Genomic DNA, 57671 nt, shown 5'->3' on the forward strand with positions numbered 1-57671 from the left:
TTGTGCAACCGTGACCGGCAACAACAAAATCCACAGCAAACAAATAAAATTGGCAAGTGATAACCCTAAGCACCACATGCTTTGGCTAGTTTTTGTGCAACAATGTATAAAAGAAACCATCATGTTGAATATCTGGTAACAGTTGTCCATCTACCATTGCTGCCCCAGAAAGCGGTAATGGACATGCATCGGGATGATGTTTAAGAAATTTCTCTATTTGCATTGTATTTTCTTCGGCAAAGATTGAGCAAGTTACATAAAGCAACTTACCATTCTTGTTTAAAATTTTCCACAATGCATCCAGAATTGCCTGTTGAATGGCTGCAAATTTGACCAGATCACTTTCACGCCGCAACCATTTAATATCAGGGTGTCGGCATACTACACCAGATGCAGAGCAAGGTACATCCGCCAAAATACGATCATACGGTTGACCATCCCACCATGCATCGGGATTCGAGGCATCTCCGCACAGCAAAAGCTCAGCCGTCACATTCAAACGCGCAAGATTTTGCTGAACTTGGGCAAGCCTAGCTGAATCATTATCCAGTATCGCCAGTGACACATCGGCCAATTCCAACAGATGCGTGCTTTTACCTCCGGGCGCAGCACAAGCATCCAATACTCGCATGCCGTCATGCACATCCAGAAACATCGCCGCAAGCTGCGCGCCTGCGTCTTGCACGGTTACCAGACCTTCTGCAAAACCAGGCAGGTTTTCCACCATAACCGGCTGCTTCAATTGCAGCGCGCCAGACCCTAACAACTCTGTATGCATCACTTTCTCTGCCAACAGCTTACAGTAACTTTCCACGCTGATCTTACGTTGATTAACCCGCAAAGTCATCGGCGGGCGTTTGTTGTCCGCTTCCAATATGGCTTGAAAGTTTTGCGGGTATTGCCAGCGTAATTTATCGATCCACCATTGCGGATGCGAATACCGCCCAACCTCATTTTCAGCGGCTTTTTTCAATAAGCTATCGCGCTGCCGGATGAAATTGCGCAATACCGCATTCACCAGTCCCTGCATACCTTTGCCATGCACTAAAGATCGTGAGGCCGCAACGGCCTGGTCAACCACTGTATGCGGCAATGTTTTACTGTATTGCAATTGATATAAGCTGACTAACAGTAGATGATGCAGACTCTTGTCACGTAGCGATTTCTTCAGCAACAAACCAAGAATCGCTTCCAATTGCCCATAAAATCGCAACACACCATAACTCAAATCCTGAATGGCACCTCTTTGCTGCTTGGATAACGTCGGTTCTGTACGCCAAACTTCCTGCAATACTCCCGTCAGACTTGCTCCGGCCAGCACCTTACTGATTGCAGAAGCCGCAACAAGTTGGGTTTTAATCATGCCGTGAAGTGGAATGATTCACTGCAGAAAAATATTCACCTGGTTGTAAGTTATTCCCCGCCAGAAAATCTGCACTGCTCAATTTTTTACCACTGGGTTTTTGTACTATTTCAACCTGCAACAGACCAGAACCACAAGCCACAGTAATACCTTCACGATCTACTGCGACAACCTCCCCAGGGTTACCCTCCCTCCCCCGCCCTGCAACCACTTTTGCTTGCCAAATCTTCAGGGCAACATCACGGAAATAAGTATAGGCGCCTGGATTGGGATTAAACGTCCGCACAACACGGTCAATCTGCTCAGCACTCTGTCGCCAATCAATTTCTGCTTCAGTTTTTTTTATTTTGGCAGCATAGCAAGCCAGCGTTTCATCTTGCACGGTGGAAACAAGTTTTCCCTGTTGCAGCAACACCAGCGCCTCAACAATACTCTGCGCGCCGAGCAGGTCCAGCTTGTCGTGTAATGATTGCGTCGTATCATCCGCTGCTATTGCTATCTCATGCTTTAATAAAATGGCGCCGGTATCCAGTCCCGCATCCATTTGCATTATCGTAATACCGGTTTCATGATCACCCGCCAGAATAGCCCGTTGAATCGGCGCAGCCCCACGCCAGCGTGGCAATAACGAAGCGTGTATATTCAAACAACCCAGGCGAGGAATTTTTAATACGGCTTCGGGTAGAATTAATCCATAAGCCGCCACAACCATCACATCTGCGTTTAATACCAGCAGTTGCGCTTGTATCTCGGCAGCTTTAAGCGTTAATGGCTGCAATAACGTAAGATCCTGTTGTTGAGCAAGCAGTTTGACCGCACTGGCGACCGTTTTCATTCCTCTACCGGCAGGACGATCCGGCTGGGTTAAAACCAGCACAATCTCATGATCTGACTTGATTAAGGCATTCAATGCAGTAGCAGCAAAAATGGGAGTTCCAGCAAAAATGATTCTCATCCTAGGCACATCAATCTTTCATTTATTTGAATTCCGGGGATTCTAAGCCATTGACAGAAGAAAACCATTAATTCAAGGGAACTTCAGGGTACAAATCACATCACATTTTCACAAAAGCACAATATCTACATAGTGCTGCGCTGTTTTTTCTTTAATCTTGCCAGTGTGCGCGCCTGCTTGAGCCGTGACCAGTATTCCACAAACACTTTTCCTGCCAAGTGATCCATCTCATGCTGAATACACACCGCCAATAGACCATTGGCATCAAGAACAAATGATTCGCCTTGAGCATTCAGAGCTCTTACAGTAATCGATTCGGCACGCTGCACCTTTCCATAGATACCCGGAACTGATAAACAGCCTTCCTCATAATCAGATAAGCCATTACTGGCAATGATTTCAGGATTAATCAAAGCAAGCAATTGATTCTGTGTTTCAGAAGTGTCAATAACAATCACACGCTCATGCACATCCACTTGCGTCGCTGCCAGCCCTATGCCAGGTGCAGCATACATTGTTTCAGTCAAATCTTTTATGAACAAGCGGATTTTGTCAGTGACTTGCGTTACGGGAGCCGCTACAGTATGTAACCGTTCATCCGGGTATTGTAATATTTTTAGAATAGCCATGAAAATTTTGTTTAGTTTAATAAACTCAATAGCGCATTTAGACCGTATCATTAGATAATCATTCTTATGCTTTATAACTTATCATTGGGATCGTTCATGCGAAAGCCTATTATAGCTATGATTTTATGCCTGAGCCTGCTTTCTGTTACGCCAGTTAAAGCTGAGAACATTATATTGCGGGGCGATACACCCGATCAGCATGTGGTTATACCCGGCGATACCCTGTGGGGAATTGCTTCCCGGTTTCTTAAAGACCCTTGGCGCTGGCCCGAAATCTGGGGATTTAACCGTGAGCAGGTGAAGAATCCACACAAAATCTACCCCGGTGATATTGTGATATTGGAAAAAACACCCCATGGAATCCGGTTGCGTCTTGTAGAAGATAAAGGTGGAGTAAAAACGGTCAAACTATCGCCTAAAATCCGTACAGAACAATCGAGTACTTCAGCGATCCCCAGCATACCGGCATCAGCTATCGAGCCTTTTTTAAGCCAACCGTTAGTCATTGAAAAAGATGGCCTTGCAGATGCGCCATATATACTGGGCTCCAGTGAAGGCCGGGTAGTTTTAAGTACAGATACTACGGTATATGTCAGTGGATTACCTCAAGACAAAGGCACAACATGGCAAATCTTCCGCCCCGGCAAGGCACTGAAAGATCCAGACAAAGAAGGTCTGATCCTTGGCTATGAGGCAACCTACCTAGGGGATGCCAAAGCGAATGTTTTTGCTGATGTCAGCACGGTAACCATCACTCGCGCTACGGAAGAAATTCTCAAAGGCGATCGCCTGGTTCCTGCCTCGGATACCCTATTCAATAACTACGCACCCCATGCGCCGGATTTTTCAATCAATGGACGAATCATTTCTGTCTATGGCGGGGTCACTGAAATTGGCAAAGGCGACATTGTCACGCTGAATAAAGGCGAACTGGATGGCTTGGAAATGGGGCATGTGCTTGCTATCTATCGAAAGAGCCAGGCCAAGTCTCTCAAAGGAGAAATGGTACAATTACCGGATGAAAGAACCGGATTAGTATTTATATTCCGTATTTTTGATAAAATAGCCTATGCACTGGTCGTACAAAGCACACACTCCATAAAAATACTGGATGCCGTTAAAACGCCCTAAAATTTCTGTCGCACATCCATGAAGCATGCACCGGATATTGAATCATGGCTGAATCTGAACCTCATTGATGGCTTAGGCGGCGAATCCATTCGTCGGCTTCTAATTGCTTTTGGCAGTCCTACGGCAATATTTACAACCCATATCACCGCGCTCGAACGCATTGTAAAGAACCCAATTGCCAAACGCATTAAGCAAGGTGCTGATCGTAATAAAATTTCTGGCGTGCTTAAATGGTTGGAAGACCCCGCCAATGCCATCATCACTTTGGCCGACTCGGATTATCCAACGCAGTTACTTAACATTACCGACCCGCCCCCGTTACTTTATTTCAAAGGGCAGCGAGAACTCTTGCGAAAATCCGCACTGGCTGTCGTTGGCAGTCGCAACGCCACACCGCAAGGTCTATCCAATGCAGAGGCTTTTTCTGAAGCAGCCAGCAATGCCGGATTCTGCATCATCAGTGGCATGGCATTAGGTATCGACACCGCTGCTCATCAGGGCGGTTTGCGTGGCGCTGCTGCCAGTATCGCTATTGTCGGCACTGGTTTGGACATTGTTTATCCTGCTAAGAATCATCTTTTGGCGCATAAGCTGGCAAAAGAAGGCGCACTAATTTCCGAATTTCCTCTCGGCACACCTGCCATCGGGACGAATTTCCCGCGCAGGAATCGTATTATCAGTGGCATGAGTCAAGGTTGTCTGGTGGTAGAAGCTGCATTACAAAGCGGATCACTGATCACGGCACGCCAGGCATTAGAACAAGGACGAGAAGTAATGGCGATCCCGGGCTCTATTCATTCACCCCTTTCAAAAGGCTGCCATGCGCTGATTAAGCAAGGTGCAAAACTGGTAGAAAATACACAGGATATTTTAGATGAATTAAATTATTTTCCATTAATCGGCAATGAAAATCTCGACAAAGGAAAAGAATTTACTACTGGGAAATCAACTGAAAATACATTATTACTCAAACACCTAGGCTATGATGTCGTAGATATTAATACGCTGTGCGCCCGTAGTGGCTTGACGGCTGAAGTTGTATCAGCCATGCTATTAACGCTTGAGCTTGACGGTCAGGTCAGCAGTTTGCCGGGAGGATGTTATCAGAGAATTCAATAACATTAACATCGGATAAGATCAACCAGAGATTGCCGGTCTGTAGACAGACTTGCAACTTATTAAACCCAATTATGTTCAATATACTCGTTTATTTATTTGAAAATTATTTTGACTCAGGAAGCTATCCTGACTCTGCCACTCTGACTCGTAAACTCACCATGGCCGGATTTGCAAATGAAGATATTAACGAGACACTGAGCTGGCTTTCAGAGCTAGCACGCCACGATATCGGAAATTATCCGGCAAGCTTTGCAGAAAACGACTCTTTCCGCTGCTTTACAGAGTATGAAATAGAAAAAATTGACACTGAAGGCCGGGGATTTATTTTCTTTCTGGAACAAGCTGGCATCATTAACCCATTACAAAGGGAACTGTTGATTGATCGCGTGCTGACGATGGATGAGAATTCATCCAGCCTTGAAAAAATCAAACTGATTGTTCTAACAGAATTATGGATTCAGAACCAGCTCACCGACGATGTCATCCTTGAGAAATTGTTGATTGTCAGCGATTCTCATTACCGGCATTAAAACTATAATCGTATCTTTTATTTAGTCACAACGGATAACCGGTGGCGTGCGCATGCCCAATATACGCATCATATATGCTTGTAATCCCTATTCATAATAATCATTCAGTAGTAAAACAACATGTTTAATTTCACATCAATGACCAGTGGCTTCCCCCGGAAAATTCATGAGTAAATCGCTGATTATCGCTGAGAAACCTTCTGTTGCAGCAGATATCGCACGGGTATTGGGTAACTTTATCAAGCACACTGATTACTTCGAAAACGACCAATATGTCGTATCTTCGGCCGTAGGTCATTTGCTCGAACTGGCTATCCCAGAAGAATATGAAGTAAAACGCGGGAAGTGGAGTTTTGCAAATCTGCCAGTTATTCCACCACACTTTGACTTGAACCCAATCGAAAAAACTTCCTCACGTTTAAAATTGCTCAGCAAGCTCATCAAACGAAAAGATGTGGATATGCTTATCAATGCATGTGATGCTGGACGGGAAGGTGAACTGATTTTTTATTATATCTTACGTCATGTCGGCACCAATAAACCGGTCAAGCGTCTTTGGCTGCAGTCCATGACACCCGATGCGATCCGGGAAGGGTTTACCAAGTTATTGGACAATTCGGAAGTACAATCGCTGGCTGAAGCTGCCGTCAGCCGCTCAGAGTCAGATTGGCTGGTCGGGATCAATGGCACGCGCGCCATGACCGCTTTTAATTCCCAAGAAGGGGGATTTCATAAAACCACAGTTGGGCGGGTACAGACACCTACATTAGCGATTCTTGTCGAGCGTGAAGAAAAAATCAAAAAATTCCGCCCTCAGGACTATTGGGAAATTCATGCCACGTTTACAGCCAGTAATGGCAACTATAACGGTAAGTGGTTTGATGAGAAATTCAGCAAAGATAAAGTCAATCTTGAATCAAAACCTGAACGGCTCTGGGAGCAGAAAAAAGCCGAGGTCATCCGTGACAAATGCCAGGGGAGGCCCGGTCAAGTTAACGAAGAAAGCAAACCAAGCAAAGAAATCTGCCCATTGCTTTATGACCTGACCAGCTTACAGCGAGAAGCCAACAGCCGCTTTGGTTTTTCTGCCAAAACAACACTCGGCTTAGCTCAAGCATTATATGAAAAACATAAAGTATTGACTTACCCGCGGACAGATTCACGTGCACTACCGGAAGATTATATCGCCACCGTTAAAGATACTTTGCAAAGCCTGAGAAATACGGATTATGGAAAATTTTCCCAACAGATTCTGGCTTCAAACTGGGTGATTCCAAACAAACGTATTTTCAACAACGCTAAAATCTCAGATCACTTTGCTATTATTCCAACTTCATTAAATCCGTCCAAATTAAACGAAGTCGAAGCAAAAATTTATGATCTGGTTACCAAACGTTTTTTGGCTATTTTCTTTCCCGCTGCCGAATTTCTGATTACTACCCGCATTACCCGGGTTGAAAACGAACCTTTCAGAACTGAAGGTAAAGTCATGGTTAATCCGGGTTGGCAGGCGGTATATGGCAGGTCAGCCAAATTGGATGATCTGGAAGATGATACAACACTCGTCGCAATCACCCCAGGTGAATCGGTTAGCACTGAAGAAATTAACGTTATCGCTAATCAAACTCGTCCGCCCGCAAGATTTAATGAGGCGACATTACTTTCTGCCATGGAAGGTGCCGGGAAACTCGTTGAAGATGAAGAACTGCGTGCAGCTATGAGCACAAAAGGTCTGGGTACACCAGCAACACGTGCATCCATCATAGAAGGTTTGGTATTTGAGAATTATCTACAGCGTGTAGGGCGCGAGCTACACCCAACTGCCAAAGCATTCTCACTAATCACGTTATTACGTGGTCTAAAGATTCCAGAACTTATTTCTCCTGAATTAACAGGTAATTGGGAATTTCAGTTACGTCAGATCGAGCAAGGTCACCTAAAACGCGCCGCGTTCATGGAGAAAATTGCCACAATGACAAGTCATATTGTGGAGCAAGCCAAAACCCATCGTGGTGAAACCATTGCAGGAGATTTTTCCTTACTTAAATCCCCCTGCCCTAAATGTAGTGGTAGCGTGCATGAAACCTATAAAAAATTCCAATGCCAGAAATGTGACTTTGCGCTCTGGAAAATTCTAGCCGGACGCCAGTTTGAGGTTGATGAAATGGAGACTTTGATTACTCAACGCGAAGTAGGACCACTGCAAGGTTTCCGCAGCAAAATGGGGCAATCGTTTAATGCCATCATCAAATTAACAGACACTTTTGAAATGAAATTTGATTTTGGCAACAGCGATGAGGACCATGAAGAAGTCGATTTCAGCGATCAAGTTCCATTAGGAAAATGCCCAAAATGCAATCATGCTGTTTATGAGCATGGCCTACAGTACGTTTGCGTGAAATCTGTCGGAGCAACCCGTACATGCAATTTTAAAACAGGGAAAATCATCCTTACACGCCCGATAGAGCGCGAGCAGATCACCAAATTATTGGAAAATGGAAAAACAGACCTGCTCACAAAATTCATTTCCAAAAAAGGCAGACCTTTTTCAGCTTATTTGGTCAGAAATCCGGATGGAAAAATAGGATTTGAGTTTGAGCAGAAAGCCACCAAGAAAACAACCGAAACAAAATCTAAAATAAAGCAATCTAAAACCAAAGCTACCAATGAGACTACTTCATAGCAATAATAATCAAATACTTATTTTATTATATCGAGAAATCAATAACAAATCACAGAAAAAACACCCGGGTATCGTTTGATTACCCGGATGTCCTCAGCCTTTCCAATAAGCTTAAAAATTACGCTGCATAAAAATTGAGGATGTACTTAATTACCCCCCCAGCCCCCATAATAATCATGATGAGTCCTCCCACAATGGCAGTTCCCTCCAAAATGATTGAAATGAATGCCCGTGAAGTATTTTCAAATTCTTCTTCACCTAAAGCATTTCTCCGTTCTTCTCTGCGATTCTTTACCCATAACTGCAACCAGATAGCCACAGGAATAGTCAGTAAAGAAAACATTAAAGCAATTTCTGCATCTTCCATTCAATCAACCTCTTATTTTGTAAAAATAGTAAGAAAATCTTGCTGCATCAATTTATTCCAGCGCCAGATAGCAAATATCTCTTAACAGGCTGTTGAAAAACTATCTGTCTTGCCGCTACGGTTAGAAACAAACCCAGATGCTCATTTATCATGCATAAATGTGCTTTTCCGCTTGTCTTTCCATGCATCGGCTGCCCTCGAATACGTTTTTCAACAGCCTGTTAAAAGCGCTTCAAGCTAGCAATATATTCTAAGCTAGAAATTTACTGCAATAGATTACCCTAAACAAGATAGTTAAATAAAGATTTTTCCAAATTTAACGAATCAACTCAGGAAATTCCAGCTGAATGCGGCGGCCCTTTAAGATCAATAAAATTACGCTCTGAGTGTTTTTATGGGATATCATCTAGCAACTTTTACTACTGCATACATCATGGAATGGCTTGATCTCCCGTTTGCCAAAAATGCTCAGGGTATTGTACAACTGCCTGGATCAAAGAGTATCTCCAATCGAATTCTCCTGCTTGCTGCATTGGCCGAAGGTACCACACAGATTCAAGATTTATTGGCTTCTGATGATACCGCACGTATGCTGGATGCGCTTGTCAAACTAGGTGTTTCAATAACAAAAACCGGTATAAACGATTACTGCATCATCGGAGAAAATGGAAAATTCCCAGTGACAGAAGCTGATTTATTTCTCGGTAATGCCGGCACTGCATTACGGCCTTTAGTTGCGGCACTATCTTTAATGCAGGGACATTACCGATTATCTGGCGTGCCGCGCATGCATGAACGGCCCATTGCAGACATAGTTGATGCATTACGCCAATTCGGTGCAAGTATCACTTACTTAGGCAATCCCGGCTTTCCCCCTCTGGAAATCAAACCTGTCGATTCAAGCATTAAAAGCGACACCATTTCTGTTACTGTAAAAGGCGATGTTTCCAGTCAGTTTCTTACTGGATTGTTGATGGCGTTGCCACTCAGCGGAAAAGATTCCTTCATCAATGTTTCGGGCACCTTAATCTCGCAGCCCTATATCGAATTAACGCTCGCGCAAATGCAACGTTTTGGTGTGCGAGTCGAACACATTAACTGGCAGAAATTTATGATACCGGCACAACAGAATTATTGTAGCCCAGGTCATATCAGCATTGAAGGTGACGCATCCTCAGCCACCTATTTTCTGGCGGCAGGCGCGATCGGGCATGGCCCGGTACGTGTCCAGGGAGTCGGACGAGATAGTGCACAAGGCGATATCCATTTTGCTGCCGCATTGGAAATGATGGGAGCACGCCTAACTATGGGGGAAAACTGGATCGAAGCAAGTGGTGCTAAAGCTAACCACTCCGGAAAATTTTTGCATGGCATCGATCTGGATTGCAATCATATTCCGGATGCCGCCATGACGCTTGCAGTTACCGCATTATTTGCAGAAGGTGTCACCACACTACGCAATATTGCCAGTTGGCGCCTGAAAGAAACAGATCGCCTTACAGCCATGTCTAATGAGTTGCACAAATTAGGCGCGACTGTTGAAGAGGGCGTGGATTATTTGCGCATCACTCCCCCTGTTAATGGCTTGCACTCACATGCAACAATTGATACCTATGATGACCATCGCATGGCCATGTGCTTTGCACTGGCATCTCTGGGAACACCGGTACGCATCAACGACCCCGGCTGCGTTGCAAAAACATTTCCCGATTATTTTGAAATTTTTTCACAAATCGCCCATCCTGAATAACCCAATGACAAGACTGTTTAATGGATACACATAAAATTCCCATCATTACCATTGATGGCCCATCCGCATCCGGCAAAGGTACCATTGCCCAATTGGTCGCCAAAAAGCTCGGATTTCATTATCTCGACAGTGGCGCGCTATATCGTCTGGTTGCATTGAAAACAATGCGATCCCATGCTGACATTCACAATACAGATCAACTCGCCGAGATCGCCAGAAACTTGAATGCGGTATTTAAGAATGAAGATATTTATTTAGATGGCACTATCGTTACTGACGATATACGGGCAGAACGATGCGGCATCTTGGCTTCACAAATAGCCACCCATCCACAGGTTCGTGAAGCACTTACCGAGCGTCAGCGCGCATTCTGCCAACCGCCCGGATTGGTTACGGATGGACGTGACATGGGATCCGTTATCTTTCCCAATGCCGTTCTCAAAATATTTTTAACTGCTAGCGCGGAAGTTCGTGCACAAAGGCGATATAAGCAGTTGATAGAGAAAGGAATGAGTGATAATATCGCCAACTTATTGCAGGATATCCAGAAACGTGACGAACGCGATAGCAATCGCAGCATCGCGCCCTTGCGACAGGGCACTGATGCACAACTGCTTGATACGACTTCACTAACCATATCCCAGGCACAAGATGCTGTTCTCTCCTGGTATAATGAAATCTATGCAAAAAACCCGCGTTTGGATATGAAATAACCTCATTTTTCTTTGCACCTGATCTACAAAAAGAAAAATAAATTGATTATTCAAACCTTTTATTAACCAACCCAATCCGACGGGCTGTTAATCCGGCCGGAGTGATAAACCAGGTATTTTTTACAATGACTACAGCTTCCACTGCACCCCAGAAATCCCCCGAAAGCTTTGCCGCACTTTTTGAAGAAAGTCTTACACGTCAGGAAATGCGGACTGGCGAAGTAATCACCGCCGAAGTTGTCCGTGTTGATTACAATATCGTTGTTGTCAACGCTGGCCTGAAATCGGAAAGTTACATTCCTATCGAAGAATTTAAAAATGATCGCGGCGAAATCGAAGTTAAGCCGGGTGACTTTATCAGTGTTGCCATTGAATCTTTGGAAGACGGTTATGGAGAAACACACCTCTCGCGTGATAAAGCTAAACGTCTGACCGCCTGGCATGATCTGGAAGAAGCGATGGAAAGCGGTAAGATAGTAACCGGTATGGTCAATGGTAAAGTGAAAGGCGGCCTGACTGCGATGATCAATGGCATTCGTGCGTTTCTGCCCGGTTCGCTAGTGGATATCCGTCCCGTCAAGGACACCACACCTTATGAAAATAAGGAAATGGAATTCAAAGTCATCAAACTTGATCGCAAGCGTAATAATGTAGTGGTATCACGCCGCGCAGTACTGGAAGCGACACAAGGTGCAGACCGTGAAACCTTATTATCCAACCTGCAGGAAGGTTCGGTTGTCCAAGGTGTAGTCAAAAATATAACTGATTATGGCGCATTCGTTGATCTGGGCGGAATTGACGGACTGCTGCATATTACCGACCTGGCATGGCGTCGCGTTAAGCATCCATCCGAAGTAGTCAATATCGGCGATGAAGTCACCGCCAAAGTGCTTAAGTTCGATCAGGAAAAGAATCGCGTTTCTTTAGGCATGAAGCAACTCAGTGAAGATCCATGGGTCGGTCTGTCACGGCGTTATCCAGCACGCACCCGTCTATTTGGCAAGGTAACCAATTTAACCGATTACGGCGCTTTTATCGAAATCGAACAAGGCATCGAAGGATTGGTGCATGTATCTGAAATGGATTGGACCAACAAAAACGTTTATCCATCCAAGATGGTGCAACTGGGTGACGAAGTCGAAGTAATGATTCTCGAAATTGATGAAGAACGCCGCCGTATCTCACTGGGTATGAAACAATGTCAAACCAATCCATGGGAAGAATTTGCCGCAAATCATGAGAAAGGCGATAAAGTCCGTGGACAGATTAAGTCTATTACAGACTTCGGTGTGTTCATTGGATTACCCGGCAATATCGACGGTCTTGTACATTTATCTGATTTATCTTGGAATCACCCCGGTGAAGAAGCCGTGCTTAATTATAAGAAAGGTGATGAGGTAGAAGCAATGATTCTATCCATCGACGTTGAACGTGAACGTATTTCACTGGGTATCAAGCAGATGGAAGGTGATCCTTTCACCAGCTTTGTCGCAGAGCACGATAAAAACAGCATCATTGAAGGCACCGTGAAGTCTATTGACGCCAAAGGCGCTGTGATAGCATTGACCAATGAAGTGGAAGGTTATTTGCGCGCATCTGAAGTTTCACGTGATCGTGTAGAAGACATGCGCACGCACTTGAAAGAAGGCGATAAAGTCGAAACTATGATCATCAATGTGGATCGCAAAAATCGCACGATTAATCTTTCGATTAAGGCGAAAGATAAATCAGACGAATCCAGTGCCATGCAAAAAATTAAAGCGCCTGTCAATGCTGGGACAACCAGTTTGGGCGCTTTACTAAAAGCTAAAATGGATAGTAAGAACACAGAGCAATAAGGAATATTCATGACAAAATCTGAATTAATTACTCGACTAGGTGCACGCTTCCCGCAACTGGTCACCAAAGATGCTGAGCTCTCAGTCAAGACGATTATCGATGCAATGGCAAAAAGCCTAGCCCAAGGCCAACGTATAGAAATACGCGGTTTTGGTAGTTTTGACTTAAATTATAGACCGCCGCGTATTGGCCGGAATCCGAAATCAGGCGAAAAAGTCAAAGTACCTGAGAAATATGTTCCGCACTTCAAAGCTGGCAAGGAAATGCGCGAACGTGTCGACTATAAAGAGGGCAAGAAAAATAAGTAGCTAAGTAAATCTACTCACCTCCAATCTGGGTAGTCAGAGGTAATCTAATCTTTTCTGACTACTCAGACTTAATCTGATTATTTTTAGAATTAAAATTCATTATCTATCACTCGTATGGGCTAAACTCATCATGATGAATCTAATTGTATGGCTTTTACGCATTGTAGTTTTTGTGATCCTTGCTATCTTTGCTTCCAAAAACTCACAACCTATCATGCTGCAATATTATCTGGATCAATCAATCGAACTGCCTCTCAGTGTTGCTCTTTTGATATTCTTTGCATTGGGTATCTTAGTCACATTATTATTTGCTCGTTGCAGCTATCGTTCAAACAAGTAATAACTCCATGAATGACCCCCGCATCATTGTTGCACTGGATTTTAACAGTGCAGCAGATGCTTTGAGCCTGACAAACAAGCTGAATCCTCGCTTATGTCGCCTGAAGGTAGGCAAAGAGCTCTTTACTGCTGCGGGACCGCAACTGGTTGAAAAATTGATGCTGCAAGGCTTCGATATTTTTCTGGACCTGAAATTTCACGATATCCCCAATACCGTTGCCAATGCTTGTAAAGCCGCCAGTAGTTTGGGCGCATGGATGGTTAATGTACATGCACTGGGCGGGCGAAAGATGTTAATGGCGGCACGCGATGCGATACCGCAAGGATCATCAACCAAACTTATTGCTGTCACTTTACTGACCAGTATGGATCAGGATGATCTTGCAGATATTGGTTTGCAAGGCCAGCCTGAGCAGATTGTGGAACGCCTGGCACGATTAACCGATGACTGTGCATTGGATGGCGTGGTTTGCTCGGCATTGGAAGCGGCGCATTTGCGTCAACTGCTGGGTGATAACTTCTGCTTAGTCACTCCCGGCATCCGTCCATCCGGCGGGCAAGCTGATGATCAAAAAAGAATTACAACACCCCTACAAGCCATACGAAATGGATCAAGCTACTTGGTCATCGGCAGGCTAATCACTCAGGCCAATGAACCACTCTTAATGTGTCAACAGCTGAATGCGGAAATAACCAGTTTAACAATTTAAAGTAAAAATCTCGGAATAAAGTAACTTTACCAGTGCCGCGATAACCGCCACTTGTCCTAATGCCAAACCGACACTCCATTTAATTAATCGATCCTCCATCCCCATCAAGTCACTCCTGGAAACTAATTGAGTCTCCATTGCTTTCAGATAAAACATCTTTTTGCGCTTCTGCAATAGCTGTTGCCTGACGCGAGGCGCGCCTGCTTTTTCCAAGCTTCTCGATAAATTTCAGAGTATCAAATGTAACGAATGCCACGATTATTAAGTTCTTTAATCAATTTATTTTCAAAAATCGATCACTAGCAATAGGAGACATGACCAACATTCATATTTCTAACCTTTAATCCTTAACACTAATTTCCATGGAAATCTGATTCCTTTTTTATTTCTCTAAAATAAAAAAAGCCACCCTAATTTAGGGTGGCTTTCTCAACTACTTATTTGATGCTTATCTAACTTTATTAGAATCCAAAGTTAGCCGATGTAGTATCGGTAACACCTGTTAGCTGTACAACAACATCATCAGCCGCTGTGAAATCACCATCTTTGTTCGCATCAATAAACACATAGGTATTACCACCGTTAGTGCCTATCGCTACACCGCGATCTGCACCGCCTGAAGCAAAGAAATTTGTCACTGATAATGTTGATCCATCGACAGCCGAGGCAGCCAGAGCACCTTTATTAGCCAATGCTGAAGACTGTTGACCGGTGAATGCAAATGCGCCTACATCAATCACATCAAGCGCACCGCCTCCTGCTGCAGTACCAAAATCGGTAACGATATCGTGACCATCTACATCTTCATTCAGTACAGAATCACCTGCATTCAGGATTAAAGTATCTATCGAAGTAAATACACTATTATCCAGCGCTGTCGTATCGGCACCGCCATTACCAGAAATGGTATCGCCACCTGCAGTTCCGGTATAGTCATCATCGCCTGAACCACCAATAAACTCAACGCCATCTGCTGCACTTGCGTCTACTGTCAATCCGCCTGTCATTGTATTGGCATCAATTGTCTTGAGGACTGCTGCTGTAAGCGCAGTAATCTCCAGATTTGCATTGCCGCTGACATTCAGTGTTTCAACCGAATCGCCCAAAAGTGCACTGATGATATTGGTATAATCAGTATTTTCAAGATCAGGATCAATGTCAGCAACATTAGAAGCGATATCAAATGTCTCGATATCATTAGCCTCGAAAGAGGTTACCGTTATCACGCCTTCCGGTGTTGCATTATCATCGCCATCCGCTGCATTCAACGTTAGTAATACTGCATCGGAATCTCCTGCTGCATCTGCTAATGCATACGTTAAATTCTGACCAAGATCCAAATCCGTTGCTGCTTCTGCATTGACTGTAACGGTCGTTTCTTCAGCTGCATTGGTTATGTCTGACGCTCCTGTAAGGACTGCACCTATGGTAACCGCGATCAAGCCTGGCAGATTCTCCATATCATAGGTGCCTGTTCCGCCGCCAATTTCCAATGTTTCAAAATTGGAATAAACATCTGCGGCATCTGCATCTAGAAATGCGCCATCAATCACGGCAAGCGTATCATTATCATCGCCACCATCAACCGTAGCACCGGCAACCGATGCAGCTGCAATCGTAAACGTGTCATCTCCAGCACCCAACGCCACAGCAGCGGTTGCTGCTAAGGCTGCGGTATAGGTAATGTCGTCAGCACCAGAGCCGCCATCAACAGTTACTGCGGTATCGTTCACTGTTGCGGTTACACCACCGGAATTGCCGGTTGCATCTAATGTCGTCAATGCAGTGAATTCATCTTGCAACTCAATACTCCCGGTACCTGTGATTGTTGCCTCTGTAGTGGCGCCACCGGACCCCTGAGCAATTTCATTCACTCCTCTCGCAGCCACATTCAATGTTTCGACTGAAGCTAATGTTCCGATGATGGCATTCGCGTTATTCGTTGTGAGATTCAGCGTGGTAGCACCGGTATCCAAAGCAACAGTATTCTGCGTTGGTGTAGTGAAATTACCAACTGTATCCAGATTCAGATCTTGACTGGTTGCGGTATTACCACTGAATGTTGCATTTTGCACTTGGTTTCTAACTGCCAGCGTTACCACATCGCCTATATTACCCACAATACCCGCATCGGTACTCGATTGAACAGTAATCGCTTGCACGCCTGTTGAGTTGGCTAGATCAAGCGTCTCAGCATCGCCAAAACGAGCAATGACATTCTCGATACTGGTCAGAGCAGGTGCTGCAGAGTCTACCAGCGTTGCGGTTAACGTATCGGTTCCGGTACCGCCATCCAGCCTGTCAATAGACTCAAGCGAGTTGACTACACCTCCTACGTTATCCTGAATAGCTAATGCGGTAAAGACATCATTACCACTGGTACCGGTCAGACTATCTTCACCTACAATTAAATTAGACCCAGTACCGCCAGTGAGTGGCACGCCACTATCTGCCAGTGCTTGTTGAACATCTTCCGGCGTATAAGGAGCATCTCCAGTTACTTTGCTTAACACAGTTTGCAATATCGCTACATCAGTCGAGGAACCCACAGCTGTATAAGCTTTGGCAACCAACACCTTGTTAGCCAGCAAGGTAGCGGTTGCTACAAATTCCGGCGCTGGTGAGCCATTCAAATAATCAATTGCATCAATGACAATTGCACCCAGGCCTTTACCTTCTGCAAGCTTGCCCTCAAAAAACACTTTTGCTTGTGAACCGGCACTGGCAGGATCACTGTCGGCCGCCAGACCAAAATTATTCAATAATATATTCGCTTGCTCTTCTATGGTTACATTACCAACCAGAATATTATCCTTAAATGCTGGAGTATCATCCAGAACATCGGCCAATTGGCTGATCGATAAATTACCACCGTTTGCATCGACCAGATTCGCCAATTCTGTCATGAAGACCTTGCCTGGTGCTGCGTTAAATAAACCTATAGCAACTTCCAAAATACCCGTTTGTTGTTCTGCTGTTATAGCCATGGGAGCTCCCTTGATAAAAAATTAAAAATAGTTACGAAAGTAAATTACTTGCAAGTTTTTCACTTTTCACTTTGTCTCTATGCAGCTTCTATGCAGCCAACAATCCATCTAGCAGAAGATACCACAAAAGCCAAGTTAAAGTACATTCTGCCGAAAACAAAACTGCTTTGCAAGTATGCGACTAAAGTTTACATCGAGTATGTTGCATATTTACAACATTGTAACAGCATTCGTTTACGCCAAAACTTCAAAATAAAGGATAAGAATGTGTTTTTTCATTCCCTCATGATCAAGTAGCTAATGTTAATAATAAGAATGGTTATCATGATAATGAACTATAGGTAAGATACAAAATTTGTTAGTTCAATTTACATCAGTTAAATTTACTATCGCTAACAGGTCAATTGAATGGACCCCTCCCACTCAAGGGCATCGCAATGTGCCAGACTAAAGATTTTAGCAATCAAAGAGGGGGGGAGTCCATTTCATTGGCCTGCTAAGAATGATCACTCTTCGTTTTAGTTGCAGCATACATAATTAGCTTATTGGCACTGCGTAACTATACTCACATATTTTCATTAATTAAATTAGTGCAACGCGATTAGCTTTGTACTTGCTACAGTTGCCTTGCGGGCGCCCATCTGTTTTTACATTGTAATTTTTTGTTTAAAATCTGCGATAATGCTTCATTCAATGTCCTATATCCAATTTCTTGCGTCCGCTTAACATTACCTCTCTAAATAACTTTCTGAGCCTTTGGCAACACTTCCCGCTTATCTTGCAAATGATCAAACGGGAAGTGATTGGCCGCTACAGAGGTTCATTTCTGGGATTATTATGGACATTTGTCAATCCCATTTTGATGCTAGCCATCTATACATTTGTTTTCGGTGTAGTATTTAAAATACGCTTAGATCCGCAGAGTACAGATATATATGATGATAAATTTGCCTTTGCATTATTATTATTTACCGGATTGATTCTGTTCAATTTATTCTCCGAATGCCTTTCCCGCTCCCCTGGATTGGTACTCGCGAATGTAAACTACGTCAAAAAAGTTATTTTCCCATTGGAAATCTTGCCGCTGGTTTCCTTAGGCTCCGCGTTGTTTCATGCCGGAATTAGTTTTTTGGTGTTACTCACTTTTATGCTGGTTATTGATCATCCCATTCACTGGACACTGATTTGTTTGCCAGTTATCGTACTGCCGCTGCTTTTACTCATCATGGGATTGTCCTGGATGCTTGCTTCAATAGGGGTTTATGTTCGTGACATTGGGCAATTTATTGGCCTGATCTTAACAATGCTACTGTTTCTGAGTCCAATTTTTTATCCTGCTTCTGCATTACCGGAATCTGTGCGTGACTATCTATTTCTCAACCCGCTTTCTTTTGTCATAGAACAAGCACGGGCAGTAATCTTATATGGTCAACTCCCAGACTGGAGCGGCTTAGTTATATATTATATGCTTGCATCAATATTTGCCTGGGCTGGTCTGACGTGGTTCATGAAAACACGCAAGGGATTTGCAGATGTTCTCTAATCCTGCCAACTCTGAAATAGCCATTAGCGCTTCAAAGCTATCCAAATGCTATCAGTTGTATCAGCACCCCAAGGATCGTTTAAAGCAATTCCTCTGGCCACATAATTGGTGGGGGTCACGTCAATTTTATCGTGAGTTATGGGCGCTGCACAATATTGATTTGACTGTGATGCCAGGAGAAGTTGTTGGTATCGTTGGTCAAAACGGTTCTGGAAAGTCGACCCTGCTGCAATTGGTTTGTGGCACTTTGACGCCCACCCAAGGTGAAGTGCAGGTAAACGGCCGTGTTGCTGCTTTGCTGGAGCTGGGCGCCGGGTTTAATCCCGACTTTACTGGCCGTGAAAACGTATTAATGAGCGCCGCGATCATGGGATTCAGTCAATCAGAAATTGCCGACCGTATAGAGGATATTATTAATTTCTCCGGTGTCCGCGATTTCATCGATCAGCCAGTCAAAACTTATTCCAGCGGCATGTACGTACGCCTAGCATTTTCTGTTGCGATTAATGTCGATCCGGATATTCTGGTTATTGATGAAGCGCTATCAGTCGGCGATGGCGCCTTCGCCCGTAAATCATTTGATCGCATCATGCAGATGCGCGATGCGGGAAAAACAATTCTATTCTGCTCACACTCGCTGTTTCAGGTTGAATCTTTATGCAGTCGCGCTGTTTGGATCAATCAGGGAAAAATTATTTTAGATGGCGAATCAGCGCAAGTGGTATCCGCTTACCAGACATTTCTGGATCAAAGCATGACACATTCAATCCCTGAGACATCTAGTATCCATAGCGATGATCCTGGATTTAGCAGGAATCATACATCGGGTAGTGCCCGTCTGGAAAAAGTCAAACTACTGGCGGATGGGATTAACACGCAGCATGCTATCATCACAAGCAGTCAATCCGGTATCAAGTTATGGATTACCTTTGCTTCGGATCCCTCATTGCCTTGCCCCAATGTGGGAATGACAATACAAGCAAAAGATGGCCGCACGATCACCAGTGCGGCAACATGGGAAGACCAGTTTAGTGTGCAGCGCAATTTCGAAGGATATGGACAGATTTGTCTCAGACTGGACCACATACCGTTACTCAAGGGTGAGTATCAGATCAGTGTATATTTACTCTGTGAGCGCGGCATACATCTCTATGATGCAGCAGAAAGTGTGGCGACCTTGCAGGTAAAACAAGTAGGCCGTTTGCAGGGATATTTTTCGATTCCTCATCAGTGGGAAAATAACCATACGATTACCCATAATGACCAAGACAGCTAATCACAATTTGACGCAAGGTTCTCGACACTACCGACAAACCGATCGTATCGCGGCAATTGCCACAGCATCACTTTCCCCTTTTAAGGATCTAACTTTTCCACTAAATGTCTATGCCCATGCTTTGCTATTACAAGAAGGAAAGGCTATTAATCTGCATGCGGCACAGCAATTTTCTACCGACCTGTTGATGACCAGACTACCGTCGCCTCCCTGCCGCATTCTGGAAGTGGGCGTTGGTCTGGGCACCACTCTCTCCCTATTAAATCAGAGCGGCTATGATGTTCATGGCATCACTCCCGATGTGCAACAGGTCGCTTATATTCAAAAAAACTTGAATTCATCAGAAGCTTCCGTAAGCTGCCATTCACTGCAAGATTTTAAAGCTCAACCAGAAAACTTTGATGTTGTACTATTGCAGGAATCCGCACAATCAATCGAGCCATTGGTCATTTTTAATAAAGCACTCGATCTACTCCCTCTATCCGGTGATTTAGTCATTATTGACGCATTCGCACTGAAATACGATGAAGCAGGAATGGAAGATCTTCATCTACTTAATGACCTGGTAGCGCTCGCAGAACGATTTGGGTTTGAACTGGTTGAGCAGGTGGATTTATCCACTCAGGCGGCGCCCACACTGGATTATCTATTGCAAATTACTGCAACGCACCGGCAAAGATTGATCAAAGACCTTGCTTTGACTGATGAGCAACTCACTCGATTGGATGAATCGAACCGGGACTATCACAAAAAATATGCCAGCGGACATTATGGCTATGCCTTGTTACATTTCAGAAAGCAAACGGTGCCTAAATGGCGCTTGCAAATTCTAGAAAAGAATCAGGCCCCGGAAATGTTCGGTTTGTTTAAGAAAATATTCCATCACGACATGACGCCGACCACGTGGCAATGGAAATACAGCTCGAATTCAGGGCGTGAAATTGGTATTTGGCGGAATAATCAATTAATTGCTCATTATGGTGGCGTTAGCCGTAAAATCCTGTTCTTTGGTCAACCTCAAACCGCCGTGCAGATTGGGGATGTAATGGTGGACACGAGTGAACGTGGCACACTTACTCGAAAAGGCCCGTTTTTCCTGATGGCAGCAACCTTTTTGGAGCGCTATATCGGCTATGGAAAACCCTATCTAATCGGTTTTGGCTTCCCAAACGAACGTGCCATGAAAGTTGCAGAACGACTTGGGTTATATGCTAAAGCCGGGCACATGCTTGAATTCTCATGGAGTACCCGGTCACGATTCCCGCTATGGGGAACACGTCTGCACCTGATTGGCTGCGGACAAACAGACTTTGCAGCAACTGCTGCCGATCAATGCTGGCAACATATGGCAGCAGATTTGCAAACAGCCATCATCGGTGTACGCGACTGGCAGTATTTGCAGCACCGTTACCTCGACCATCCCAATCAACAATACCAGATCATGCTGGTGAGAAATCGTTTCAGTAAGTATGCCCGCGGTATCCTGGTACTGCGGTATGATCCGGAAGGCTGTGAAATCGTTGATCTCATCGCTCCGTTAGCCGAAATTCCATTGTTGATTACGCATGCCAGACGACTAGCTGGTATTCATGGCGCTAGCCGAGTATTTTGCCGCATTACAGAAAACTTTGCGGCACATTTTTCTGCCGCGGGTGGCACCAAGCAAGAACTAGATATTCGCATTCCCTCCAATATTTGGAGCACTGGTCCTCCGATTAGCTCCCTACGCGATCATTGGTGGTTGATGTCCGGGGATACTGATTTTCGGTAAATAATCCCGCATCTAGATTAGATATTTATTATTCAATTACTTATAATAATAACGAAGCATTCACTAACCCCGAAAAGCCGGATCGCAGTACATAGAAAAACATCCTAATAGATCAATTAGCTACAGTGGGCAGTGCACGCCGACAAGGAGGTAATTTGACAAAGAAAAAATCCGAAAGCATTAAAATTCTCATGGTCACCCGGGAAACTTTATCTGATCGGCGCTACGGTCTCGGGCGCAGCCTGATGCCGATAGTTGAAGAACTCCGCCAACGTGGAATCAGTGCAGATTATATTTGTCAAATTGATTTAGGCCAGCGTGCAACACACTGGCAAATACGATTGCAACATATCCTGGCAAGCTTTACCAGAAATGGCGAAACCTCCACAGATTTTCCAGCTCTACTTTATGGTTTACTTGAGCGCTTCAATATGGGGCGGCTTGCCGCCAAGTTAGCGGCAAAGCAAGGTTATACTCATGTACACTGCCATGATCCACTCATCGCAGCAGGCTTCCGTTTTTTCTTGCGATTCCACTTTGGGTGTCGTGCAATCTGGGGAGTAACCGAACATGGTTTCGGTTGCTACGCTCAAGCCATGCACGAAGATGGCGTTCGTCTTGGTCGGCATGTCATGCACATAATGCGCATCTGGGAAAGGCATACCTTGCTTGCTGCTTCCTGGGTCATTGCTCCAACCTCTAGTGGCATTACCCAGATCGCTCATGATTTGAAAATTTCTCCGCTGCCAAAAAAATGGCATCCCCTTGTTCACGCACGCCCCATATTGAATCAGTACGACAAACGGGAAGCACGGCATCGATTGGGCTGGAACACCGATATGGTTTATTTATTGTCGGTGGGTCGCATTGCCCCAGTCAAGCAATTTCCACTACTGATCGAAGCCTGCGCCAAACTTAAGATAAAAAAAGACTTCCAATTAGTGATCCTAGGCGATGGAAATTCCGATCCGCTACAAAAACTGGCACAACAACTGGGATTTGCACGCGAAATTATTTTTGCCACTACTGAAGATATCGGCTTATACCTCTACGCCGCCGATCTGTACGTTAGTGCTTCGGCTTCTGAATCCTTCGGCTTAGCCAACCTCGAGGCCTTAGTCGCTGGCACAGCAGCGATTTGTACCGCCGTAGGCGGCGTACCTGAGGTCGTTGGTGAGGGCGCGCTCCTGACAGAACCCACCCTTAATGCTTTGGTAGAAGCGATGCAGCGTATGTTGACTGATAAAGAATTGCGCGAGGTCATCGTACAAAAGGGGCAAACAAGGGCCAAAGCGTGGCCAGATATCATTCAAATTACGGATCTATATGAAGCAATTTATCGCCAAGTGGCAGCAAGCTAAGATAGCTCGACTGGAACTCTGCCCGCTACCCACCTTATTAACTCCCATTGAAAATGGGAAAGTACTCGTTTTCGCGCCCCACCCGGACGACGAAGCACTGGGTTGCGGCGGCACACTGGCTTTGCTCCGACAGAAAGCCTGCACCATCAAGGTCATTTTCGTCACTGATGGCGCTGGCGCTGGCAGTCTTGCTGCAGATGCACCCATGATCCGACGTAAGGAAGCCGTGGAATCCCTTGCAGTGCTGGGCATTAGTGACATGGAGTTTCTCGACGAACCCGATGGCAATTTTCGCAATTCGCCTCGCTTTGAAAACAAAGTTCGCGCACTGTTTCAGCAGTTTAATCCGGATTGGGTGTTTTTGCCCTCGATGCTCGATTATCACCGTGACCATGTAGCCATCGGCCAAGCTGTTTTGTCCTGCTGGCAACGATGGGGGATGCCAGGCCGTGCTTTTGTTTACGAAATATGGAGTCCACTTCCCGCTACTCGCGTTATGGATATCACCAGTGTAATTAATCTCAAGAAGCAAGCAATTTCCCGTTATGTGCTACCGCTTACCCATTGTGATTACCTCTCCGCTAGCATCGGACTAGCCAGTTATCGTGGTCTCTATCTCCCTGGAAATAAAAAAAACAAATATGCAGAAGCCTTTATTGAGGTTGAAAAGAAAGTGGTGTTTGGAAGCTTTCTGCAAATAATGCTAAAATCGCGACTCTATCTCGAAAATCTTTTGAAGAGCTAATATTAGCCGACCTTTCAAACTGTTTCTTAACTGACCCCGGAATTCAATCAAGGATGTCTGAAAAAAACGGTCTTGCTTTTCCTCTAGTTAGCATCATTATTCGCAGCACGGATCGTCCGACACTTGCAGATGCACTTGATTCTGTAGCTTTACAAACTTATCCAAGCATTGAAGTAGTCCTCGTCAACGCTAAAGGTACAGATCATCGAAAAGTGGGCGAATGGTGCGGGCGTTTTCCGCTACGCATTATTACGAGTGAAGAAGAATCTCCATTGCATCGCTCACGCGCTGGCAATGTTGGTCTACAAGCAGCCAATGGCGAATATCTATTATTTCTTGATGACGACGATTGGCTGGCGGCCGATCACATTACAAAATTGTCTGATGCGCTAGCTGCACATCCAATCTGCTCCGCCGCCCATACGGAGATTGCTTGCATGGATAACGAGAAACAACCAACCGGCATGATCTTCAATCACCCATTTAATACTTCTCTGCTCTTGGCCAGCAATTTCATGCCCATCCATTCTGTGTTGTTTCGCCGCACAATGGTTGAGTGCGGCTGTCGCATGGACGAAACACTTGATCTTAATGAAGATTGGGATTTCTGGTTGCAGGTCAGCTTGCAGGGTGATTTTGTCTTCATCCCAGGAATCAGTGCTTTTTATCGTATTTATGACAGTTCTGGAGTACATCGGCAGAAGGTTTTTTCCGGGGATGGCTATACCCGCATTTATGACAAGTGGCGCACCCGTTGGCCAGCCGAGCGTCTGGCCAAGCTGATGGAGGCTTTTTGGAATGCCTATACCACACAACAGGAATTGGCCAACACTCAAACGCAACTGGGCTACACTCAAACACAACTAGCTAACACTCAGACAAAATTGATCAATACGCAAACACAACTAGCCGATGCTCAGACACAACTGGTGGATTGTCAGGCTAAATTGGATATCGTATATCGTTCCCGCTCATGGCGTATTACCATACCCTTGCGCCAGATCAATCTGATGATAAGAAGCCTTTTGGATCGTCTATGAGTTTCCGTCATTTCCTTATTGAAGATCTGCTAAGAGATAAATACCCATGGAACCGAACGTGATATTTTATCGGCACGACAATTGAGGCTGATAATAAACAGTCCCGTAGCCCTACGCGTATAACTGGAGAACCTGATCTTTGATTGTCTCCCAAGATCGTGCGTACGCGGTGGCTCTTCCGTTTTCGATCAGCGTTTCACGTAACTTGGGGTTCGATACCAACCGCTCGATGCACTCCAGCGCATGATCTATATCGTTCTCTCGGTACATTAAGCAATTTTCCTGGTCCCGAAGATACTCTAGATTTCCACCATTAGGCCGGACGACGACCAAACCCCCAGTTGCCATCATTTCTAACGGTGGGTAGGAGAAACTCTCCAAGATGCTTGTTTTCAAGAGAATGTGGCAAGCGCGATAGACATCTGCGACTTGGTCATAGGAAACTTTATGCAAGAATTTCTCGAAGCGATACCACGGCTTGGGCCTACCTTGATAGCTAAGGTACCAGACTTCATACTTATCACGACCCAGGCGATTAGCGATCCTGAAGGCCTCATCAATATTCTTGTAAGAGCTTTCGGAATCTCCCTCGATAAGTATTCTGATTTTTTCATTCGAGAAATCGCGGGCGCCATATTGGAAAAGCGCAAGATCGATACCGTTAGGCGCGTACACGGCGTTCTGCTCAAAACGTTCCTTTAGCCATTTTTCACACCATTTGGAAATCGTGATATACCTAAGATTCGGAAACCGACTATAGGTACTGTTCGCAACCAGTCTAAAAAAATCTCCCGGCTCGTAAAAATCGGTCTCGAAGTTTTGAACCAGGTAATAACAGACCTTTGCTCTAGCATAGGCATTGCCCCATGGGCACGTAGTCCAAAGTGTCGTGACGAGCTTATCGAAATATGCATCTACGATCGTGCGCCTGGTCGATAAAGCAAAGAATCTGGCACCAGCAAAGTCTACGAATCCGGGTTCTTGGTCCTGTTCAGTCAAGAGCGTCACATCGAAGCCTGTGGAACGGAGTATCTGCGCGTGTTTCAACACTACGTTCACCCCTCCGCTGATATTCGTGGTAGGCAGCAGAAACGCAATGGAAGGCGCGAGCACTGTTCTCAGATAAGCTGCCAACTTATGGCCGGTCACAGCAGTGATGTGTGTTTCCAGAGCCTTTTTGTGCGCATTCTCTGCCACGTCGGCAAGAAGTTCCGGGGACGAGACCAATCTGGTTAGTACGGCATACCACTCATCGAAGGTTTCGCACAAAAAACCCGTCTTACCGTCCTCGAGTATCTCTTGAAAAGGGCCGAGTTTACTCGCTACGGTTGGCACCTTGACTAAAGCCGCTTCGAGCCATTTATTTTCCGATTTAGCTTCATTAAAAATGGAAGTTTCGAGAGGCACCAGATTCACATCAGCCTTGGCTATCAATTCAGGAAGATCGACCCAATCCTGGAAGGATTGGACAATGATTCGATCTCCGAACTCTGCAAACTGGGATGGAACAGTGAGCATCCCAGCTAAAAGAAGGTGCACGTGAGAGTTTTCTCTAAGTAATCTTTGCAAAACAGGTTCGATCATACGAATGTCGTCGTTATGCGTAATACTCCCGCTGAAATAACCCAGAACGACACAATCATGTCTTGGCTTCTTGTGCTTAATGGCCGCAAGTGAAAGAACAAGCATTTTCTCAGAGGCGACATTGCGGTTAACAAATACACGCGGAACATAGTCCAAAAGTTCCGTGCCCAGTCGTGTGGTTGTCGTGATCGCGCCATCACAGAGCCGCAACAGCTTTTGCATTCGCTCTACTCCATCGTTATACAGAGTTAAATCATCGCTGCTCAGGCTACCAAGATATTTAATCGTTTGGGTGTATTTTTGATCGATGACTAGATCGTCGATATCGAACAAAATCCGCTTATTCAATCGCTTCGCTTCCGACACGAAACTCTCGATTTCCGGTGTGATGGGGCAGCGAAAGAAAACGAAACAACGATAGCACTGCGCCATCTCAGGTTCGAGAAGCTGATACCAGATCTTGTCGCAAGCCACTCCATTGAAGTGTAGTTGCTCCATTTGGTGATCGACGCGGTAGCGGGTGGGGTGTGGCAGTGAACAGCCGCTGATAAATAGCACGTCTTTATAAGAAACCTGTCTGCCGCGCAAGGAGTCTTTGAATACGAGACTCCGGTGGCGCAAATACGCAAGCCCCCTTTCCAAAAGGACCTTCGTACCGCCATTTTTCAGTATGCGGCGCGACGCATAATAGATTCTGATTAATTCGCCGAGCATATCCAAAAGGGTTGTTATTTAATTGAAAAAAGTTCGGTTATAGCACACTTGCGACCCGAACGTCGTTGATCCGCAAGTGAAACGGGTTGCCGAAATAGACCTTGTTGAGCGCTTTGCTGTCAAGATTTGTGCCGAGGGCATACTAAAATGGCGTTGACGTCAATCATCACCAGCACTCCAGATTCACCGACTGTACGGCCTGAATCATGCGCAGAAGCTCTCCGTGTCGCTTGGTAGAAAAACCATACCAAATACGTATATAGGAAAAATAAACGCGCTTTTCGATAGGCGATGAAGCTACTGGAAATCAGATGAAGTGTCAAACACAAATCCACGGCGGATTAATGCTAGGAGCCTGTCCAAGGATAGCCCAACAGACAAAATTTTCACTGTCCGTTTTGTATGTGGGTGTAATTTTATTAGCATTGTTTACATCTTATTAAAAGTTTGTAAACATTAACATACACAAAAAAATACACTTCACGCAATACTCTTTTGCATCCATCGAGGCCTCTAGAAATGAAAGAGAATTTCTTTCTAGAAGCCTCCTTTCATGCTACTTTGCCAAGCCTTTTTGTTACTTTCATATTTTCTTGTGGTAATTTACCCCCTTCGCCGCTGAAATTCTAAACACGAGTTGTTTTATTTAACGAAAATAAACGAACAGATATCACAAAAAACATCCAGTAAACCTTTGACACAGGAAGCACGTCAATCCGAATGAAAAATAGCTCTATAACACCCCATTCCTCAATCTGTGCCGTTGTTGTCACTTATCATCCCGATCTTGGCGAGCTGGAGAACCTTTTTTCGGCTTTGGCAGGGCAAGTGACCGTAACCGTTATTGTGGATAATGGCTCTTCTAAGGATTGCGTCAATTGGATTGAAGCACATCAACAAGAAAACATTGTCTTCCTGCCTCTCTCAGACAATTTGGGCGTAGCCGAAGCACACAACCATGCAATCCTGTGGGCGCAAAAAAACAACATCACCCATGTGGTGCTTTTCGATCAGGACAGCCTCCCTTTTCCCGATATGATCGAACAATTGTTGGCCAGCGAGGTAAAATTGTTGCAACGGGGTGAACGAGTTGCGGCAGTCGGCCCGCAATACCATGATCCGCGCCACCCAGAGCCAGCACCTTTTTTCCGCTTTGCGGGGTTGAAATCCATCAGAATCAACTGCAAAAAAGGAGAAAGTGAACTTCATCAAGTGGATTTTCTGATTACCTCTGGTATGCTGATTCGACTTTCTGCCCTGGATGCTATCGGTATGATGGATGCTTCCCTGTTTATCGACTATGTGGATGTTGAATGGTGTCTACGTGCCAGGAGCATGGAATATAACTGTTTTGGAGTATGTGCGGCAAAAATGAGCCATACATTGGGAGATCGCGTGTTTTCCTGGCGAAGCGGGAAGCGCATCATTCCAGTGCACAGCCCGTTGCGCAACTATTATTTGATCCGGAATGCCCTTTTGCTTTACAAGAGAAATTATATTTCACTTGTTTGGATTTTAAGCGATGCCTATCGACTGGTATTGAAATATGGACTTTTCTCGCTTCTTATACCACCACGATTTTCAAATTTCCGGATGATGACTCTCGGTCTGTGGCATGGAATACGCGGGATAAGCGGGAAGTTCCCTGGGCGCTGGTAATCACACCGGTCAGAACCATAGATCTGATCCAATCTATCGATCAGTATAGGATTTAAGTAAATGCACACTTCAGAGCATGCGCCCGTATCAGTTGTCGTAGTTAATCATAATGCCGATTTGCTACTGACAGCTTGCATCCTTGCTGCGTTGGAACAAGCAAAACAAGTTATCGTAGTCGATAATGCTTCTTCAGATTCAAGTCTGGCAAATCTAAACACCAGGGTTCCAGAAGAAGCTCGTTTGCACATCATCCGACTGAGTAAGAATGTGGGATTCGCTGCGGGCTGTAATCTTGGCTATCAGGAAGCAACTTCCCCTTATATACTTTTCCTGAATCCCGACTGCATTTTAAGCACCGGCTCATTACAACGCATGGTTCAGGTATTGGAATCAGACCCTCACATCGGCATGGTCGGTGGTTATCTGATTAACCCGGACGGTTCCGAACAAGGTGGTGGCCGACGCGCGATCCCTTCACCCTGGCGAGCATTTGTACGTGCCTTTGGTTTATATTACTTGGCGAGATACTGGCCACAGTTGTTTTTTGATTTTCATCTGGATAAACAGCCATTGCCACAATATCCCATTGAAGTTGAAGCCATATCAGGTGCATTGATGCTGGTGCGGCGTGAAGCCATCGATGATGTTGGTTCCTGGGATGAGGATTATTTTTTACATTGCGAAGATCTGGATTGGTGCATGCGATTTAAGCAAAAGAACTGGAAAATTCTTTTTGTACCGAATGCTCTGGTTACCCATTTCCAGGGAACCTGCAGCCGTGCCCGGCCATTTTTTGTCACCTGGCATAAACATAAAGGTATGCTGCGCTTCTACCGGAAATTCTTTCAGCGCCGGTATCCACGCGCTCTGATGGTTCTCGTTACCTTCGCCATATGGCTCCGCTTCGGTATCACAGTGATACGCTATTCGCTAAAAAATTGTTATAAGCTACTGAAACCAAAACATGAGTGAGCGACATGCCGGATTGCTCGGCGCAACTAGCCTGATCGGCGAATGCTTGCTGAAACAATTGATACAAAATGATTGGCATATCACCGCTTTTTCTCGCCGCCCGATTATACAAAGCCATCCGCAGATCACATGGCAACAGCTGGATACAACCAATCAATTAAGAATCGGCACAGAAAAAAATAATATCCCCTTTTGGATATGTGCGGCTCCAATTTGGATAATACCTGAGCAATTTGATCTCTTATCCGCCTATGGTGCTCGACGAATTGTTGTATTATCTTCCACCAGCCGCTTCACCAAGAATACGTCACCCGACCCCAGCGAACGGAGAATTGCGCAGCAATTGATAGAAAGCGAGGAATTTGTGCAAACATGGGCGGCCACGCATGGGGTAAAATGGATTATTTTACGCCCGACACTGATTTATGGACACGGACAGGATAAGAATATCGCTGAAATAGCACGATTTATCCGCCGCTTTGGATTCTTTCCACTGCTGGGATCAGCCAGGGGACTACGACAACCTATTCACGTTGAAGATGTCGCCTCAGCATGTTATATGGCACTAAACACTTTAAACTTGATCAATCGTTCCTATAATCTAACTGGCGAAGAAACTTTATCTTATCGTGAAATGATTAAACGCATATTTGAGGCACTGAATCTTCCACCACGCATGTTGACGATACCACTCTGGTTTTTCCAGATAGCAGCATGGGGACTTAGCTGTCTACCGCGTTACCGCAACTGGACATCTGCTATGGCGGAAAGAATGAATCAGGATTTAACATTCGACTGCTCAGATGCAAAGCGGGATCTAAATTTCTCCCCTAGACCGTTTAAACTGACGACCGAAGATCTACCTGGTTAACAGTCCGTTGAGAAACGTACTCAAGGCAGCCGATGCAAGGCAAAATAGGCAGCATAATAATTCAGTACATTTCAATATTAAATGACTTACACAATCTTATGGCATTGATAAATGAAATTCAAATTTAAAGCGCCTCAGAATGAAGTAGCGCAGGTGTTGATCAGCTTTAAGAAAGCCTTTAGAAACATAGGTGTTTTTAGTGCCGTTATCAATATGCTGATGCTCATGCCAGCCATTTATATGCTGCAGCTCTATGACAGCGTATTAACCAGCCGCAACGAAATGACTCTGTTAATGCTGACACTAATCATGCTGGGCGCTTATATTTTTATGGGTGCTCTGGAATATGTGCGAAGTTTTGTATTGATTCGCGTTGGTGCTCAGCTCGATATGAAATTGAATAAGCGCGTCTATACTGCCGCCTTTGAGCAATGCTTAAAACAAGGTGAGAGCAATGCTGGACAGGCTCTAAAAGATCTGACCAATTTGCGGCAATTCTTAACCGGCAACGCATTATTCGCCTTTTTTGATGCCCCCTGGTTTCCAATTTATTTATTCGTTATATTCATGTTCCATCCGGCTCTGGGTGCTTTCGCCTTAGTTGGCACAACCATATTGTTCATTTTGGCTTATATTAATGAAAAAATCTCACACAAACCTTTAGCCGAAGCAAATTCAATGGCCGTCGCTTCGACCAATGTGGCATCTAATAATTTGCGCAATGCCGAAGTGATTGAAGCCATGGGCATGCTGCCCAATATTCAATCCCGTTGGTATAAGTTACACAGCCGTTTCCTTAACTTACAAGCTGAGGCAAGTGAGAAAGCAGGTGTTGTCACTGCACTGTCTAAATCTTTTACTGTGGCATTGCAATCACTCATGCTGGGATTAGGTGCTTTACTGGTTCTAGATAACAGCATTACCCCCGGAATGATGATCGCTGGTTCAATACTATTAGGTAGGGCCATTGCGCCGGTTCAGTTATTAATCAGTGTGTGGAAGCAAATCGGCAGTACACGAAGTGCTTATGAGCGCTTAACCCAATTGCTCGAGCAAAATCCACCACGCGAAGGGGGCATGGCGTTACCTAAACCGAAAGGCGTTATTGCTGTTGAGAATATTACAGCGGCTCCACCTGGCGGCAAATTTCCTGTCATCAAGGGATTAACTTTTTCCCTGGCTGCCGGTGAGGTTCTCGGCATTATTGGTCCGAGTGGATCGGGAAAATCCACTTTGGCACGCTTACTAGTTGGTGTATGGCCAGCTGCCGCAGGAAAAGTAAGATTGGATGGCGCGGATGTTTATCTCTGGAACAAGGATGAACTGGGTCCGCATATCGGTTACTTGCCCCAGGATATTGAATTATTCGCTGGCACTGTTTCTGAGAATATCGCGCGTTTCGGCGAAGTGCATGCGGATAAGGTTATTCTGGCAGCCAAACGAGCAGGTGTACATGAATTGGTTCTGAATATGCCATCCGGCTACGACACACCGCTGGGCGATGGCGGTGCAGGTCTTTCAGGTGGACAGAAACAACGCCTCGGTTTAGCGCGCGCCATGTATGATGATCCATCATTGATTGTCCTCGATGAACCCAATTCAAACCTCGACGATGTGGGAGAACAAGCGCTTCTGGCAGCCATCATTGATTTGCGTAAACGTGGGAAAACCATTGTATTGATCACACACCGTACCAGTATCATCAGCGCAACTAACAAGCTGTTATTATTACACGATGGCATAGCAAAGATGTTTGGTCCGACAAATCAAGTCTTAGAAGCATTAGCTCAACAGCAGCAGCAAGCGCTTTTAGCACAACAAGAAGCCAAAAAACAAGCCGCTCAAAACCAGATGACTGAAACTACCCATGTAACTGACTCCAAAACTGAATAAACTAAGGCACACCCGTTCAATTACAAATTGAGAAAGCATCGATCATTGAGCAAGGATACTAATGAAGCTTGTAGCTAAAGACAATAAGACACCTATCGAGAATGTTCCAGCCGAACTATCTAATCAGGTCGAAACTGATGAAACACCCCATACCAAACTTGGCTGGTGGATTGTTCTAGCAGGCTTTGGCGGATTTATTCTGTGGGCATCTTTCGCACCATTGGAAAAAGGCGTGCCGATTTCAGGCACGGTCACTGTCGCCAGCCACCTCCAGGCGGTACAGCATCAAACTGGCGGCACTGTGAACAACATTCTGGTGAAAGAAGGCGAGCACGTTAAAGTGGGTCAGATCCTGGTACGTATGAATGCCGTTCAGATCAAAGCACAAACCGAAATAACCCGCAGTCAGCTTTATACTGCGCGCGCAGTAGAAGCACGTTTATTGGCAGAGCGTGATGGCAAAAGCGAAATTAAATTTCCTGTGGAATTACTATCACTGCAAAGTGATCCACGTGTTGCCAATAACATTATTATACAAAATCAATTATTCACTTCGCGCAGGTTGGCCTTGCAACATGAAATAGCTGCCCTTGACGAAGGGATTGCCGGTCTAAAAGTACAACTGCGCGGACTTGAAGCATCAAAGATCAGCAAAAACCAGCAATTGAAATTCTTGGAAGAGCAACTTGTGAATCTGCGTGACTTGGCCAAGGATGGTTTTGTACCCCGTAACCGAGTTCTGGATCTTGAACGTGCCTATTCGCAACTAACAGGAGAGATTTCCTCGGATATCGGCAATATCGGCCGCATACAACGCCAGATAACAGAGCTGGAACAGCGCCGCATTCAACGGCAACAGGAATACCAGAAAGAAGTACGCCAGCAACTATCTGACATACAACGTGAAGCAGATAGTCTAAGCAGCCGATTGAGTGGGCAAGATTTTGAATTAACTAACGTAGAAGTTAGAGCACCCGTTGATGGCATCATAGTAGGGATGAATGTATTTACTGAAGGAGGCGTAATAGGACCAGGATTTAAGTTGATGGATATCGTTCCAACTGATGATGTGCTGGTCATTACGGGCCAAGTACCTGTTCATTTGATTGACAAAGTCTATGTCGATCTTCAAGTAGACCTGATTTTCTCTGCCCTCAATCAAAAGAAAACACCTAATATTCCGGGCACCGTCACTCAGGTATCCGCGGATCGCTTAATGGAGGAACGGAGCGGCATGCCATATTACAATATGAAAGCCAAGGTGACTGCCGAAGGAATCAAACAATTGTCCGATCAACAGATCAGAGCGGGCATGCCGGTAGAGATATTTATTAAAACAGGTGAGCGATCATTAATGAGCTATTTATTCAAGCCGATACTTGATCGCGCCCACTCAGCCCTAAGCGAAGAGTAGTCGCAATGATGTCCACACGTAAGAAAGTTTCTGTTTTAGTTTTTATCATTCTATTCAGTCAGGCTTGCCTAGTTCATGCATTCAGCCTATTAGCTGCTTACGAAGCCGCATTAGAACATGATCCAACTTACCGCTCTGCTTACCATGAGAATGAAGCGGGGCAGCAAGCAGAAGCTATTGGTCTTGCAAGTTTATTGCCTAATTTATCGATCACCCATACACAAAGCAGAAGTACTGGAACACGAGATCCAGACCCGCTTAATCAGGCTCCTGGTGCGGTGCCATTCAATTTTAATAGTCAAGTAAGCAGTCTGACACTACGGCAACCTTTGATTAATATGGAAGCTATCGCCGGCTACCGCCAGGGAAAAGCGCAGGCTGACTCCAGTCGCGCAAAATTTACCGGCCGCAGCCAACAGCTTGTAGTCCGTTTGGTAGAAGCTTATGTGAAAACATTACTTACGCAGGATCACGTTAAGCTCGCTGAAAAACAACGCGATTCACTTGAAGAACTAAAACGCATTAATGAGCGTATGCTACAGAAAGGCGAAGGAACTACTACCGATGTGCTTGAAACACAATCAAAGTATGCGATTGCACAAGCACGTGTTATCGAAGCGCATGATCAGCTGGAAGGCGCACAGCTCGAGCTTGGAGCAATCGTAGGACAAAAAATAACCCGATTGGATCGTTTGTCTGATTCATTCAGTGCTCAAGCTATTCAGCTGCAAGACTATGATACCTGGTATGCATTAGCGCTTGAGCGTAATTCTGAATTAGTGACACAACGTCATACCGTAACATCTGGCAAAGAAGAAATCAGGAAAAGTCACGCCGGCCATGCTCCTCGCGTTGATCTCGTTGCCAGCTTATCTCGAAACAAATCTGGATCATTTGTTACTGCAGGTCAAGAATTTCAGCTGGCTACGGCAGGTATCGAGGTTAATATTCCTTTATATGCAGGAGGTCGCGTAAACGCTATCACTGCACAGGCAAAGGCTAATCATGCCCGTGCAGAAGCCGATCTCGATGCAATCACCGATAAAGTGCTTGTTGAGCTGCGCAAACAATACAATCTTTTGCAAAGTGGTATCAAAAGAATCGAATCGCTAGAACTCGCTGTCAAATCCGCTGAATTACTTGTTGAAGCAACACAGAAAAGCATTCGAGGCGGGATACGGATTAATCTAAATCTCTTAGATGCTCAACAGCAATTACATACCACTCGACGCGATCTTGCAGAAGCAAGATATAATTATATGCTCGCATACCTTCGCTTACAGTTAGCTGCTGGTACACTCGCGCTCGATGATTTAAGAAACATAGCAAGTTATTTTATAACTCAGAACTAATTGTAATCAGCCCGTGTTGAATAAAACACTCCGCCACAAGCAAGCGAGGGGAATTGAACCCATAGAGTTAATGAACAACTTCCATCACACGTATTGATGATCAAGGGTGCAACAGAAACGGTGATTGACGCCACCTAATTGAATCAGCAGCACGCCCTATAAAAAGACCATCCTGCTCGAGGTGGATACCGGAATGGTAAGGTGATTCCAGCTTGAAGATGGCAACCAGAGCAAAATGATGTATTTCGAAGCAGCTATGATGGTGCGCACATCGAGTCGAATCGGGTATATGCGGACAAAGGATCAGCCAGAAGCGCCAATCGTCAGTTTCTAAGAAAACACAAAATCAAGAGTGCAGTCATGCATCGCGCGTACAAGAACAAACCGCTCTCGTCACCCTAGAAGCTGACAGATTAATCGATCAGAAAAAACGCCACATCATCGTAATGTCACTTGGAAAAACAAGACCATTTCAGCAGTTAATTACTACATAGCCAAATTCATTCTCCTCCCTTTCATTGCCCCATCGATCTTTTTTAGATAAAGCAAAAGCAGTTACAAGTGATTTACTGTATATGACCAATTGCGTCTCTATGAAAAATCAATTGCTGGAATTCTCGATAGCTTCTCTATCCTCCCTCTGCCTAGCCATCATCAATATGTAGCAGCTAATTCCAGCAAATATAGCTCATAGCCAATTAATACACTGTACCCAATTAAAACCATATACTTAAGATGCCTCACTCGCATTCCTCCAATCAACTGAACGTTATGGTGAACGACAAGCAATATAAGCGCCATTGATGTAAGTGCCAGCTTGAAAACAACGAATTTTTCTACACTGTCTTCTATAAGAATCGCCATAAACCAATTAAGTTCTTCACCGCCATGAGCTAAGAGGTTCAGAGTAAAGAAAGCATCACCAATACTTAAGAATAGAATAGCGATGGTACATAGCATCAAATGTCCTGCATAGCAGTCCACATACACTGGCTCTCCTCTATCCACTGCTCTACGTTCACCGATTCTCCTGCCAGTTTTTATTCCCAAATGAAAAGGACAAAAAAAAGGGATATCTTGACGACGATCCTGATTCCGATTGTTAGAAATTTCGGTCGCATTAGCCATACAAACCCCACATGCATTATTTATTCATATAATAATAACAGCTATTTTTTACCCCATTAAATTATCTTATTGAGTAATAAATACTGAATCTTTCATCACAAATAGCCATTTCCACTCTAATTACCATACAGCTATAAAAATGTAAAGTCGCTTTCTGAAAATTGCAACCAAGTAAGAAGCCGCTTCACTATTTAAATACACAATAATTAATAAATTAGCGACAAATAATTTATACTTATTAATTACTTGCATCCTATACTCACGCTTATTATTCACTCTATTTAATGAAAAGCAGCAACTGATTCATAAAAAGGATATTGACACCAGACCCCATAACAAGTTGTAATACGCGGTTCCATTGACTAAATAAATTTAGAGAGAAAAAATGAAACGTACTTATCAGCCTTCAGTTACTAGAAGAAAGCGCACCCATGGGTTTCTTGTGCGCATGAAAACACGCGGTGGTGCTGCCGTGATTCGCGCTCGTCGCGCAAAAGGTCGTGCTCGATTGAGTGTTTAATTTTATTGGAAAAAAAATTTATTTTTAGATTTATTGAAATTAATACACTGCCGAGAAATTGTAGATTACATAAAGCAACAGAATTTGCTGCAATAATTAATTTAAAATATCAGGTTAGTGGTGATTTAATCCAGATTTATATAAAGCCGAATGGGCTTGGTTATGCGCGGCTTGGGCTAATTGTTTCAAAGAAAATTGAACAGCATGCAGTTAAGCGTAATTGGATTAAACGTATACTACGAGAGACATTTCGTAGAAACCGGCTCAACGATCCAACAAATGAAATAGATTGGGTCATACGATTACGCCGTCCTGTCGCCAGGATTGAGTCGATAAAACTGGCCGCTGAAACGCGATTATTAATGCACCATCTACAGCAATGTCACGGTTAATTATTGCCTTTATAAAATTCTACCAGTACTGTATCAGTCCACTTTCGGTGCCTTCATGTCGTTTTAGTCCAACCTGCTCACAATATGCCTGTGAGGCATATGCAAAACATGGACTACTCTATGGAACACGATTAAGTATCTGGCGCATACTGCGATGTAATCCTTGGAGTAAAGGTGGTTACGAGCCGATTCCCTGATCAAGCATTAATTTCCGCCATCGCACATAGAAAATTTACTACTTTATACCTACAAAACTATCGACAACGTAGCTCTGCCATAAAATGAAAATACAGCAAAGAACCCAATTGCACGATCAACTGACACGCATCGCACACAAGCAGTTTTGTCGAAAAAAACCAACCTGATCAGATAAATAATGGAAACAAAAAAACTTGTACTTATTATCATTTTCTCCACTTCGTTACTTTTTCTTTGGGACGCGTGGCAAAAAGAACTATACCCGTCTGCTTCACAAGTAATGTCCGGAGCGGCCTCGAATTCATCAAATCAACGTCATGACCCGTTACCAGTGCCAGGCGATGAACTGTCTTCGTCAACTGGAGAACCTGGAATTTCTTCCGGAATAGAAAATGGCAACTTATCCGTAACGCCTAATCTATTCACAATAGGGGAAAAAATTCACATTAAAACGGATATGGTCGTTGCTGAAATTGATACAGCCGGTGGCGATATACGGCAACTTGGTTTAATCCAGCATCCATCCAGAGAAGATAAAAATAAACCATACGAACTATTATTGGATAAAACCGCACGATTCCATGTTGCGCAATCAGGGTTAATAGGCGATGGATTACCTAATCACAAAACAAAATATACGATAGATTCGAATAATTACAACTATGAACTTGAGCCTGGTCAAGATAAGGTAGTGATACGTCTCCTAGCACCCGAATTGGATGGTATCCAAGTAGCCAAGATCTATACCTTCCAGCGCGGCAGCTATGTAATTGATGTTAAATTTGAGATTGAGAATCATAGTGATACTACAATTATTCCATTCTCATATTTTCAGATGTTTCGGGATGCGAACGACCCTACAGATGCTAGCACAATGGTTCACTCCTATACAGGGGCCGCAATGTATACGGAGGCGGATAAATTTCTAAAAATAAAATTTTCCGACCTGGATAAAAACAAAGCAGAATACCCAAACAATGCAGATAATGGCTGGATAGCTATGCTGGAGCACTATTTCTTGACAGCCTGGCTACCTGCACAAAATACGCCCCGCGAGTATTACGCAAAACAGCTGGCACCTAACCAATATGCAGCTGGTGTTATCACACCCCTTGGTACGATTGAACCAGGGCAAACTAAAAACATAACAATGCCTTTCTACGCAGGCCCTCAGGAACAAAATAAACTTGCTGAGCTGGCGCCGGGGCTCGAACTCACAGTTGACTATGGCTGGTTAACGGTACTTGCTGTACCGTTATTTTGGTTGCTTTCTTTTTATCATTCGTGGACAGACAATTGGGGTGCAGCAATTATTCTCTTGACGTTAACTGTCAAGTTGATATTCTTCCCATTATCTGCAGCTGGCTATCGCTCCATGGCTAAACTGCGGATAGTGACTCCTAAATTGCAACGAATACGTGAACAATACGCCAGTGATCGCCAGCGTATGCATCAAGCGATGATGGAGTTTTACAAAGAAGAAAAAATTAATCCGATGGGTGGCTGTTTACCCATTTTAGTCCAGATTCCCGTATTTATTGCTTTGTTTTGGACATTAATGGCTGCTGTTGAACTGCGCTATGCGCCGTTTGCATTATGGATCACTGATATGTCTGTACCTGATCCCTATTACGTACTCCCGCTAATTATGGGTGTATCGATGTGGATCCAATCCAAACTCAGTCCTACACCTGCAGATCCAATGCAGGCAAAAGTGATGCAGATTATGCCGATTGCATTTAGTATTTTCTTTTTCTTTTTCCCATCTGGACTCGTACTTTATTCACTCTGCAACAATATCCTTTCGATCACCCAGCAATGGCAGATAACACGGATGTACGAAAACAAGGCTGAAGAAGAAGCTAATAAGGACAAGGACAAGGACAAGAACAAGAAAAAAAGAAAGGACAAACCAAAATCGGCTACAGAAGAACCTCAACTGCTTGCTCCCGCTGCTGATGATGATGACGAAAACACCGTCAAGGAAGAAGTAATATCTGCTGCAAACACTGAGCAGAAAGAAAAACCGCAATCACCTACCGCAGCAGCGTCCTCCACTAAAAATAAAGCACCGGTAAGAACAAAAAATGCACCTGCTGGTAAGAGAACAAAGAAATAAGAGAACATCATTTACCGGTTATTTATCATCATGAATAACCGGTAATTTAAAGTAGCGCCCATGGAGATTACTCATAGTAAGCCCTGATATCATCGCAGCAATCGCAACACCTCCTGGCAAAGGCGGAATTGGTGTAATACGTATTTCTGGCAGCAATCTGCAACACTTGGTAAAGACGATGCTGGGAAAAATCCCAGAGCCGCGCTATGCCTGCTTCAGCAAATTCCTGGATACTGACGGTCAAATCATTGACCAAGGCATCGCGCTCTATTTTCCCGCACCCAACTCATACACTGGCGAAGACATACTTGAATTACAAGGACATGGCGGCCCAGCAATCATGAATCTGTTACTTAACCGATGCCTTTCTGCAGGTGCTCGCTTAGCGCAACCTGGTGAATTTACACTACGCGCTTACCTGAATAATAAAATTGACTTAATCCAGGCCGAAAGCGTGGCTGCCATCATCGAAGCCAGCACCCATGAAGCTGCACGTTGTGCGATTAATTCTTTACAAGGCCAATTCTCTGCCAGAATTAATGAGCTGGTAAGTTTATTGATCGCGCTCCGCATGCTCATAGAAGCAATGCTCGATTTTCCAGAAGATGAGATTGATAATTTGCAGGCATTGCAAATTAAAGAAAGACTGAGTCATGTTCGTACCCAACTTGAGCAAATATTCGCCGCAGCACAACAAGGAAACTTATTGCGGGAAGGGATTATAATTGTCCTCGTAGGCGCGCCCAATGTGGGCAAATCCAGTTTATTGAACCAACTGGTTGAGGATGATGCCGCCATCGTTACAGAAATGCCAGGAACCACTCGTGACACTATCCAAAGAACTATTGCCATTGCCGGCATACCCATTCATATTATTGACACAGCAGGTCTGAGAGAAACCAGTGATGTTGTCGAACAAAAGGGTATAGAACGCACGCATGCTGCGATTAAAAATGCCAACATGGTGCTTCAATTGGTGGATAGCAGCCAACATCAGCCTGATATAGAAGATAAAATACAGAAATGCATCCCTTTTGACAAACCCTTGATCACTGTATTCAACAAAATTGACCTCTTGAATCAACAACCAAGAATTGAAAGCAAGAAAACTGATATCAGCATTCATCTTTCTGCTAAAACTGGCGCAGGTATCGAATTGCTCCGAGAAAAAATACTAGACATTGTCGGCTGGCAATTCAATCACTCCGGAGAAGGGGTTTTTATGGCCAGGCAACGCCATCTGGAAGCACTGAAACAAGCCAAAGCACATCTGGAGTATGCCAAAAGATTCACTGAGAATGAATCTCAGTTGGAACTTCTCGCCGAAGAACTCAGACTTGCACAATACGCCTTATCGGCAATAACAGGACAATTTACCGCTGATGATCTGCTTGGGGAAATTTTTTCTCATTTTTGCATTGGCAAATAAATCACCTGTTTTTTAACTACAAAACTGTAGCTGTCATTAAAGAAAATGATCCAATAATTTACGGCTATGGCGATCAAGCGCCAAACGATCATAAATCAAAAAATGAATGCCATAGCTATCTGTAATCATTAACGATGACACTGTTAAGCGGCGGATATCTTCTTCACCTTTGAGAATAAAAGTAGACTCACCGCGATCCGTTTCAACTTGCCAGGTATTCGGTGTAATAAAACTTGAAACCTTAAGAACACGTTTTATCTTGGGCATAAATTCACGATTCGCAAGCTCCGATTCAATGAGCACACGATAATCTTCCGGCAAATCAGCCAGTCGCTCTATCCACAATAACTCATGGCCGTGCGAATCAATCAAAGCAATACCTTGATCTGGATCAGTAATCGGAAATGATCGTACCGGCACCACACCCTCTTGCATCAAGCCGGTTCGGTCGGTAAAAACCAATCGCCCGTATGAATTCCGGTTTAATTGATATTTATCCGCACCATTCATATACGTTCCCCCGCAACACTATGCTCCGCAACGGAAACAATGGCCCGATCCTCAGTATCGACATTACGCGCCTGGGCCAGATACAAACGATAATAATAGCCTTCACGCGCCATCAATTCAGTATGATTTCCAATTTCTACGATTCTACCCCGATCAAGAACAATCAACCGATTGGCCTCGCGCAAAGTCGACAGGCGATGCGCGATGGCAATTGTTGTACGGCCACGCACCAGATTGTCCAATGCCTTCTGAATGTCTTTTTCAGTAGTTGTATCGACCGAAGAAGTCGCTTCATCCAGAATCAGAATGCGCGGATCAATCAATAGTGCGCGAGCAATCGAGATACGTTGACGTTCACCACCAGAAAGCGCTTGACCGCGCTCCCCCACCAGCGAATCGTAACCATGGGGCAGGCGCAGAATAAATTCATGGGCATGCGCCGCGCGAGCGGCTGAAACAATTTCCGAGCGCATTGCATCCGGCTTACCATAGGCAATATTTTCCGCAATGGTGCCATAAAACAGAAAAGGCTCCTGAAGGACCAGTCCGATATTTTTGCGATACTCAGCAATCGGCAACGAGCGTATATCATGCCCATCGATCAGAATCATTCCTTCGGTAACATCGTAGAAACGGCAGATCAAATTGACTAAGGTGCTTTTCCCAGAACCGCTGTGCCCAACTAAGCCAATCATTTCTCCGGGCTTGATAATCAGATTAATGTCACGCGTGATACTACGCGTTCCATAACGAAAACCGACATTGCGCAATTCAATTTGCCCCTGGATTACCGGTAAGTGCACAGGATTAGATGATTCCGGAACACTGGAAACATGGTCCAGAATGTCAAAAATCCGTTTGGTGCCCGCGGCGGCTTTTTGCGTGACGGAAACAATACGGCTCATCGTATCGAGTCGAATATAAAAACGGCCAATATAAGCAAGAAAGGCGGTAAGCACTCCGACTGTAATTTCATCCTTCGATATCTGCCAAATACCAAATACCCACACGACCAGCAATCCGATTTCTGTCAGTAACGTAACGGTCGGTGTAAATAACGACCAGATTCTGTTCACACGATCGTTGATCTGCAAATTCCGCTGATTTGCGGCATGGAAACGCGCCGATTCTCTCTTTTCCTGTGCGAATGCCTTCACCACCCGGATGCCCGGAATAGTATCCGCAAGCACATTATTCACTTCAGCCCAGATACGATCAACCTTCTCAAAACCAATTCGCAATCGGTCCCGAACCAGATGAATCAACCATGCAATGAGCGGCAAAGGCACAAGCGTCACAAATGCCAGCCACGGATTGATTGAAATCAAAATCACGGCTGTCATAATAATCATGATGACATCGGTGGCAAAATCCAGCAAATGCAATGAAATAAAAAGATTAATACGATCAGTTTCAGCGCCGATGCGTGCCATTAAATCACCGGTACGCTTGCCACCGAAATACTCCTGGGAAAGACTGAGAAGGTGTTCGTAGGTTGTAGTACGCAGATCAGCACCAATGCGCTCAGAAACCAGTGCCAGCATATACGTCCGTGCCCAACCCAGCATCCAGGCAAGCACCGCTGCAACCAACAAGCCAGAAAGATACAGCGTTACCAAATCGGTATTGATCGGTTGACCGTTCTGATACGGTATCAACACATTATCCATGAGCGGCATGGTTAAATAGGGCGGCACTAACGTTGCGGCGGTACTACATAAGGTCAACAAAAACCCAATAAGCAAGCGGCCCTTGTAGGGCTTTGCAAAGCGCCACAGACGCAACAATGTCCAGGTGGAAGGTGGTGTATGACTCTGTTTGTCGCAGACTGGGCATTCTTCCTGTTCAGAGGATAGAAATGCAGCACAGTTCGGACATTGAATCTGTGTGTACTCTGCAACCGGCAGTTTACCGGTAAGATAATAGTCAAGCTGTTGCGTAAAGCATTCGACAAGTCGGCTCACTGCTGTATCATTACCTAAACGGTAACGCCAATAAGCAAGCCGTGCATGCGCATCAAATAATTCAAGACAGCCGACACCGGCGTAATCCCGTTGCGTCAGTAATAAGTCTTTCTGATAACGCCATTCTTGCCAAATTTCATCGCTTGCCATTTTGATCAGCAAGCGCTTATTGGTCACTACTACAAGGCTGGTAGCGAAATGGAGTTGTGTATTGAGATCAATTTCAAGCCAGGCAAGTACATTTTCTTCAGCGATTAATTGTGAAGAAAGTGCTTCGACCCAGATCGATGGGAGATTATTCAGTGATAAACTCTGAATTTGCTGCATCCGCTAAGCTGCAAGAAAAGACAAGATAAGATTTCTCTAGAAAATTAAGTGGCGAGGCGCAACCAAATAAGCGCGTATTCTTACTAGCTGATAATCGTTTTCCGAGGTCTCAAACCGCTTTCTAGATCTCCTCCCGGAATTACTCGCATGATACCAGCCCTGCTGTATTGTGATTGGATCACGCTGCTACTGCGATTTTAATTCTTTCCAGAAAGGTTTTCCAGATTCTATAATAAGACACCAAATAAAAATAACAAACAACTCAATAACAACTATTTATTGGAATCCAACCATTCATCAAGCTCATTATTATCAATATGAGCATCTGTCGGTAATTCGTCAGTCAATTCAGGCTCATCATCAATACGCGCCTCTGTCGACATATCATCAATCAGTTCAGGTTCATTATCAATATGCGCGTCTACCGATAAGTCATCAACCAGCTTAAGCACATTGTCAATATAAGCATCTATCGATAAGTCATCATCCAGCTCTGGCTCACTTCCCATATCCGCATCTGTCGGCAAGTCATCAACCAGCACCGTGGTATCTAAAGATGATTTATTTTTTTCCAGGAATTGCCAATAAGTTGCAGACACCACGGCAAAAGTACATAACGCTACCAGGAGCAATAATAGCTTTCCAGTATTGAAATGCTCGCCATGTCCGCCGTAAACGGAAGTACCATCGCCTGAATTAATGATCTCCAACGTGGGCTGGCAATCTTCCAAAGCCGCTCTACGGACAGATTGCAACCGGTACAAAGTACTCTGCTTAATAGTCTCATCAGTACCAAAATCTAAAAATCTGGCAATTTCTTTTCCCAGCTCTTGCTCGTTCATAATTTCACTCCTTTCTCCCCAAGAATTGCTGCCAATGCATGAACTGCCCGCGAGCAGTGGGTTTTCACACTCCCTTCCGAGCATTTCATTATTTCAGCCGTCTCTGCTAAACTCATTTCTTCCCAATAACGCAGGATGAAGGCTTCTCGTTGACGTGCTGGAAGAATTTCCATCGCTTTTTCTATTAAACCAATTAGCTGTGCTCTTTCTAGCTGCGCGTCGGGCTCCTTAGCAAAATTGGATTCTGGTTTTATCTGTAAAGTTTCAAGAATATCAAAATCTTCTTGGTTCTTGTCCTGATCATTGGATATAAACGCTGAAAACAATGTAGTCCATAATGAGCGAATCTTTTGCCGTCGGTAGTAATCGCGAATGGTATTCTGCAGGATACGCTGAAACAAAAGTGGTAACTCTTCCGTCGGCTTCGAAGCATATTTTAGCGCGAGCTTCATCATGGAATCTTGCACAATATCCAATGCCACATGTTCATCACGAACCGCAAACAATGCTTGTTTATAGGCGCGCCTCTCGGTTCCGGCCAGGAAATCTGAAAGTTCTTGTCGAGTAGCCAGAATTGCCAACCTTTAAGTAAAAATTAAACGTAATCTGAAAAATTAAAGCTAACTAGTGCGAAGTTTTTAAAACTTCAGAAAAACATCATAATGACAGCTGAAACAATATTAAATTTCTGCAAGAATAGGAGATGGACTTCATTTATCCTAGTGGCAGTTTATATCAGATAATCCAATATCAATGCCTATGCACAATGATTTTTCAGCTATTCTACTTATGTTTTCCTGGAACATAAGTACTTATTGTTTAACAACCCAACAAAGACCCACTTTTATGCAACAACGCACAGTCAATTGCCCTCAATGTGGTAAGCGTGTAATCTGGGAAGCGGCTAGCCGCTTTCGTCCATTTTGTTCCGAGCGGTGCAAAACAAATGATTTGTCAAAGTGGGCTCAAGAATCTTACCGAATTCCTGAGCCAGAGCAAAATCCGGAAGATAATCAAACCAATGAGTCCACTAATGGATGAATCGATTTATGAGAAGAATCGCCAATTACAGCGCAAGCTGGATCATCTAATTAAACAAGCCAGAGCCAATGAAAAAAAGCAGGAATTATATGAAACTTTTGGTTTCGAAATCATCGGGGCCAGCACGCCAAAACAATTGCGCGATTTACTGTTATCTCAATCCATAACACGCTTTCAACTCCTGGATGTTGTGTTATGTCTCGTCGATCATCATCGAGATACCGAACGCTTGTTTTTTGATCACGATGAAGAAGCTCGTTTGAACTTTGAGAATAAATTACTGATTCTTGATACCTTAAAAGATGCGGAAATCATCCAATCATTGGTCTGTCATCCGATGTTGGGTACTGAAGTATTAAAAAAATACCCTTGGATGACAGTCAATTTAAAAAATAAAGCTCAAATTCGAAGTGCTGCATTCTTGCCACTGCTACGTAGCGATCGAATCATCGGCGCATTATTGATGTTAAGCCACGATATTAACCGCTACCAACAAGGTGTTGGAACACTTTTTCTGCAGAAACTGTCAGCCATGACTGCCGTTGCAGTAGAAAATTGCCTCAACCAGCAAAGAATCAAGGAAGTCAGTTATCAGGATGTTCTGACACAAGCTTATAATCGCCGCTATTTCGATTTGCGTTTCAAAGATGAGATCGCCAGATGTATCCGCTGGGATGACGATCTGATTTGCATGTTTCTTGACGTTGATCATTTCAAAAATGTAAATGACACGTATGGGCATCAAACAGGGGACTTGGTGTTACGGCACATGGTCAGTTTAATCAAAGAACAAGTCAGATCCTGTGATATCGTGGCGCGTTACGGTGGAGAAGAATTTGTTGTCGCACTGCCGACGACAACGCTACAAGCTGCTCATGAAATCGCGGAACGTCTACGCCAGGCAATTTATTCCACAACCCTGAATTTTCATGACAAACAATTCAATGTATCGGTTTCAATCGGCATGGCCAGTTTGAGAAGCTTATTAACCGCCCAACCACCCGATGCCGAATTTATCGGCACAACCCTGCTAGACAGAGCAGACAAAGCATTATACGCCGCCAAAAATGGCGGCAGGAATCAGGTAGCGGTTTACACCAATCCGGCAACTTATGAAATGACGGAATAATCCATTAGTCAGTTTTCCACTGCATCATTTCAATCAATTATACGATACCACGCATCATGGCTATACCCTGCGCACCCATTTCCTGCGCTATCGGCAAATCTTCCGGATGTAGTCCACCCAATGCATAAACCGGCAACGAATAATCACGAATCAGCGTGGCAAATCTTTTCCAGCCCAGTGGCGATATTTCCGGATGGCTGAGCGTAGATTGCACCGGCCCTAAAACGACAAAATCAAACCCCAGTTGCTCTGCTGCAAAAAGTTCTTCGGCATTGTGGCAAGATGCGCCACATAATCCATATTCCGGATCAGGACAGCACGACAATGCCATCAGTTGCGATGACGTAAAATGCACGCCATCGGCGCCCATCTCACGCGCCAGTTCTGCATCGCCGTTTATCAACACTCTCGCTTGATAAGACTGCGCAAGCGCGAGTACCTGCAAGGAAAATTCCCGCAGCACATCTTTCGCCATTTGTTTCTCACGAATCTGCAGCAAGCGCAAGCCATTCTGCAATGCTTGCTCAATCTGCTTCAATGCTGGTTCGATTCCGATCTCAGTAGCTTGGGTAATAGCATAAACCGGCGGCAACAAAAGCGCTTGCAAAATGGGGCCATTGGCGGGCAGGATGGGAGACACTTCAACTTGATGTGGCTGTTGCCAGGATAATCCTTGCTTTTCCCTGGGCGAAGGCTTGCCTTCCCATTCCACCACACGAAAAAAATGCAAGCGCACCGTAGCATGCGAATAAGTAAAAATTCTTGTTAACCAAGGATGGGCTAGACGAACGTGAATGCCCAGCTCTTCCCATAACTCCCGCTCGAGCGCATGTAATAGCGATTCGTTCGGTTCGACCTTGCCGCCGGGAAATTCCCAATAACCGGAATACACCTTGCCACCGGGTCTGCGCGTCAGCAAGAACTGGCCATCTGGCCGTAAAATCACAGCTGCGACGACTTCAACGATTGGGACTGATTCAGCGAGTGGTGCGGATAAACGATGCATAAACTATTTTAATTGGCACAGCCTGATTTTTGTCTACCCGCCAGATCGCGTGCGAATTGCCACGCTACCCGTCCGCTACGCGAGCCGCGTTCGATTGCCCATTGCAAGGCTTCGGTGCATGCCAGCGCGGTCATTTCCTGGATACCGAAATAAGCCAGCCAATAGCGCACGATCTCCAGGTACTGATCCTGATTGAACGGATAAAACGATACCCACAAACCAAAACGCTCCGATAACGAAATTTTTTCCTCAATCGCCTCGCTCGGATGCACTTCCTCGCCGATGTGCCGCGTATCAAGATTATCGCGCATGAACTCCGGCACCATATGACGCCGGTTCGATGTGGCATAGATCACAACATTATCGGAAACCGTGGCGATCGACCCATCCAGCACAACCTTAAGCGCCTTATACCCCGGCTCATCGGTCTCAAATGACAAATCGTCACAAAACAAAATAAACCGCTCTGGACGCTGATAAATCCTTTCCACAATGTCATGCAAATCGACGAGGTGATGCTTTTCCACCTCGATCAGGCGCAATCCATCGCCTGCATATTTATTCAACAGCGCTTTGATCAGCGATGACTTTCCCGTGCCGCGCGCACCGGTCAACAGCACATTATTAGCAGAAAATCCCTGCACAAACTGCTGCGTATTCTGGTCAATCCGCTGCTTCTGATCGTCAATGCCGCACAATGCATCGAGCGCAATCCGGTGCGGATGCGTAATCGACTGGATATACCCCGCATTCCCTTGCCTGCGCCAACGAAAAGCAATCGCAGTTTGCCAGTCAGGCTCAGGCTGCTTAATCGGCAAAAACTTTTCCAAGTGATCGAGCAGCCTGTCCGCCCGCTCACAGAGCTTGTCTAAATCATTCATGGGATATTGGCTTAGCTGCGATAACTCGCATTAATCTTAACGTAGTCATAGGAAAAATCGCAGGTCCACACCGTAGTCGATGCGGTACCACGATTGAGCACGACACGGATGGTGATTTCAGATTGATTCATCACGCGTTGTCCATCCGCTTCTTGATAATGGGCTGCCCGCCCGCCTTTCTCCGCCACCAGCACATCATCGAGATAAAGCTGAATGATATCGACATTCAAATCGCCGACACCGGCATAGCCGATTGCCGCGAGAATCCTGCCCAGGTTAGGATCGGAGGCGAAAAACGCGGTTTTAACCAGCGGCGAGTGCGCAATCGCATACGCCACTTTGGCGCATTCTTCTGCATCCTTGCCCGCTTCGATTTGTACGGTAATAAACTTGGTCGCGCCTTCGCCGTCACGCACGATCATTTTCGCCAGGTCGGCGGCAATCGCGGTCACGGCTTGCTGCAATTGAGCGAATTCGCTGCTGTCTTGCTGGGTAATCTCCACATTCCCGGCTTTTCCGGTTGCCACGACAATGAACGCATCGTTAGTCGACGTATCGCCGTCCACTGTAATGCGATTAAACGAATGATCCGCCGCGTACCTGACCAATTCTTGTAGTAACGCCTGACTGATGGCCGCATCGGTCGCCACATACCCCAGCATCGTCGCCATATTCGGACGGATCATGCCGGAACCCTTAGCGATGCCGGTCACCGTTACCGTTTTTCCGTCAATTTGTATCTGCTTTGATGCCGCCTTCGGCACGATATCCGTCGTCATGATCGCCTGTGCCGCGGAAAACCAGTTATCCGTCTTGCAATTGGCCACGGCTGCAGGTAAACCTTTGATAATTCTATCTACCGGCAACGGTTCCATAATCACGCCCGTCGAGAATGGCAATACCTGCTGAGTCGTGCAATCCACTAATCTCGCTAATTCAGAACAAGTTGCCAGAGCATGTTGAATCCCCGCTTCGCCAGTGCCGGCATTGGCGTTCCCAGTATTCACCACCAAAGCACGAATGACTGATTGCGCTAAATGCTGCTTCGCCACCATCACCGGCGCAGCACAAAAGCGATTCTGCGTAAACACCCCGGCCACTTTGGCGCCTTCATCCAGCACCATCACCAGCAAATCCTTGCGGTTCGCCTTTTTGACACCGGCTTCAGCAATACCAAGGGCTACGCCCGCAACGGGCAATAAATTTTCGGGAAGTAAAAGGGAAATATTAACTGGCATAGTAGATAATCAGATCATTTTGAAAATGACGCTATGCTACCGTATCTCAAGCAGGATTTCCCAGAAATTACGCTTGAGATGGCACCAGTGGGCCTCCTTTTGATACAAAAAATATCATGCGAGGCTCGCTGGTTCATGATGCTTTGTATCAATTGCTGCTCGAAAAGCTCATTCCATTGGAGAAGCGTGAAAATGCGGATGGTGAGTTCAAGAGATTTGTATTGAAGATGTTCTGTCCAAGATTCGCACTGATTGGGTTACCCTGGTGTAGATCTTTTTAGTGAATTCAGTACTAATCGAGGATGCAAGAGAAAGTATAAAAGCTTAAGAAATATAAAAAACGCGCGACTATCTGATTTACCAACAAAAAACCCCGGATAACCGGGGTTTTTTGTAATTGATACTCTAATTTATTCAGGCACAATATTTGAAGCTTGTTTACCTTTCGGTCCTGTTGTTACATCAAAGGTAACGCGTTGAGCTTCACGCAATGATTTGAAACCATTGCTATTGATTGCAGAGAAGTGTGCAAATAAATCTTCCCCACCGTTGTCCGGAGTAATAAAACCAAAACCTTTAGCGTCATTAAACCATTTTACAATACCTGTTGCCATGTTATTTCCTTAATAATTAAAAATTTACGTCTATGGTAATCCATAGTAGCCATCGAATATCAAGGAAAAATGGTCAACCAAAAGCATCACAATTTAATAACTTGAATCCAAAAGACATAGGTAAGATACACGTTTCCTGAGAAAGTTCAAGTATTTATTTATAATAGCAGTATGTTCATCACAATTTTCCAGTTAAAGATGAATCTAGTAGGTTGATTAGATGATCTAAAATGATAAATTGACTAGTATGTATCAAACCGCTTTAAATAGCTGATTCGATCCCCGCATGCCTCACCAATACATCCCGGGTTCTTGCAGGTTCAAACACCACATCAAAGCACCAATGCCCAAAACCGCCTTGTTCATTGACGGCTTTAATCCAAGTTTCCATCGCAGCGCGTTTCGCCCGGTTTTGTTCGCTATCGACACCTTTCACTTCAAGAACCAGCGTTTTACCGTTATTCAGGCGAATTAAATAATCCGGCACAAAATTACGCGAAGAGCCACGCCACAGATAGCGTACTATGAAATCGAGGTGATCATTCTTTGCCCATGCAGTCACTTGAGGTACTTTCTCACAAAGATCTGCCACGACTTTTTCCCATGCGCTGTCATAAACCACATGGCTAATCTGTGACTTCTCAGTGGCGAGACAAGGCCGTGTGATCAACCAGGAACGCATCCGCGCTGTGGAGCCGATGGGATTCAATTCATCAAATATCGCCTCAAGTTTCTCGGTATTTTGCGCGCTGACAAACCGGCTCACATGCGCGACCACCGTATCCATATTCAGCGCAAACAATATCTGCTTGCGTATCGGATCTTGATGCCAAAGGCTGGGAATATCCAGTTTGTCACTGTCAAGAAACGCTTCGACGATACGAATCAGTTGCACTGCAAGGAATTGCTTGTCGCCGCCGAAGCTATCCGCACTTTGTAAATACAGCTTTCTGGCAGCACGGAAAATAAGGTTTTGCAGCCTAAAATCATCCACGGCTTTTTCCAGATCAATTTCGGATGCCATCGATAGATTTGCAAACCCGGTGAGTGACGGCGCCACTTCCGCATTGAGCGGCGTATTCATCGGATCAAGTGTCAATGGCTGAACATTCTCCCAATCCATAACCAATTCCTGCTTCAGCACGGTATCAACGCGCTGAATATTGGGCCATCGAATCTCAAGGTGATTACGGCCTGGTTCGACCTGTATGCGCACACTCGGTTTAGGCGGTGGCGGCGGTTCCCCTTCTTCCCCTACATCCTGAAAGATCGACAGCGGCACGCCAAAAATATTGACGTATTCCGGCAAAAACAATCCCTGCTCATCCATATCATGTGCCACACGCCGCAAACCCCGCCCGATCACTTGTTCACACAGCAACTGACTGGTAAATGCACGCAGCCCCATAATATGCGTCACATTCGCGGCATCCCATCCCTCGGAGAGCATGGCAACCGAAATCACATTATGCAGTTTCTGACCGGGCTGGCCGCGTTTGCCGACCGTATCCACCAAAGCGCGCAGTTGTTCCTGTTGCTTCAATGCCAGCAAATCTTCCGTTTTATCCGAGGGCAAACTGGCTGCTTCGATAATCTCCGTCAAGCGCTGATCATAGTCTTTATCTTTGGTGACAGACTCCCCGCGCTCAGCTTTTTCCAGCACCCTGGAATCCACCCGCAACGTTTGATCCGGTGCCTGAGTGCCCTTAATCAGGCAATCGCCGCTGTTGAAAAATTTTTCAATACGCGCTGCCGTCTCAGTCCGGTTGCAAACCGTTAATAAAACCGGCGGAATTTCATGCCCGCTCTTGCTCCATTCCTGCGCCGTCAGTTGCCAATCATACGCCAGGATGGCGTAGGCTTTTTGCACCAAATCCGGCAACGGGTCGGTGACATTGGCTTTACGGTTTAAATCCTCTCTGACTTCTTCTTCGCGGTACAAATGATAAAGCTTGCTGCGATAACTTTTCGCATTTGGCATCGCGTCATCACGCACGACAATGCGCGGCGTTTTGACCAAACCCGCTTCAATCGCATCATTCAAGCCAAAATCGGAAATCACCCATGCAAACAATCCCGCTTCGGTATTCGTCTTACCCGTGGGCGCAAATGGCGTCGCCGACAAATCAAAACAGCGGCGGATGCGCCGGGTTTTATGAATGCGATCCAATCCCTCAATCCAGCGCGTCGCCTCATCCAGATCAATGCCCAATTCTTCCGCTTCTTTCTTGCTGACTTTCATTTCCGCGCGCTGGCGGTAAGCATGATGCGCTTCATCATTGATCACCACCAGATCCTTGCACGCCGCTAGCTTGCCCAATACGCGGCGGGCAAAGGCTTCATCGCTTTCCTTACCCTTTTTGACCACGGATCGATCCTGCTCTTTCAGCGGCATCAAGGTATGCCAGTTTTCAATCAATAATTCGACTTGATTGAGCTTTTGCCGCATCGCCTCGTTCGGACACAGGCGGAACTCATCATAGACATTCTTTTCGTCACCGGGGTATAACACCTGCAAGCGGCTTTTTACCGTCAGCCCCGGCGCCACGATGAACACCACCCTGGAAAAACGCGTATCTTTGGGGTAATGCAGTGCATTCAAAGTTTGCCAGGTGATAATCAACGCCATCAGCGGCGTCTTGCCCGACCCCGTGGCCATTTTGCTACAAATGCGCTCCCACGGCCCGCCGTCGCCTTGTAAGAAAATGCCTTGTTTATGATCTTGCGGCGCTTCCAGCCACCAAATCAGCGATTCGATCGCTTCCAACTGACAAAAGTAAAAAGGATATTGCCTTGGCCCGCCAATCCAGCATTTTCCCTCACTATCCCATTCGCCACGCTCACGCCAATGTTCCAATAATTGCCGGGTAACACTGGTCACGCCGGGCCAACCGGCATCACGCCATGCATCCACGCGTTCGCGAATGGCATTGACCAGATCCAGCTTTTCGACACGCCGCGTATTGGTGCGTGTGTCAAACAACTCATACGCCGCGGGCCGCCGGCCTGGCGTGACTGTTAATAACTTACCGTTTTCGTCCTGATCCCAATAACGGGCAGGTTTATCGTACGGCGAATTGATAATCAGCGAAGATGGGTTCTTATCAGGCATCAAACGGACATCCGATCCAGATTAATCACTTTGAGCGATTCGATGCCGCGGTCATCAACGATTTTCACCGCAATGCATTCGTTCTCCCCGGCTTCAAACGGCAACGACACCGTGCCGTGAAATTGCTCCAGCAACTCTTCGTTGAGCTCGGCGCGAATATCCTTGCGCAGCTTGTTCCAGCCATCACCACTTCCGGCCATCGGAAAAAATACCTGGCGCGGAAACAACGAGCGGTTGTCGTAATCGGTATCCAGCGCCCACATCGCGATATTTTTTTTGCCGCCGGACTTCAGTTCGCCGGTTTTGGTATCAAAATAATCAAAACCGCGCACTTCCACCTGATAGCACCCGGCTTTGATCTGTTTGACGATCACATCCGGCTGCCCCATCAGCCAGAACGACTCGTTGCTGGCGCGCCCTTTCTTCAGGTCTTCCGTCAGCAAATCGGTATTCATCTGCACTCTCAGCGCGGTAATGCCTTTGATCGTATCGATGTCCTTGGCAGCTTCCGGATCGAAGGTAAACGCACAAAACACCAGCATCTTCGGTAATGGAAACAGCTCGCCCGCTTCGCGCATCGCAATTTCCACCTGCCGTTGTTCCAGAGCCGCATGCTCCGGCCCAAAACTCACCGCCACCTTGTCGCCGGTGTCGGCCACCGTGCCGATAGCGTGTATATATTTCGCACCGGGCAGTGGCACCAGATCCAGCAACTGAATTTTCTGCCCGCCTTTGCCGCGGATGCCCGCTTTCAGCAATTCGTCGCGCCATTGGCTTTGCCGCCAGGTCGCACCCGATCGCGCCACGGCGATATCCGCTTCCTTGGGTTGCTCGGCTTCATCCAGCCCCAGCACCGTGGCAAACGGCACCGCTTCCACGGTAAACGGGCCGGTAATGCGCAATTTGCTTTTGGATACCGCCGGCTGGTCATACAGAATTTCCTGCCCCGCATGCGCGGCGATCGATGCATCCATTTGCTTCTGCATCGCCTGACGCGCCGCATGGAAGGCGTCGAATGGTTTTTTTGCGGCTTCTGGCCAATCGACGGGAAAATCGAATGGCACTTCCCATTCTTTCAAGCCATCATCATTCCTGCTTTGACCTACTGAATCGTCATTCCCGCGCAGGCGGGAATCCAAGGTTTTTGTTGCATCACTGGATTCCCGCCTGCGCGGGAATGACGCTGAATCCGAAAGGCTCCTATTCAACGCCGCCAATGCGTTTTCAATCCCCGGATGCATCCGTGCATAAATCTCGTCGATCTCCGGATTGTTGGCGATGGACTTTAGCGTGACATGCGGCACGGTTTTGTAGATGAAGCCGCTCCTCAATCCTTCGTGCGGATACTTGAGTTCAAAATAATCATAACTCGCAGTCATCAAGCGCTGTTTGGCGAGTGTCACGGCCACTCGCGAAGTATCGGTGGTAATCCAGCGGCGACCCCATTTCTCGGCAACGAATGCGGTGGTGCCGGAACCGCAGGTTGGATCAAGCACCAAGTCGCCGGGGTCGGTGGTCATAAGAAGACAACGTTCGGTCACCTTTGTAGTTGTTTGAACGACATAGATGTTTGGTTCCAAAAAGCTTCCTGAGCCAGTGTCGGTCCACACATTCGTAATAGGAATGACGGGAAAATCATCAAGGAATCGGACATATCGCAAAGAATTAGTTGTTGACTGTAGTCTTCCCGCGCATTTCAAACGATCTAACCCGACCGGATTTGTTGTCTTCCAGCGCATATCATACTTAGTTCCAAGAAAAGAATACGTGGATCTCGGGTTAGCAGACTCCAAGGATGTTGGTTGAAAGACCCGACCGCCATGAGGTATCGACACCAACCCTGATCTTTCGCCTGATGTCATTGGACGACGATTTCCATGGAAATCGAGAAATCGATAACCGGATTCCTTTCCTTCTACTTTGTCGAAATAGATCTGACGATATTTGACTCTCGAAATGTTTCGCGCATACCAAACTATGAAATCTGATGTACCAGGAATAAGTGACTGCGCTAAACCGCCGGTCTTCTGAATCACAAGGATCTTTACAAAATTATTCTGTCCAAATATTTCATCCATCAGTTCACGGACATGATGCAAATTCTCATCCGAAATCTGCACAAACACGCTCCCTGACTCGTGCAACAGTTCCTTCGCCAGCAATAGCCGGTCGCGCAAATAAGTCAGGTACGAATGAATGCCCAATTCCCAGGTATCACGGAACGCTTTGATCATTTCCGGTTCCTGCGTCAGGTCTTCATCGCTGCGGTCTTTCACGTCGCGTTTGTTAACGAAAGGCTGGAAATTGGAGCCGTATTTGATGCCGTAAGGCGGGTCGAGGTAGATCATTTGCACTTGCCCGGCCATGCCTTCTTTTTGGAGCAACGAGTTCATCACCAGCAACGAATCCCCGGCGATCAGCCGGTTCGCCCAGTCGCGGTCGTGTTTGTAAAAATCGATGGCTTCGCGCAGCGGCAGGTTTTCAAACGGCGCATGGAATAAATCCGGCTGAATCGCAGCGCTAGATTTTCCTTTGCCGTCTTTGAGCTTTTTCTGCACCGCCGCCAGAATCGTCGCCGGATCAATGCGTTCGTGCACATGCAGTGACACAGTGTCCACTGAAAAACTGGTGCGTTCGGCCTTGCCGCTCCAGTTCAAATACGGCGACTGCATGCGCTTGAGCTGTTCCAGCGCCGCTTGCATCCGGTCTTTGTCACCGGACGCGAGGGCATCATCGATCAAGGTTTCAATCGTTGAGCGGCTGCTATCGAAATTCAGCGCCGGATCGATATGCGGGTCGTATTGCCAGGCGGTTTTTCCTTCCACGCCGTCCGAATGCGTATCGACCATGCCGACATGCGGATTGTTGGTGCGCTTATCGTCATGGCGGTAACTGAGCACTTCGGAAGACTGATTTTTGCCTTTCTTATGATCGGGCACAGGCTTTCTGGAGGATGATTTTCTCGGTGTCACGGCTTCTGGCGATGCTTCTTGCAACTCGAGTGAGAATTCATCATCGAGCAGGGTCTCCTGCTGTGGCTTTTGGTTTGAACCGTTCACTGCTGTCTTGTCTTCGTTTGCTGCCATGATTGAGTTCAACTTCCTAAGGTGAGATTGTGCCTGGTCGCCACTTTATAACAACAAGTTACTAATGATGGATCAATTCTACCAGTGAATAAACGCATTGCATCAAAGCATTTGGGCATCACATCATTGTTTTCTTTCTTCTGATAGAATCAGGCTGTTGGGTGAAATTCTGTCAAATTCTTGATGCTGGCAGTCTGACACGCTATTGGTTGATCCATTAAGTCATACTTTCCACATCAATAAAATCCACTCACTATGAATGCTCCTTGTCCGCTTGATAATGTTCGCATCGTTCTCAGCCACACCAGCCACCCCGGCAATATCGGCGCGGCTGCGCGGGCGATGAAAACGATGGGATTGAGCACGCTGTATCTGATCAATCCCCGGCTTTTTCCGGATCGAGAGGCGGATGCGCGTGCTGTGAGTGCGCGCGATATCCTGGATAAAATTAAGGTTTGCACCGAATTGGATGAAGCGCTGGAAAACACCGTGATGGTTGCAGCAATGACGGCGCGGA

Annotated in this window: 48 protein-coding genes (1 of these 48 running past the window's edge); 30 read left to right on the forward strand and 18 right to left on the reverse strand. The window is 45.5% G+C overall.

All coding sequences use genetic code 11. The features are described 5' to 3' along the window. Positions 1–85: 85 nt before the first annotated feature. The 3 genes from rsmB to def form a co-directional block, all read right to left on the reverse strand. A complete protein-coding gene (rsmB, locus tag ACH10T_RS01360) occupies positions 86–1363 on the reverse strand; it encodes a 16S rRNA (cytosine(967)-C(5))-methyltransferase RsmB (RefSeq protein WP_394807548.1) in 1278 nt (425 codons plus the stop codon). After that, on the reverse strand, positions 1356–2318 hold the full coding sequence (fmt, locus tag ACH10T_RS01365; protein WP_394807549.1) for a methionyl-tRNA formyltransferase: 963 nt from the start codon (positions 2316–2318) through the stop codon (positions 1356–1358). Before fmt ends, rsmB begins: the two co-directional genes overlap by 8 nt. Positions 2319–2443: 125 nt before the next feature. Continuing rightward, positions 2444–2947, reverse strand: coding sequence for a peptide deformylase (gene def, locus ACH10T_RS01370; protein WP_394807550.1), 504 nt, complete (start codon positions 2945–2947; stop codon positions 2444–2446). 96 nt (positions 2948–3043) lie between these two features. On the opposite strand from def, the gene ACH10T_RS01375 reads away from it, so the two are divergent. The 4 genes from ACH10T_RS01375 (at position 3044) to ACH10T_RS01390 (ending at position 8410) form a co-directional block, all read left to right on the forward strand. After that, a complete protein-coding gene (locus tag ACH10T_RS01375; protein WP_394807551.1) occupies positions 3044–4078 on the forward strand; it encodes a LysM peptidoglycan-binding domain-containing protein in 1035 nt (344 codons plus the stop codon). 18 nt (positions 4079–4096) lie between these two features. Continuing rightward, positions 4097–5197 carry a DNA-processing protein DprA gene (gene dprA, locus ACH10T_RS01380; protein ID WP_394807552.1) on the forward strand — a complete coding sequence of 367 codons (1101 nt, stop codon included), beginning with the start codon at positions 4097–4099 and terminating at the stop codon, positions 5195–5197. 71 nt (positions 5198–5268) lie between these two features. Next, on the forward strand, positions 5269–5727 hold the full coding sequence (locus ACH10T_RS01385; protein WP_394807553.1) for a DUF494 domain-containing protein: 459 nt from the start codon (positions 5269–5271) through the stop codon (positions 5725–5727). A 166-nt stretch (positions 5728–5893) separates the two neighbouring features. Then, positions 5894–8410 (forward strand): DNA topoisomerase III, encoded by a 2517-nt coding sequence (locus tag ACH10T_RS01390; protein ID WP_394807554.1) that lies wholly within the window; start codon positions 5894–5896, stop codon positions 8408–8410. Between the two features lie 118 nt (positions 8411–8528). Here ACH10T_RS01390 and ACH10T_RS01395 read toward each other — a convergent pair whose 3' ends face one another. Next, the gene (locus ACH10T_RS01395; protein ID WP_394807555.1) at positions 8529–8777 is read right to left on the reverse strand and encodes a hypothetical protein; all 249 of its coding nucleotides are present in this window, start codon (positions 8775–8777) and stop codon (positions 8529–8531) included. 433 nt (positions 8778–9210) lie between these two features. Between ACH10T_RS01395 and aroA the strand changes: the two genes are divergently transcribed. From aroA to pyrF, 6 genes are all read left to right on the forward strand, one after another. Continuing rightward, positions 9211–10527 (forward strand): 3-phosphoshikimate 1-carboxyvinyltransferase, encoded by a 1317-nt coding sequence (gene aroA, locus ACH10T_RS01400; RefSeq protein WP_394807589.1) that lies wholly within the window; start codon positions 9211–9213, stop codon positions 10525–10527. A 20-nt stretch (positions 10528–10547) separates the two neighbouring features. Next, complete coding sequence (gene cmk, locus ACH10T_RS01405; RefSeq protein WP_394807556.1) at positions 10548–11240, forward strand: (d)CMP kinase; 693 nt, start codon at positions 10548–10550, stop codon at positions 11238–11240. A 125-nt stretch (positions 11241–11365) separates the two neighbouring features. Continuing rightward, complete coding sequence (rpsA, locus tag ACH10T_RS01410) at positions 11366–13078, forward strand: 30S ribosomal protein S1 (protein WP_394807557.1); 1713 nt, start codon at positions 11366–11368, stop codon at positions 13076–13078. 9 nt (positions 13079–13087) lie between these two features. Continuing rightward, positions 13088–13387: an integration host factor subunit beta gene (locus ACH10T_RS01415; RefSeq protein WP_394807558.1), complete on the forward strand. Its 300-nt coding sequence runs from the start codon at positions 13088–13090 to the stop codon at positions 13385–13387. 133 nt (positions 13388–13520) lie between these two features. Next, positions 13521–13727: a lipopolysaccharide assembly protein LapA domain-containing protein gene (locus tag ACH10T_RS01420; protein ID WP_394807590.1), complete on the forward strand. Its 207-nt coding sequence runs from the start codon at positions 13521–13523 to the stop codon at positions 13725–13727. Between the two features lie 7 nt (positions 13728–13734). Continuing rightward, on the forward strand, positions 13735–14436 hold the full coding sequence (gene pyrF, locus ACH10T_RS01425; protein ID WP_394807559.1) for an orotidine-5'-phosphate decarboxylase: 702 nt from the start codon (positions 13735–13737) through the stop codon (positions 14434–14436). On the opposite strand, the gene ACH10T_RS01430 is transcribed toward pyrF, so the two are convergent. Both ACH10T_RS01430 and ACH10T_RS01435 read right to left on the reverse strand, forming a co-directional pair. Then, the gene (locus ACH10T_RS01430) at positions 14425–14649 is read right to left on the reverse strand and encodes a hypothetical protein (protein WP_394807560.1); all 225 of its coding nucleotides are present in this window, start codon (positions 14647–14649) and stop codon (positions 14425–14427) included. The two genes, pyrF and ACH10T_RS01430, sit on opposite strands and share 12 nt — an antisense overlap. Before the next feature lie 248 nt (positions 14650–14897). Next, entirely contained in the window at positions 14898–17423 is a 2526-nt protein-coding gene (locus ACH10T_RS01435) for a beta strand repeat-containing protein (protein WP_394807561.1), read from the reverse strand. A gap of 784 nt (positions 17424–18207) precedes the next feature. On the opposite strand from ACH10T_RS01435, the gene ACH10T_RS01440 reads away from it, so the two are divergent. From ACH10T_RS01440 to ACH10T_RS01465, 6 genes are all read left to right on the forward strand, one after another. Then, the gene (locus ACH10T_RS01440) at positions 18208–18966 is read left to right on the forward strand and encodes an ABC transporter permease (protein WP_394807562.1); all 759 of its coding nucleotides are present in this window, start codon (positions 18208–18210) and stop codon (positions 18964–18966) included. After that, entirely contained in the window at positions 18956–20242 is a 1287-nt protein-coding gene (locus ACH10T_RS01445) for an ABC transporter ATP-binding protein (RefSeq protein WP_394807563.1), read from the forward strand. The genes ACH10T_RS01440 and ACH10T_RS01445 overlap by 11 nt, the downstream gene beginning before the upstream one ends. Further along, positions 20226–22013 (forward strand): GNAT family N-acetyltransferase, encoded by a 1788-nt coding sequence (locus tag ACH10T_RS01450; protein WP_394807564.1) that lies wholly within the window; start codon positions 20226–20228, stop codon positions 22011–22013. Before ACH10T_RS01445 ends, ACH10T_RS01450 begins: the two co-directional genes overlap by 17 nt. Positions 22014–22168: 155 nt before the next feature. Then, the gene (locus ACH10T_RS01455) at positions 22169–23374 is read left to right on the forward strand and encodes a glycosyltransferase (RefSeq protein WP_394807565.1); all 1206 of its coding nucleotides are present in this window, start codon (positions 22169–22171) and stop codon (positions 23372–23374) included. Beyond that, positions 23340–24119 carry a PIG-L deacetylase family protein gene (locus ACH10T_RS01460; protein WP_394807566.1) on the forward strand — a complete coding sequence of 260 codons (780 nt, stop codon included), beginning with the start codon at positions 23340–23342 and terminating at the stop codon, positions 24117–24119. Before ACH10T_RS01455 ends, ACH10T_RS01460 begins: the two co-directional genes overlap by 35 nt. Before the next feature lie 53 nt (positions 24120–24172). After that, entirely contained in the window at positions 24173–25159 is a 987-nt protein-coding gene (locus ACH10T_RS01465; protein ID WP_394807567.1) for a glycosyltransferase, read from the forward strand. 111 nt (positions 25160–25270) lie between these two features. Here ACH10T_RS01465 and ACH10T_RS01470 read toward each other — a convergent pair whose 3' ends face one another. After that, complete coding sequence (locus ACH10T_RS01470; protein WP_394807591.1) at positions 25271–27457, reverse strand: glycosyltransferase; 2187 nt, start codon at positions 27455–27457, stop codon at positions 25271–25273. Between the two features lie 720 nt (positions 27458–28177). Here ACH10T_RS01470 and ACH10T_RS01475 point away from each other — a divergent pair. The 6 genes from ACH10T_RS01475 (at position 28178) to ACH10T_RS01500 (ending at position 35618) form a co-directional block, all read left to right on the forward strand. Then, a complete protein-coding gene (locus tag ACH10T_RS01475; RefSeq protein ID WP_394807568.1) occupies positions 28178–29116 on the forward strand; it encodes a glycosyltransferase family 2 protein in 939 nt (312 codons plus the stop codon). Positions 29117–29176: 60 nt separating this feature from the next. Continuing rightward, the gene (locus tag ACH10T_RS01480) at positions 29177–30088 is read left to right on the forward strand and encodes a glycosyltransferase family 2 protein (protein ID WP_394807569.1); all 912 of its coding nucleotides are present in this window, start codon (positions 29177–29179) and stop codon (positions 30086–30088) included. Beyond that, positions 30081–30959 (forward strand): NAD-dependent epimerase/dehydratase family protein, encoded by an 879-nt coding sequence (locus ACH10T_RS01485; RefSeq protein WP_394807570.1) that lies wholly within the window; start codon positions 30081–30083, stop codon positions 30957–30959. Before ACH10T_RS01480 ends, ACH10T_RS01485 begins: the two co-directional genes overlap by 8 nt. Before the next feature lie 111 nt (positions 30960–31070). After that, positions 31071–32852, forward strand: coding sequence for a type I secretion system permease/ATPase (locus tag ACH10T_RS01490; RefSeq protein WP_394807571.1), 1782 nt, complete (start codon positions 31071–31073; stop codon positions 32850–32852). A gap of 61 nt (positions 32853–32913) precedes the next feature. Continuing rightward, positions 32914–34266 carry an HlyD family type I secretion periplasmic adaptor subunit gene (locus ACH10T_RS01495; protein WP_394807572.1) on the forward strand — a complete coding sequence of 451 codons (1353 nt, stop codon included), beginning with the start codon at positions 32914–32916 and terminating at the stop codon, positions 34264–34266. 5 nt (positions 34267–34271) lie between these two features. Then, the gene (locus tag ACH10T_RS01500; protein WP_394807573.1) at positions 34272–35618 is read left to right on the forward strand and encodes a TolC family outer membrane protein; all 1347 of its coding nucleotides are present in this window, start codon (positions 34272–34274) and stop codon (positions 35616–35618) included. Between the two features lie 654 nt (positions 35619–36272). Here the strand turns inward: ACH10T_RS01500 and ACH10T_RS01505 are convergent. Continuing rightward, positions 36273–36746, reverse strand: coding sequence for a DUF5658 family protein (locus ACH10T_RS01505; RefSeq protein ID WP_394807574.1), 474 nt, complete (start codon positions 36744–36746; stop codon positions 36273–36275). 385 nt (positions 36747–37131) lie between these two features. Between ACH10T_RS01505 and rpmH the strand changes: the two genes are divergently transcribed. The 5 genes from rpmH (at position 37132) to mnmE (ending at position 41404) form a co-directional block, all read left to right on the forward strand. Continuing rightward, positions 37132–37266 carry a 50S ribosomal protein L34 gene (gene rpmH / locus ACH10T_RS01510; protein WP_292994978.1) on the forward strand — a complete coding sequence of 45 codons (135 nt, stop codon included), beginning with the start codon at positions 37132–37134 and terminating at the stop codon, positions 37264–37266. A 5-nt stretch (positions 37267–37271) separates the two neighbouring features. Next, positions 37272–37658, forward strand: a complete 387-nt coding sequence (gene rnpA / locus ACH10T_RS01515) for a ribonuclease P protein component (protein WP_394807575.1) — start codon at positions 37272–37274, stop codon at positions 37656–37658. Beyond that, positions 37646–37855 carry a membrane protein insertion efficiency factor YidD gene (gene yidD / locus ACH10T_RS01520; protein WP_394807576.1) on the forward strand — a complete coding sequence of 70 codons (210 nt, stop codon included), beginning with the start codon at positions 37646–37648 and terminating at the stop codon, positions 37853–37855. Before rnpA ends, yidD begins: the two co-directional genes overlap by 13 nt. Before the next feature lie 179 nt (positions 37856–38034). Next, entirely contained in the window at positions 38035–39975 is a 1941-nt protein-coding gene (gene yidC, locus ACH10T_RS01525) for a membrane protein insertase YidC (RefSeq protein ID WP_394807577.1), read from the forward strand. Between the two features lie 73 nt (positions 39976–40048). Beyond that, positions 40049–41404, forward strand: a complete 1356-nt coding sequence (gene mnmE, locus ACH10T_RS01530; protein WP_394807592.1) for a tRNA uridine-5-carboxymethylaminomethyl(34) synthesis GTPase MnmE — start codon at positions 40049–40051, stop codon at positions 41402–41404. Between the two features lie 36 nt (positions 41405–41440). On the opposite strand, the gene ACH10T_RS01535 is transcribed toward mnmE, so the two are convergent. The 4 genes from ACH10T_RS01535 to ACH10T_RS01550 all read right to left on the reverse strand — a co-directional run bounded on the left by ACH10T_RS01535 (position 41441) and on the right by ACH10T_RS01550 (position 45619). Further along, positions 41441–41914 carry a DUF1854 domain-containing protein gene (locus tag ACH10T_RS01535; RefSeq protein ID WP_394807578.1) on the reverse strand — a complete coding sequence of 158 codons (474 nt, stop codon included), beginning with the start codon at positions 41912–41914 and terminating at the stop codon, positions 41441–41443. Continuing rightward, positions 41911–44205, reverse strand: coding sequence for an ABC transporter ATP-binding protein (locus ACH10T_RS01540; RefSeq protein WP_394807579.1), 2295 nt, complete (start codon positions 44203–44205; stop codon positions 41911–41913). The genes ACH10T_RS01535 and ACH10T_RS01540 overlap by 4 nt, the downstream gene beginning before the upstream one ends. Before the next feature lie 272 nt (positions 44206–44477). After that, complete coding sequence (locus ACH10T_RS01545; protein WP_394807580.1) at positions 44478–45047, reverse strand: DUF3619 family protein; 570 nt, start codon at positions 45045–45047, stop codon at positions 44478–44480. Further along, positions 45044–45619, reverse strand: a complete 576-nt coding sequence (locus ACH10T_RS01550; protein WP_394807593.1) for an RNA polymerase sigma factor — start codon at positions 45617–45619, stop codon at positions 45044–45046. The genes ACH10T_RS01545 and ACH10T_RS01550 overlap by 4 nt, the downstream gene beginning before the upstream one ends. Positions 45620–45893: 274 nt before the next feature. On the opposite strand from ACH10T_RS01550, the gene ACH10T_RS01555 reads away from it, so the two are divergent. Together ACH10T_RS01555 and ACH10T_RS01560 are read left to right on the forward strand one after the other, a co-directional pair. Beyond that, positions 45894–46088 (forward strand): DNA gyrase inhibitor YacG, encoded by a 195-nt coding sequence (locus ACH10T_RS01555; protein ID WP_394807581.1) that lies wholly within the window; start codon positions 45894–45896, stop codon positions 46086–46088. Further along, positions 46069–47217 (forward strand): DUF484 family protein, encoded by a 1149-nt coding sequence (locus ACH10T_RS01560; protein WP_394807582.1) that lies wholly within the window; start codon positions 46069–46071, stop codon positions 47215–47217. The genes ACH10T_RS01555 and ACH10T_RS01560 overlap by 20 nt, the downstream gene beginning before the upstream one ends. Positions 47218–47254: 37 nt before the next feature. Here ACH10T_RS01560 and ACH10T_RS01565 read toward each other — a convergent pair whose 3' ends face one another. From ACH10T_RS01565 to ACH10T_RS01590, 6 genes are all read right to left on the reverse strand, one after another. Next, positions 47255–48223 (reverse strand): Nudix family hydrolase, encoded by a 969-nt coding sequence (locus tag ACH10T_RS01565; protein ID WP_394807583.1) that lies wholly within the window; start codon positions 48221–48223, stop codon positions 47255–47257. An 8-nt stretch (positions 48224–48231) separates the two neighbouring features. Further along, positions 48232–49104 (reverse strand): ATP-binding protein, encoded by an 873-nt coding sequence (locus ACH10T_RS01570; RefSeq protein ID WP_394807584.1) that lies wholly within the window; start codon positions 49102–49104, stop codon positions 48232–48234. Positions 49105–49115: 11 nt separating this feature from the next. Then, positions 49116–50342 carry a bifunctional glutamate N-acetyltransferase/amino-acid acetyltransferase ArgJ gene (argJ, locus tag ACH10T_RS01575; protein WP_394807585.1) on the reverse strand — a complete coding sequence of 409 codons (1227 nt, stop codon included), beginning with the start codon at positions 50340–50342 and terminating at the stop codon, positions 49116–49118. A 410-nt stretch (positions 50343–50752) separates the two neighbouring features. Then, positions 50753–50956 (reverse strand): cold-shock protein, encoded by a 204-nt coding sequence (locus tag ACH10T_RS01580; RefSeq protein ID WP_013964589.1) that lies wholly within the window; start codon positions 50954–50956, stop codon positions 50753–50755. A gap of 262 nt (positions 50957–51218) precedes the next feature. Then, on the reverse strand, positions 51219–54068 hold the full coding sequence (locus tag ACH10T_RS01585) for a BPTD_3080 family restriction endonuclease (protein ID WP_394807586.1): 2850 nt from the start codon (positions 54066–54068) through the stop codon (positions 51219–51221). Then, positions 54068–57154: a site-specific DNA-methyltransferase gene (locus tag ACH10T_RS01590; protein WP_394807587.1), complete on the reverse strand. Its 3087-nt coding sequence runs from the start codon at positions 57152–57154 to the stop codon at positions 54068–54070. Before ACH10T_RS01590 ends, ACH10T_RS01585 begins: the two co-directional genes overlap by 1 nt. 255 nt (positions 57155–57409) lie before the next feature. Between ACH10T_RS01590 and ACH10T_RS01595 the strand changes: the two genes are divergently transcribed. Further along, positions 57410–57671, forward strand: partial view of an RNA methyltransferase gene (locus tag ACH10T_RS01595; RefSeq protein WP_394807588.1) — the 5' end (the start) only. It continues 464 nt past the right edge of the window; 262 of the gene's 726 nt are visible here — the first part of the coding sequence; it begins with the start codon at positions 57410–57412; its stop codon lies off the right edge, out of view.

Origin of the sequence: Nitrosomonas sp., from assembly GCF_043753625.1 — a bacterium.
Classification (GTDB): domain Bacteria; phylum Pseudomonadota; class Gammaproteobacteria; order Burkholderiales; family Nitrosomonadaceae; genus Nitrosomonas.

Excerpts from the sequence above, each read along its gene's own strand:
- ACH10T_RS01435 (WP_394807561.1), bottom strand. The coding sequence starts at position 17,423 with ATGGCTATAACAGCAGAACAACAAACGGGTATTTTGGAAGTTGCTATA.
- rpsA (WP_394807557.1), top strand. The coding sequence starts at position 11,366 with ATGACTACAGCTTCCACTGCACCCCAGAAATCCCCCGAAAGCTTTGCC.
- ACH10T_RS01480 (WP_394807569.1), top strand. The coding sequence starts at position 29,177 with ATGCACACTTCAGAGCATGCGCCCGTATCAGTTGTCGTAGTTAATCAT.
- ACH10T_RS01485 (WP_394807570.1), top strand. The coding sequence starts at position 30,081 with ATGAGTGAGCGACATGCCGGATTGCTCGGCGCAACTAGCCTGATCGGC.
- ACH10T_RS01585 (WP_394807586.1), bottom strand. The coding sequence starts at position 54,068 with ATGCCTGATAAGAACCCATCTTCGCTGATTATCAATTCGCCGTACGAT.
- def (WP_394807550.1), bottom strand. The coding sequence starts at position 2,947 with ATGGCTATTCTAAAAATATTACAATACCCGGATGAACGGTTACATACT.
- ACH10T_RS01450 (WP_394807564.1), top strand. The coding sequence starts at position 20,226 with ATGACCAAGACAGCTAATCACAATTTGACGCAAGGTTCTCGACACTAC.
- rsmB (WP_394807548.1), bottom strand. The coding sequence starts at position 1,363 with ATGATTAAAACCCAACTTGTTGCGGCTTCTGCAATCAGTAAGGTGCTG.
- ACH10T_RS01475 (WP_394807568.1), top strand. The coding sequence starts at position 28,178 with ATGAAAAATAGCTCTATAACACCCCATTCCTCAATCTGTGCCGTTGTT.
- ACH10T_RS01545 (WP_394807580.1), bottom strand. The coding sequence starts at position 45,047 with ATGAACGAGCAAGAGCTGGGAAAAGAAATTGCCAGATTTTTAGATTTT.
- ACH10T_RS01555 (WP_394807581.1), top strand. The coding sequence starts at position 45,894 with ATGCAACAACGCACAGTCAATTGCCCTCAATGTGGTAAGCGTGTAATC.
- ACH10T_RS01495 (WP_394807572.1), top strand. The coding sequence starts at position 32,914 with ATGAAGCTTGTAGCTAAAGACAATAAGACACCTATCGAGAATGTTCCA.
- ACH10T_RS01590 (WP_394807587.1), bottom strand. The coding sequence starts at position 57,154 with ATGGCAGCAAACGAAGACAAGACAGCAGTGAACGGTTCAAACCAAAAG.
- ACH10T_RS01420 (WP_394807590.1), top strand. The coding sequence starts at position 13,521 with ATGAATCTAATTGTATGGCTTTTACGCATTGTAGTTTTTGTGATCCTT.
- ACH10T_RS01390 (WP_394807554.1), top strand. The coding sequence starts at position 5,894 with ATGAGTAAATCGCTGATTATCGCTGAGAAACCTTCTGTTGCAGCAGAT.
- dprA (WP_394807552.1), top strand. The coding sequence starts at position 4,097 with ATGAAGCATGCACCGGATATTGAATCATGGCTGAATCTGAACCTCATT.
- ACH10T_RS01415 (WP_394807558.1), top strand. The coding sequence starts at position 13,088 with ATGACAAAATCTGAATTAATTACTCGACTAGGTGCACGCTTCCCGCAA.
- ACH10T_RS01580 (WP_013964589.1), bottom strand. The coding sequence starts at position 50,956 with ATGGCAACAGGTATTGTAAAATGGTTTAATGACGCTAAAGGTTTTGGT.
- ACH10T_RS01540 (WP_394807579.1), bottom strand. The coding sequence starts at position 44,205 with ATGCAGCAAATTCAGAGTTTATCACTGAATAATCTCCCATCGATCTGG.
- rpmH (WP_292994978.1), top strand. The coding sequence starts at position 37,132 with ATGAAACGTACTTATCAGCCTTCAGTTACTAGAAGAAAGCGCACCCAT.
- ACH10T_RS01385 (WP_394807553.1), top strand. The coding sequence starts at position 5,269 with ATGTTCAATATACTCGTTTATTTATTTGAAAATTATTTTGACTCAGGA.
- ACH10T_RS01505 (WP_394807574.1), bottom strand. The coding sequence starts at position 36,746 with ATGGCTAATGCGACCGAAATTTCTAACAATCGGAATCAGGATCGTCGT.
- pyrF (WP_394807559.1), top strand. The coding sequence starts at position 13,735 with ATGAATGACCCCCGCATCATTGTTGCACTGGATTTTAACAGTGCAGCA.
- yidC (WP_394807577.1), top strand. The coding sequence starts at position 38,035 with ATGGAAACAAAAAAACTTGTACTTATTATCATTTTCTCCACTTCGTTA.
- ACH10T_RS01470 (WP_394807591.1), bottom strand. The coding sequence starts at position 27,457 with ATGCTCGGCGAATTAATCAGAATCTATTATGCGTCGCGCCGCATACTG.
- ACH10T_RS01395 (WP_394807555.1), bottom strand. The coding sequence starts at position 8,777 with ATGGAAGATGCAGAAATTGCTTTAATGTTTTCTTTACTGACTATTCCT.
- ACH10T_RS01535 (WP_394807578.1), bottom strand. The coding sequence starts at position 41,914 with ATGAATGGTGCGGATAAATATCAATTAAACCGGAATTCATACGGGCGA.
- fmt (WP_394807549.1), bottom strand. The coding sequence starts at position 2,318 with ATGAGAATCATTTTTGCTGGAACTCCCATTTTTGCTGCTACTGCATTG.
- ACH10T_RS01445 (WP_394807563.1), top strand. The coding sequence starts at position 18,956 with ATGTTCTCTAATCCTGCCAACTCTGAAATAGCCATTAGCGCTTCAAAG.
- ACH10T_RS01500 (WP_394807573.1), top strand. The coding sequence starts at position 34,272 with ATGATGTCCACACGTAAGAAAGTTTCTGTTTTAGTTTTTATCATTCTA.
- ACH10T_RS01375 (WP_394807551.1), top strand. The coding sequence starts at position 3,044 with ATGCGAAAGCCTATTATAGCTATGATTTTATGCCTGAGCCTGCTTTCT.
- cmk (WP_394807556.1), top strand. The coding sequence starts at position 10,548 with ATGGATACACATAAAATTCCCATCATTACCATTGATGGCCCATCCGCA.
- yidD (WP_394807576.1), top strand. The coding sequence starts at position 37,646 with ATGTCACGGTTAATTATTGCCTTTATAAAATTCTACCAGTACTGTATC.
- ACH10T_RS01565 (WP_394807583.1), bottom strand. The coding sequence starts at position 48,223 with ATGCATCGTTTATCCGCACCACTCGCTGAATCAGTCCCAATCGTTGAA.
- ACH10T_RS01440 (WP_394807562.1), top strand. The coding sequence starts at position 18,208 with ATGATCAAACGGGAAGTGATTGGCCGCTACAGAGGTTCATTTCTGGGA.
- ACH10T_RS01560 (WP_394807582.1), top strand. The coding sequence starts at position 46,069 with ATGAGTCCACTAATGGATGAATCGATTTATGAGAAGAATCGCCAATTA.
- argJ (WP_394807585.1), bottom strand. The coding sequence starts at position 50,342 with ATGCCAGTTAATATTTCCCTTTTACTTCCCGAAAATTTATTGCCCGTT.
- ACH10T_RS01465 (WP_394807567.1), top strand. The coding sequence starts at position 24,173 with ATGTCTGAAAAAAACGGTCTTGCTTTTCCTCTAGTTAGCATCATTATT.
- ACH10T_RS01570 (WP_394807584.1), bottom strand. The coding sequence starts at position 49,104 with ATGAATGATTTAGACAAGCTCTGTGAGCGGGCGGACAGGCTGCTCGAT.
- ACH10T_RS01490 (WP_394807571.1), top strand. The coding sequence starts at position 31,071 with ATGAAATTCAAATTTAAAGCGCCTCAGAATGAAGTAGCGCAGGTGTTG.
- ACH10T_RS01460 (WP_394807566.1), top strand. The coding sequence starts at position 23,340 with ATGAAGCAATTTATCGCCAAGTGGCAGCAAGCTAAGATAGCTCGACTG.
- aroA (WP_394807589.1), top strand. The coding sequence starts at position 9,211 with ATGGAATGGCTTGATCTCCCGTTTGCCAAAAATGCTCAGGGTATTGTA.